The sequence below is a fragment of the Micromonospora sp. NPDC047793 genome (genome assembly GCF_040642635.1).
Classification (GTDB): Bacteria; Actinomycetota; Actinomycetes; order Mycobacteriales; family Micromonosporaceae; genus Micromonospora.
In genome coordinates this window covers 1-57,671 of sequence record NZ_JBEYSG010000008.1, presented here as the reverse complement: position 1 = coordinate 57,671, position 57,671 = coordinate 1, and the positions used below count along the sequence as shown (strand labels likewise).

General features: G+C 70.8%; 46 protein-coding genes and 2 tRNA genes (1 of these 48 running past the window's edge). 21 read left to right on the top strand and 27 right to left on the bottom strand.

The features are described from left to right. The 5 genes from ABZ738_RS17650 to ABZ738_RS17630 form a co-directional block, all read left to right on the top strand. Positions 1–489 carry the 3' portion of a response regulator transcription factor gene (locus ABZ738_RS17650; RefSeq protein WP_131052538.1) on the top strand. It extends 174 nt beyond the left edge of the window, so the window shows 489 of its 663 coding nt (coding positions 175–663); its start codon lies off the left edge, out of view; its stop codon occupies positions 487–489. 40 nt (positions 490–529) lie between these two features. Beyond that, positions 530–2,290 carry a proline--tRNA ligase gene (locus tag ABZ738_RS17645; protein WP_131052537.1) on the top strand — a complete coding sequence of 587 codons (1,761 nt, stop codon included), beginning with the start codon at positions 530–532 and terminating at the stop codon, positions 2,288–2,290. Positions 2,291–2,346: 56 nt separating this feature from the next. Next, positions 2,347–2,772, top strand: a complete 426-nt coding sequence (locus ABZ738_RS17640) for a CBS domain-containing protein (RefSeq protein ID WP_131052536.1) — start codon at positions 2,347–2,349, stop codon at positions 2,770–2,772. A gap of 148 nt (positions 2,773–2,920) precedes the next feature. After that, a complete protein-coding gene (locus ABZ738_RS17635; protein WP_131052535.1) occupies positions 2,921–3,349 on the top strand; it encodes a SufE family protein in 429 nt (142 codons plus the stop codon). Between the two features lie 38 nt (positions 3,350–3,387). Then, positions 3,388–4,080 (top strand): DsbA family oxidoreductase, encoded by a 693-nt coding sequence (locus tag ABZ738_RS17630; RefSeq protein ID WP_357214751.1) that lies wholly within the window; start codon positions 3,388–3,390, stop codon positions 4,078–4,080. A gap of 53 nt (positions 4,081–4,133) precedes the next feature. On the opposite strand, the gene ABZ738_RS17625 is transcribed toward ABZ738_RS17630, so the two are convergent. The 6 genes from ABZ738_RS17625 to ABZ738_RS17600 all read right to left on the bottom strand — a co-directional run bounded on the left by ABZ738_RS17625 (position 4,134) and on the right by ABZ738_RS17600 (position 8,424). Further along, positions 4,134–4,682 carry a YbaK/EbsC family protein gene (locus ABZ738_RS17625; protein ID WP_357214749.1) on the bottom strand — a complete coding sequence of 183 codons (549 nt, stop codon included), beginning with the start codon at positions 4,680–4,682 and terminating at the stop codon, positions 4,134–4,136. Between the two features lie 101 nt (positions 4,683–4,783). Beyond that, positions 4,784–4,978 carry a hypothetical protein gene (locus ABZ738_RS17620; protein ID WP_131052533.1) on the bottom strand — a complete coding sequence of 65 codons (195 nt, stop codon included), beginning with the start codon at positions 4,976–4,978 and terminating at the stop codon, positions 4,784–4,786. 37 nt (positions 4,979–5,015) lie between these two features. Further along, positions 5,016–5,795 (bottom strand): SDR family oxidoreductase, encoded by a 780-nt coding sequence (locus tag ABZ738_RS17615; RefSeq protein WP_131052532.1) that lies wholly within the window; start codon positions 5,793–5,795, stop codon positions 5,016–5,018. Positions 5,796–5,864: 69 nt separating this feature from the next. Further along, a complete protein-coding gene (locus ABZ738_RS17610; protein WP_176092186.1) occupies positions 5,865–6,494 on the bottom strand; it encodes a GAP family protein in 630 nt (209 codons plus the stop codon). A 69-nt stretch (positions 6,495–6,563) separates the two neighbouring features. Then, positions 6,564–7,961, bottom strand: coding sequence for an MFS transporter (locus tag ABZ738_RS17605; protein WP_176092185.1), 1,398 nt, complete (start codon positions 7,959–7,961; stop codon positions 6,564–6,566). Between the two features lie 202 nt (positions 7,962–8,163). After that, entirely contained in the window at positions 8,164–8,424 is a 261-nt protein-coding gene (locus tag ABZ738_RS17600) for a hypothetical protein (RefSeq protein ID WP_131052530.1), read from the bottom strand. Between the two features lie 151 nt (positions 8,425–8,575). On the opposite strand from ABZ738_RS17600, the gene ABZ738_RS17595 reads away from it, so the two are divergent. Next, positions 8,576–13,138, top strand: coding sequence for an HAD-IC family P-type ATPase (locus ABZ738_RS17595; RefSeq protein ID WP_357214382.1), 4,563 nt, complete (start codon positions 8,576–8,578; stop codon positions 13,136–13,138). 3 nt (positions 13,139–13,141) lie between these two features. Here ABZ738_RS17595 and ABZ738_RS17590 read toward each other — a convergent pair whose 3' ends face one another. Then, entirely contained in the window at positions 13,142–14,104 is a 963-nt protein-coding gene (locus tag ABZ738_RS17590) for an L-threonylcarbamoyladenylate synthase (protein ID WP_357214747.1), read from the bottom strand. Positions 14,105–14,403: 299 nt separating this feature from the next. Between ABZ738_RS17590 and ABZ738_RS17585 the strand changes: the two genes are divergently transcribed. Together ABZ738_RS17585 and ABZ738_RS17580 are read left to right on the top strand one after the other, a co-directional pair. Beyond that, positions 14,404–15,147: a TetR/AcrR family transcriptional regulator gene (locus ABZ738_RS17585; RefSeq protein WP_176092183.1), complete on the top strand. Its 744-nt coding sequence runs from the start codon at positions 14,404–14,406 to the stop codon at positions 15,145–15,147. Beyond that, entirely contained in the window at positions 15,144–16,055 is a 912-nt protein-coding gene (locus tag ABZ738_RS17580; RefSeq protein WP_176092182.1) for an SDR family NAD(P)-dependent oxidoreductase, read from the top strand. Before ABZ738_RS17585 ends, ABZ738_RS17580 begins: the two co-directional genes overlap by 4 nt. 173 nt (positions 16,056–16,228) lie before the next feature. On the opposite strand, the gene ABZ738_RS17575 is transcribed toward ABZ738_RS17580, so the two are convergent. The 6 genes from ABZ738_RS17575 to gyrB form a co-directional block, all read right to left on the bottom strand. Beyond that, a tRNA-Ala gene (locus tag ABZ738_RS17575) sits at positions 16,229–16,304 on the bottom strand. Between the two features lie 40 nt (positions 16,305–16,344). Continuing rightward, complete coding sequence (locus ABZ738_RS17570; RefSeq protein ID WP_217705935.1) at positions 16,345–16,473, bottom strand: DLW-39 family protein; 129 nt, start codon at positions 16,471–16,473, stop codon at positions 16,345–16,347. A gap of 43 nt (positions 16,474–16,516) precedes the next feature. Continuing rightward, positions 16,517–16,590 (bottom strand) — tRNA-Ile (locus tag ABZ738_RS17565). A 209-nt stretch (positions 16,591–16,799) separates the two neighbouring features. After that, positions 16,800–17,726 carry a DUF3566 domain-containing protein gene (locus ABZ738_RS17560; RefSeq protein WP_131053422.1) on the bottom strand — a complete coding sequence of 309 codons (927 nt, stop codon included), beginning with the start codon at positions 17,724–17,726 and terminating at the stop codon, positions 16,800–16,802. Between the two features lie 4 nt (positions 17,727–17,730). Next, the gene (gene gyrA, locus ABZ738_RS17555; protein WP_357214744.1) at positions 17,731–21,450 is read right to left on the bottom strand and encodes an intein-containing DNA gyrase subunit A; all 3,720 of its coding nucleotides are present in this window, start codon (positions 21,448–21,450) and stop codon (positions 17,731–17,733) included. Between the two features lie 188 nt (positions 21,451–21,638). Beyond that, a complete protein-coding gene (gene gyrB, locus ABZ738_RS17550; protein ID WP_131053424.1) occupies positions 21,639–23,585 on the bottom strand; it encodes a DNA topoisomerase (ATP-hydrolyzing) subunit B in 1,947 nt (648 codons plus the stop codon). A 537-nt stretch (positions 23,586–24,122) separates the two neighbouring features. Between gyrB and ABZ738_RS17545 the strand changes: the two genes are divergently transcribed. Further along, positions 24,123–24,704 (top strand): hypothetical protein, encoded by a 582-nt coding sequence (locus tag ABZ738_RS17545; RefSeq protein ID WP_131053425.1) that lies wholly within the window; start codon positions 24,123–24,125, stop codon positions 24,702–24,704. Positions 24,705–24,758: 54 nt separating this feature from the next. Here ABZ738_RS17545 and ABZ738_RS17540 read toward each other — a convergent pair whose 3' ends face one another. The 5 genes from ABZ738_RS17540 to dnaA all read right to left on the bottom strand — a co-directional run bounded on the left by ABZ738_RS17540 (position 24,759) and on the right by dnaA (position 31,321). After that, complete coding sequence (locus ABZ738_RS17540; RefSeq protein WP_357214375.1) at positions 24,759–25,496, bottom strand: DciA family protein; 738 nt, start codon at positions 25,494–25,496, stop codon at positions 24,759–24,761. Then, positions 25,486–26,619, bottom strand: coding sequence for a DNA replication/repair protein RecF (recF, locus tag ABZ738_RS17535; RefSeq protein WP_131054419.1), 1,134 nt, complete (start codon positions 26,617–26,619; stop codon positions 25,486–25,488). The genes ABZ738_RS17540 and recF overlap by 11 nt, the downstream gene beginning before the upstream one ends. A 15-nt stretch (positions 26,620–26,634) precedes the next feature. Then, on the bottom strand, positions 26,635–27,507 hold the full coding sequence (gnd, locus tag ABZ738_RS17530) for a phosphogluconate dehydrogenase (NAD(+)-dependent, decarboxylating) (RefSeq protein WP_131054418.1): 873 nt from the start codon (positions 27,505–27,507) through the stop codon (positions 26,635–26,637). Between the two features lie 40 nt (positions 27,508–27,547). After that, entirely contained in the window at positions 27,548–28,681 is a 1,134-nt protein-coding gene (gene dnaN / locus ABZ738_RS17525; protein ID WP_131054417.1) for a DNA polymerase III subunit beta, read from the bottom strand. Positions 28,682–29,458: 777 nt separating this feature from the next. After that, entirely contained in the window at positions 29,459–31,321 is a 1,863-nt protein-coding gene (gene dnaA / locus ABZ738_RS17520) for a chromosomal replication initiator protein DnaA (RefSeq protein WP_357214371.1), read from the bottom strand. Between the two features lie 627 nt (positions 31,322–31,948). Here dnaA and rpmH point away from each other — a divergent pair. The 9 genes from rpmH to ABZ738_RS17475 all read left to right on the top strand — a co-directional run bounded on the left by rpmH (position 31,949) and on the right by ABZ738_RS17475 (position 41,622). Next, positions 31,949–32,086 (top strand): 50S ribosomal protein L34, encoded by a 138-nt coding sequence (gene rpmH / locus ABZ738_RS17515; RefSeq protein WP_067300964.1) that lies wholly within the window; start codon positions 31,949–31,951, stop codon positions 32,084–32,086. 32 nt (positions 32,087–32,118) lie between these two features. After that, on the top strand, positions 32,119–32,532 hold the full coding sequence (gene rnpA / locus ABZ738_RS17510; RefSeq protein ID WP_357214368.1) for a ribonuclease P protein component: 414 nt from the start codon (positions 32,119–32,121) through the stop codon (positions 32,530–32,532). 44 nt (positions 32,533–32,576) lie between these two features. Then, positions 32,577–32,822, top strand: coding sequence for a membrane protein insertion efficiency factor YidD (gene yidD, locus ABZ738_RS17505; protein WP_217706055.1), 246 nt, complete (start codon positions 32,577–32,579; stop codon positions 32,820–32,822). Beyond that, the gene (gene yidC, locus ABZ738_RS17500) at positions 32,819–33,814 is read left to right on the top strand and encodes a membrane protein insertase YidC (protein ID WP_131054413.1); all 996 of its coding nucleotides are present in this window, start codon (positions 32,819–32,821) and stop codon (positions 33,812–33,814) included. Before yidD ends, yidC begins: the two co-directional genes overlap by 4 nt. 212 nt (positions 33,815–34,026) lie before the next feature. Beyond that, positions 34,027–34,614, top strand: a complete 588-nt coding sequence (locus tag ABZ738_RS17495) for a R3H domain-containing nucleic acid-binding protein (protein ID WP_131054412.1) — start codon at positions 34,027–34,029, stop codon at positions 34,612–34,614. Between the two features lie 90 nt (positions 34,615–34,704). Next, positions 34,705–35,445, top strand: a complete 741-nt coding sequence (rsmG, locus tag ABZ738_RS17490) for a 16S rRNA (guanine(527)-N(7))-methyltransferase RsmG (protein WP_357214741.1) — start codon at positions 34,705–34,707, stop codon at positions 35,443–35,445. A gap of 387 nt (positions 35,446–35,832) precedes the next feature. Further along, positions 35,833–37,131 (top strand): AAA family ATPase, encoded by a 1,299-nt coding sequence (locus ABZ738_RS17485; RefSeq protein WP_131052122.1) that lies wholly within the window; start codon positions 35,833–35,835, stop codon positions 37,129–37,131. Between the two features lie 27 nt (positions 37,132–37,158). After that, entirely contained in the window at positions 37,159–38,181 is a 1,023-nt protein-coding gene (locus ABZ738_RS17480; protein WP_131052121.1) for a ParB/RepB/Spo0J family partition protein, read from the top strand. Between the two features lie 2,412 nt (positions 38,182–40,593). Then, the gene (locus ABZ738_RS17475) at positions 40,594–41,622 is read left to right on the top strand and encodes a hypothetical protein (protein WP_357214363.1); all 1,029 of its coding nucleotides are present in this window, start codon (positions 40,594–40,596) and stop codon (positions 41,620–41,622) included. Between the two features lie 199 nt (positions 41,623–41,821). Here the strand turns inward: ABZ738_RS17475 and ABZ738_RS17470 are convergent, their stop codons facing one another. Together ABZ738_RS17470 and ABZ738_RS17465 are read right to left on the bottom strand one after the other, a co-directional pair. After that, positions 41,822–42,811, bottom strand: a complete 990-nt coding sequence (locus ABZ738_RS17470) for a D-alanine--D-alanine ligase (RefSeq protein WP_357214360.1) — start codon at positions 42,809–42,811, stop codon at positions 41,822–41,824. Positions 42,812–42,819: 8 nt separating this feature from the next. Further along, the gene (locus tag ABZ738_RS17465) at positions 42,820–44,133 is read right to left on the bottom strand and encodes a PLP-dependent aminotransferase family protein (RefSeq protein ID WP_357214357.1); all 1,314 of its coding nucleotides are present in this window, start codon (positions 44,131–44,133) and stop codon (positions 42,820–42,822) included. A 291-nt stretch (positions 44,134–44,424) separates the two neighbouring features. On the opposite strand from ABZ738_RS17465, the gene ABZ738_RS17460 reads away from it, so the two are divergent. After that, positions 44,425–45,090 carry a GNAT family N-acetyltransferase gene (locus ABZ738_RS17460; protein WP_131052118.1) on the top strand — a complete coding sequence of 222 codons (666 nt, stop codon included), beginning with the start codon at positions 44,425–44,427 and terminating at the stop codon, positions 45,088–45,090. Positions 45,091–45,107: 17 nt separating this feature from the next. Here the strand turns inward: ABZ738_RS17460 and ABZ738_RS17455 are convergent, their stop codons facing one another. The 7 genes from ABZ738_RS17455 to murJ form a co-directional block, all read right to left on the bottom strand. After that, positions 45,108–46,274, bottom strand: a complete 1,167-nt coding sequence (locus ABZ738_RS17455) for an N-acetylmuramoyl-L-alanine amidase (RefSeq protein WP_131052117.1) — start codon at positions 46,272–46,274, stop codon at positions 45,108–45,110. 211 nt (positions 46,275–46,485) lie between these two features. Continuing rightward, on the bottom strand, positions 46,486–46,809 hold the full coding sequence (gene trxA, locus ABZ738_RS17450; RefSeq protein ID WP_117228228.1) for a thioredoxin: 324 nt from the start codon (positions 46,807–46,809) through the stop codon (positions 46,486–46,488). A 30-nt stretch (positions 46,810–46,839) separates the two neighbouring features. Then, positions 46,840–47,790 carry a thioredoxin-disulfide reductase gene (gene trxB, locus ABZ738_RS17445; RefSeq protein WP_131052124.1) on the bottom strand — a complete coding sequence of 317 codons (951 nt, stop codon included), beginning with the start codon at positions 47,788–47,790 and terminating at the stop codon, positions 46,840–46,842. Positions 47,791–47,964: 174 nt separating this feature from the next. Next, positions 47,965–49,029 carry a hypothetical protein gene (locus ABZ738_RS17440; protein ID WP_131052116.1) on the bottom strand — a complete coding sequence of 355 codons (1,065 nt, stop codon included), beginning with the start codon at positions 49,027–49,029 and terminating at the stop codon, positions 47,965–47,967. After that, positions 49,026–49,754 carry an RNA polymerase sigma factor SigM gene (gene sigM / locus ABZ738_RS17435; protein ID WP_131052115.1) on the bottom strand — a complete coding sequence of 243 codons (729 nt, stop codon included), beginning with the start codon at positions 49,752–49,754 and terminating at the stop codon, positions 49,026–49,028. Before sigM ends, ABZ738_RS17440 begins: the two co-directional genes overlap by 4 nt. A gap of 40 nt (positions 49,755–49,794) precedes the next feature. Continuing rightward, positions 49,795–51,399 carry a protein kinase family protein gene (locus ABZ738_RS17430; RefSeq protein WP_131052114.1) on the bottom strand — a complete coding sequence of 535 codons (1,605 nt, stop codon included), beginning with the start codon at positions 51,397–51,399 and terminating at the stop codon, positions 49,795–49,797. A gap of 443 nt (positions 51,400–51,842) precedes the next feature. After that, a complete protein-coding gene (gene murJ / locus ABZ738_RS17425; protein WP_131052113.1) occupies positions 51,843–53,594 on the bottom strand; it encodes a murein biosynthesis integral membrane protein MurJ in 1,752 nt (583 codons plus the stop codon). 125 nt (positions 53,595–53,719) lie between these two features. Here murJ and ABZ738_RS17420 point away from each other — a divergent pair, with 125 nt between their 5' ends. Continuing rightward, the gene (locus tag ABZ738_RS17420; RefSeq protein ID WP_131052112.1) at positions 53,720–55,180 is read left to right on the top strand and encodes a CCA tRNA nucleotidyltransferase; all 1,461 of its coding nucleotides are present in this window, start codon (positions 53,720–53,722) and stop codon (positions 55,178–55,180) included. Between the two features lie 261 nt (positions 55,181–55,441). Then, positions 55,442–57,526: a S8 family serine peptidase gene (locus ABZ738_RS17415; protein ID WP_176095597.1), complete on the top strand. Its 2,085-nt coding sequence runs from the start codon at positions 55,442–55,444 to the stop codon at positions 57,524–57,526. Positions 57,527–57,671: the final 145 nt, after the last annotated feature.

The window sequence follows — 57,671 nt, the reverse complement described above, 5'->3', positions numbered from 1 at the left end:
ATCCTGGACGGGTTGGCCGCCACCGCCGCGATCCGCGCCGACGAGACGCTGACCGGGACGCGCGTGCTGATCCTCACCACCTTCGACGACGACGAGGACATCGTCGAGGCGGTCCGGCTCGGTGCCGCCGGGTACCTGCTCAAGGACACCGGCTCGGACGACCTGCGGCGAGCCGTGCACACCGCCGCAGCCGGTGGGAACCTGCTGTCGCCCACCGTCACCCGCCGGGTGATGGAACAGCTCGCCGCCGTTCCCCGGCTGCCGCCGCCGGACCCTCGACTGGCCGTGCTCACCGAGCGGGAACGGGCCGTGCTGGCCCGCGTCGGGCTGGGCGAGTCCAACGACGAGATCGGCCGGGCGCTGTTCATCAGCCCGGCCACCGCCCGCACGTACGTCAGTCGCCTGCTGGCCAAGCTGGACGCCCGGGACCGCACCGCGTTGGCCGTCATCGCCCATCGCGCCGGGCTCGACGACCCTGGCCACGCCTAATCGGATCGCCGTCGGGCACCCCGGGTCGTACGCTGCGGCCATGCTGCTGCGCATGTCGACCACGCTGATCCGGACGCTGCGCGAGGACCCGGCCGACGCGGAGGTGCCGAGTCACCGGTTGCTGCTGCGCGCCGGTTACCTGCGCCGAGCCGCCCCCGGCGGGTACACCTGGCTGCCGCTGGGCAAGCTGGTACTGGACCGGGTCGCCGAGATCGTCCGGGCCGAGATGGCCGCGATCGGTGACCAGGAGGTGCACTTCCCGGCGCTGCTGCCGGCCGAGCCGTACCGCACCAGCGGACGGTGGACCGAGTACGGCGACGACATCTTCACGCTGGCCGACCGCCGTGGTGCCGAGCACCTGCTCGCCCCCACCCACGAGGAGTTGGCCGCGCTGCTGGTGAAGGACCTGTTCACCTCCTACCGCGACTTCCCGGTCACGTTGTTCCAGATCCAGACCAAGTTCCGCGACGAGGCCCGGCCCCGTGCCGGACTGCTGCGCGGACGCGAATTCCTGATGAAGGACGCGTACTCCTTCGACCTGGACGAGGCGGGGCTGCGCGCGGCGTACGACCGGCACCGGGACGCGTACCGGCGGGTCTTCGACCGGCTGGGCCTGGAGTACACGGTGGTGCACGCGACGTCGGGAGCGATGGGCGGTTCCGCCTCGGAGGAGTTCCTGGCCATCGCGCCCGTCGGCGAGGACACGTTCGTGGGCTGCACGGACTGCCACTACGCGGCGAACACCGAGGCGGTGACCACGCCCGCCCCGGCGGCCGGTGACCCGCTGGCCCGGCCGCCCGTCGAGGTGCACGACACCCCGGAGACGCCCACCATCGCCAGCCTGGTCGCGCTGGCCAACGACCGTCGACTCGCCGGACGCGACGACTGGACCGCCGCCGACACCCTCAAGAACGTCGTGCTGACCGTACGCCGACCCGGCGTTCACGAGACCGAACTGCTCGTCATCGGCGTGCCCGGTGACCGCGAGGTCGACCTCAAACGGCTCGCCGCGGTGCTGGCACCGGCCACCGTGGACGTCTTCGACGCCTGGGACGAGCGGCCCGACCTGGTCCGCGGCTACATCGGGCCGCAGGTCTTCGACAAACTCGGCATCCGCTATCTGGTCGACCCCCGGGTGGCGCCGGGCACCGCCTGGCTGACCGGGGCGAACGAGCCGGGGCGGCACGCCACGAACGTGGTCTGTGGCCGCGACTTCACCCCGAACGGCACCGTCGAAGCCGCCGACGTACGCCCCGGCGACCCCTGCCCCGCCTGCGTCGGCGGAAGCCTGACCATGCGCCGGGGCATCGAGATCGGACACATCTTCCAACTCGGCCGCCGCTACACCGACGCCTTCACGGTCGACGTCCTCGGACCGCAGGGCAAGCCGGTACGCCCCACCATGGGCTGCTACGGCATCGGGGTGTCCCGGGCGGTGGCCGCGATCGCCGAGCAGCACCACGACGACCGGGGACTGGTCTGGCCGGCGGCGATCGCCCCCTGCGACGTACACCTGGTGGCGGCCGGCAAGGGTCCGCAGGTCGAGGCGGCGCTCGACCTCGGCACCCGACTCGCCGCCGCCGGTCTGCGGGTGCTGGTGGACGACCGGGCGGGAGTCTCCGCCGGGGTGAAGTTCACCGACGCCGAGCTGATCGGCATCCCGCGCACCGTCGTGGTCGGCCGCCGCCTGGCCGACGGGTACGTCGAACTCCGTGACCGGTCCACCGGGGAACGTGCCGAGATCCTGGTAGGCGACCTGACGGAGCGTCTCGTTGAGGAGGTAGGCCGGAACGTGGTGTAGCAGTCACGTAACCGGGTAACGCATCCCGATCGGCAGAAGGTGTTCTGGAGGCTCTCATGACCGAGTATCGGGTCGTCGACGTGATGACCAAACAGGTGATCTACCTGTCGGCGGAGACCACACTGGACGAGGCCGCCCGGGTGATGCGGGACGCCGACATCGGCGACGTGGTGGTGACCGACGGTGCCGAACTGGCCGGCATCCTGACCGACCGGGACATCGTGGTCCGCGCGGTGGCGGAGAACGCCAGCGCGACGACCACCACCATCGGCGCGATCCTCACCCGCGAGGTGGTGATGATCGAGCAGTTCTGCACCGCCACGAAGGCAGCCGCACTGATGCGCGAGCGCGGTATCCGCCGCATCCTCGTCTGCGACCACGAACGCAAACTGGTCGGCATCGTCTCCCTCGGCGACCTGGCGATGCAGCTCGACCCCACCTCCGCCCTCAGCGAGATCAGCGAACAGGCCCCCCAGGTGTGACAGGTGTCAGAAAGCGACAGGTGTAAGGAAGGGCACCTTATTAACGCCTGCGGTAGAGAAGGGGTCCCCTGCTAACACCCGGGTGCACCCGCGGCCACGACCGTGGGCGCGACCGCAGTGCCCCGCCTGGCGCCGGTAGCCTGGCGGGATGCCCGAGATGCCGAGCAAGCTGGCGGAGATCGTCGACGAGTTCGCCTCCGCACCCCGTGACGTGGTGCTGGAGATGCTGCTGGAGTACTCCGACGCGGTGCCGCCGCTGCCCGCCGACCAGACCGGGCACGAGGGCATGGAGCAGGTGCCGGAGTGCCAGACGTCGTTCTTCCTCCGCGCCGAGGTGACGCCCGAGGGCACCGTGCGCACCCTGTTCGACTGCCCGCCGGAGGCGCCCACCACCCGCGCGTTCGCCGGCATCCTCGCCGAGGGGCTGGCCGGTGCGAGCCCGGAGCAGGTGCTCGCCGTCCCGGACGACCTGTACCAGCGGATGGGTCTGGCGCAGGCGATCAGCCCGCTGCGGGTACGCGGCGGCAACGCCATCCTCGCCCGACTCAAGCGGCAGGTCCGCGAGCAGGTCGGCTGATCTGCCCTGCTCCCACGGCAGGTCCGGGAGCGGGCCGCATCACTCCATCGGCAGGTACGGGAACAGATCGGCGTACCGGCGGGTTGTCTCCGGTCATGGAGATCGACATCTACGCCGACGTGGTCTGTCCCTGGTGCTGGATCGGCCTGCGTCGCCTGGAGGAGGCCCTCGCCTCGTACGACGGTGAGGTCACCGTCCGGCATCGCCCCTTCCAACTCGACCCGTCCCCGGTGACCGCGCCGGTGCCGCTGCTCGACGCGCTGGCCGCCAAGTTCGGCGGCCCGGAGCAGGCCCAGCAGATGGCCGCCCAGGTCGCCGAGATCGGTACGAGCGTCGGGTTGGAGCTGAACTTCTCGCGGGCGATCGCGGCCAACACGTTCGAGGCGCACCGACTGATCGACTGGGCGTCCGAGCGGGGTCGCGGCACCGAGACGGTGAACGCCCTGCACAAGGCCCACTTCACCGACGGCGTGGACATCGGCGACCGGGCGGCGCTCGCCGAGATCGCCACCGGTGTCGGGCTGGACGGCGCGGAAGCCCGCCGTTTCCTCGACTCCGACGAGGGCGTCCCCGCCCTCGACGAGGAGCTGACCGAGGCGCGGCAGCTCGGCATCACCAGCGTGCCGACCTTCGTGTTCGCCGGGAAGTACGCCGTCTCCGGCGCCCAGGACCCGGCCACCCTGCTCGCCGCCCTCAGCGAGGTCGCGGAACGTGAGGCCGCCGGCTCCTGATCCATTGGCGGCGGCGATGTTTCACGTGCAACAACATCGACGTCGATCGAGGATCAGGCCAGCCTGGCCAGGTCCTCCACCACTCGCGCACCGGGCAACACGGCCAGCGCCGAGCCCGGTAGGGCGATCTTGCTGTGCCGCACACCCGATCCGATGATCACGTACGGTGCGGCCACCACCCGGGCGTCGACCAGGATCGGCCACTCCGGCGGCAACCCGATCGGGGTGATGCCGCCGTACTCCATGCCGGTCGACTCGACCGCGTCGGCCATCGGGGCGAAGCTCGCCTTGCGGACGTCCAGCGCACGTCGGGCCACGCCGTTCACGTCGACCCGGGTGGTGGCCAGCACCACGCAGGCCGCGTACCTGACGACGCCCTCCCGCTTGCCGGCGACCACCACGCAGTTGGCCGATTCGTCGAGCCCCACCTGGTACGCGGCGCAGAATGCGGCGGTGTCGGCGAGCTCGGCGTCGATCGGCGCGACCAGCACCGCGTCGACGTCCACCGGCGCGTCGGCGGGCCACTGCGCCAGCGCGTCGGCGACCGGTGCGGCCAGCAGGTCGGGGCGATTACGGGCGGGCTCGGTGCGCAACGTTCCCATCACGGAAGCGATCGTCGCACCCGCGACGCGTGCGCTGGTCACCGAGGGCCCCGGCCAGCCGTGGAGCGACCGGCAACAGGACACGCCGGTCCCGTCGCCGGTCAGCCGTTGGTCAGGAAACCGTGCTCCTGGAGCAACGCCCGGTCCCGGGCGACGGCCATCTCCTCCGCCCGCTCCGCCTGCACGCGGCGCGCCTCGATGTCCTCCAGTGCGTGCCGGACCGCGAGCCGGATCACCCCGTAGAGGAAGACGAAGCCGCAGACGTACAGGAGACAGGTGACGACGAACGTGAGCATGAGCCGACGGTAGGACGAACGTGAACGAGAGCGACTGTCATCTTGTCGCCGTTCCCCCGTACGTGTCGGCCAGGTACTCCGCCCAGGTGCGACGACCGGTCGGGCGGGCCTCGGTGACCAGTCCACCGTCGCGCAGCTCGCGACCGAGGCGGCCGGGAAAACGCACCGGCAGCATCGGGCGGCGGGAGTTCCGCGCCTGCCGCCAGGTGCGTACCGCGTCGTCGAACCGCAGCACCTCGGGGCCGCCGTACTCCACGATGCCGTCGCGCGGACCGGCGCGCAGCAGCTCGATCAGCTTTTCCGCCACCTCACCCGGATCGACCGGCTGGGCCACCACGGCCCGGTCGGCGATCACCGGGCCGAGCTTGCTGGACATCTGCAGCAGCTCGTCGAGAAACTGCGGGAACTGGGTGGCCCGCAGCACCGTCCACGGCACCCCACCGGCGGCCACCACCTGCTCGGCGGCGAGCTTGTGCCGGTAGTACGCGTAGGGCACCCGGTCCACGCCCACGATCGATATGTAGACCAGGTGGGCCACGCCCGCACCGGCCGCCGCGGCGACCAACCGGCCGGTGCCCCGCACGTCGATCTCGTGGGTACGCCGGGTCGGCGAGGACGCCAGGTGCAGGATCGCGTCCACCCCGGCCACCGCCGCCGCGACGCCCTCGCCGGTCGCCAGGTCCGCCACCACCCATTCGACGCCCGATCCGGTACGCGCCCGCCGGCTGGTGGCCCGCACCTGGAACCCCTCGGCGACCAGCCGGGGCAGCACCGCCCCGCCGAGCCGGCCGCCCGCTCCGGTGACCAGTACCCGCATCTCAGCCTCCTTCGTCGACTACCGGGACGACGGGTCGAGACCGGCGCGACGTGACAGCTGTGGGCCACCTCACCGGATCAGATCCAGCACGGTGAGTACGACGAAGAAGGCGATCACCGCCTCGCTGACCAGCCAGGCGTGGCTGTCGGCCCAGTCCCGGATCCGGGGCAGCACCGCTGCCGCCCGACGGCCGAGCAGCAGCAACGCCAGCAGCGGCAACGCCAGCAGGGTGAGGGTGAGCAGCATGAACGGCAGCAGGTGCCACCACGGCAGGCCCTGCCGGGCGGCGCTGGCACCGACCGTGAGCATGGTCAGGTCGTCGGCCGGCATGGCGAGGAAGAGCAGCAGGCCGACGCGGAGCGCGTACCGGGGAGTGGCGTGTTGGAGCCGACCCATCCAGGCGGGCGGCCCGGAGTGCCGGCGCAGGAACACCACCACCGCCAGGACGGCCAACAGCGCCAGGACGATCCAGTCGACGACCCGTTCGAACCGGCCGTCCCCGGTGTCGAGGCTGATCCGGAACAGGCGGGTGACCAGCCAGGCCAGGGTCGTACCGCCGCACACCACGATGGCCGCGCCGGCCAGGTAGCCCAGCGACGCGGCCCGGGGCCGGTCGGAGGAGGCGAAGAAGACCGCCGCCACCAACTGGGTCCCGGCGACCATGACCACGGCCAGCGGTAGGAGAGTCAGGAAGTTCATCGCGTGCCCATCCTCCCGGCTGCCTCCGCCCCGCACCTCGGATTCGGCGGATGCGCACACCCGCCGGGCTCAGGCCGCCGCGACCCGTACGCCGGGCACCACCCGACCGGCGAGCAGCGCGCCGACCAGCGCCAACCCGGCTGCCGCCGCGAGGGTCACCGCGTAACTGCCCGGGCCGGGTGCCGCGCCCGCCGCCAGCACCGCGCCCGTCAGCGCCAGCACGGCGGCTGCGGCGAGCGAGTCGCACAACTGCAACGACGAACTGTTGCGTCCCTGCTCGCCCGGGGCCGACAACTCCAGGGTCAGCACCGACAGCGACGGATACAGCAGGCCCATGCCGATCCCGGCCGCCGCCCAGCCGCACACGCCCACCCCGACCGGCACGGCGGGCAGCACCGTGAGGCCCACCACCGCGACACCGAGGGTGATGCAGGTCAGCCCGGCTCTCGGCAGGGTGGCCCGGCTGCGGGGCGCGCGGACCCGGCCCTGTAGCCACGACCCGAACGACCACGCGACCGCCCCGGTGGTCAGCACCAGGCCGGCTGCGGTGGGCGAGAATCCGCGTTCGCGGGACAGCATCAGCGGGATCACCACCTCCGCGCCGACGAACGCGCCGGAGGCCAACCCGCGCAGGCCGACCACGGTGGGTAGGCCCCGTCCGGCCCGGAGGAATCCGCCGGGCAGCAGTCGCGGAGCGCAGACCAGCAGACCGACCATGGCCGACCCGACCAACGCCACGGCGGTGACGCCGCGCTGCTGACCCCCGATGTGCAGCAGTGCGGCGCTCACCCCCGCCCCGCACGCCCAGCCGATCCGCCTCAGCGGACCGAACGCGTCGCGCGGCGACCGCACCGGCCCGTCGACGCCGGTAACCGGCCCGTCCGGTGACGGGCCCGCTTTGGTCGACGGCCCCGCTTTGGTCGACGGGCCCGCGCCGATCGACCGCAGGCCGGGATGGACCAGCAGCACCGCCGGCACCGCCACCACCGGCACCGCCAGGAAGACCCACCGCCAGCCGACGTACTCCACCACCAGGCCCGCCAGCAACGGCCCCACCAGCGACGGCACCACCCACGCGGCGGCGAACGCGGCGAAGATCCGCCGGTGCAGGTGCTCCGGGTACGCCTTCGCGACGATCACGTACAACGCGACCGACAGCAGACCGGAGCCGAATCCCTGCACGATCCGGCCCACCACCAGCGTGCCCATCGTGATCGCGCTCCCGGCGAGCAGCAGCCCGACGACGAAGCCGCCGAGACCGGACCACATCGGCAGGCGTGGTCCCCGGGCATCGCACCAGATGCCGGAGATCACCATCGCCACCACGCCCGCCGCGAACGGGCCGCCGAAGGCGATCCCGTACAGGGCCAGGCCGTCCAGGGCACGGGCCACGGTCGGCATGGCGGTGCCCACCGCCAGCGCCTCGAAGGCCAGCAACGAGACCAGCGCCACGCTGCCCACAGTCATCGCCCGCAGCCGAGCGGCGAAGATCGTTTCGTCCCTCGCCGAAGCTGGAGCCGGGGTCACATCCGGCGTCGAGGCGATGGCGGTCACCGGACGTCCTCATGGCAGGCCGGGACACCGACGGAACGCCGGAGCGACACGATGGGCATGTCGGTGAGCATGCGACCTAGACCCAGGTTCAGGTCAAGGGTGACGCCGCTAACCGTCAGGCCGACTCCAGTGCCTCCCCGATGCCCTTCGCCAGCCCTGACAGGTGCTGATCAGCGAGCAGGTGCCCGGCGGTGATCACCAGCGCCAGCGGCCACTCGATCACCTGGAGCGCGGTGAGCACCCCGATTCCCGCGTAGTAGGCGAGCTTGTCCGGCGGTGGTACGGCCACCATGCCGAGCCACGGGATCTCCACCCGGTGGGTGAACGCCCGCAGCGTCTCCTCCGTCCCGCTGAGTTCTCGTGTCAACGCACTCATCTCGGCCTCCCCGTGGACGACGACGCGCACCCCGGATTCCACCGTCGAGGCCGTCCATGCCCGCCGAGCCGAGAAACTTCCCCGCCCCGACGGGCATAAGGGACGCCCCGCCGGGAAGCCAGGCCGCCGGGCCCGACCGGTAGGAGGCTAGATGCGGCGACCCGTGTCCGTACCGCCGCTGGTGGGCGACGCCTCACGTAGCGTCGGTGCCGCCGCCACCCGGCTGGCCCGGGCCGTCGGGCTGTCCAGCCGTCGGGTGTGGTCCCGGCCGGGACGCCACCACATCGAGGTGCACGGCGTCTGCCAGGACGGCGGCGACACGCTGGCCCGGCAGGTCGAGGCGGCCCTGGAGCGGATGCCCGGCGTGCTCTGGGCCCGGGTCAACGCCCCCTCCGGACGGGTGGTCGTCGCCGTCGACACACCGGGGCCGAAGGTACGCCACCTGATCGCCGCCGTCTCCCGCGTCGAACGCACCTGCCCGCACGAGCCCGACCCGGAGATCCCGCCCCCGCACCCGCCCGAGGAAGGACCGCGTACCGCCCGTACCCTCGGGGCGCTCGCCTCCGACGCGCTCGGCCTGACCATCTCCGCGGCCACCCGGATCCTGCCCGTGACACCGGTGCCCGCCGAGGTGTCCGGCCTGCTCAGTGCCATCGACCTGCACCCGAAGCTGCACGCCCTCGCCGGTTTCGGCCTGCGCCGCGACCCCCGGGCCGAGGTCATCTTCCCGCTCGCCGAAGCGGTGGTGCAGGGCCTCACCGGCGGCTGGACGGGCATCGTGCTGGACGGCGCCCAACGCATCGTGCAGTGGGGCGAAGGGCTCGCCCAACTGCACGCCTGGGAGAAGGCCGAACCCCGCCTCACCGGAGAGCCGGACCGGGCGGTGGCCCGCTCGCCCGTCGGCGAACGTCCCTGCCCGAAACCGGACGGCGCCCCGGAGCGGTACGTCACCCGGATGCTCGGCACCGGCGCGGCGGCCTTCGCCGCCGCCACACCCGTCGTCGGTCCGAAACGCGCCGCCGCGCTGGGGCTCTCCGCGCTACCCAAGGCACCCGGCAGCGGTCGCGAGGGGTACGCCGCCCAACTCGGCCGCATCCTCGCCAGGCGGGGCGTCATCGCGATGGACCGCAGCGTGCTGCGCGAACTCGACCGGATCGACACGCTGGTCCTCGACGCCCGGGTGCTCGGCTCCGACCGGGGCGTCCTGGCCGACCTGGCCCCGCTACCCGGCGCCGACACCTCCCAGGTCGCAGCACGGGCGTTCGCCCTGTTCACGCCGACAGCGCCGACCGACGTCCGCCGACTCGACGGATGGCGACTCGGCCCGCTCGACCGCCTCGACGTCCACGATCCCGGCGACACCGACGACAGCCGCCGACTCCGCGAACGCGGCGGCACCCTGCTCGGGCTGGCCCAGGGCGACACCCTCGCGTCCGTACTGCGGGTGGAACCGGAACCCGCGCCCGGCGTCGACACCCTGCCCACCGTCACCCGACAGGCCGGCCTGCGGCTCGTGGTGGCCGGTGACGACACCGAACGGTACGCCTCCGCCGACGCGCTCCTGCCCGGCGGCGACCGGCTGGCCGAATCGATCCGCACCCTGCAACGCGAGGGAGCGGTGGTGATGCTCGTCTCCGGCGACCGCGCGGCGCTCGCCGCGGCGGACTGCGGCCTGGGCGTCGCCGACCCGGAAGCCACCCCGCCCTGGGGAGCACACCTGCTGGTCGGCACCGACCTGCGATCGGTCGCACTGATCATCGAGGCAGCCGGGGTGGCCCGCCGGATGACCAGCCAGAACATGCGCATCGGGCTGGCCGGCAGCGGGCTCGGCGCACTCGCGGCCTTCACCGCCGACCCCGCGCTGCTGCCCGGCCGCAGCCTCGCCTCGGTCAACGGGGCGGCGGCACTGGCCTTCGCGCACGGCATGTGGCGCGCCGGCCGACTCTCCGCCCGCACCGCGTCGACGGCCCCGGCGCTCACCGCCTGGCACCTGATGCCGGTGCCGACCGTCCTCGACCAGCTCGGAAGCGAACGCGGCGGACTGACCGACACCGAGGCCGAGCGTCGACGCGCCGCCGGGCCGGGCGAGACCTCCGGTCCCGGCGGGCTGCTGCGGGCCTTCGTCGACGAGCTGGCCAACCCGCTCACGCCGGTGCTCGCCGCCGGGGCGGTCCTCTCCGCCAGTTTCGGCTCGCTCGTCGACGCCGCCCTGGTCGGTGGCGTGGTCGGTGCGTCCGCGCTGGTCGGCGCCGTGCACCAGCGCAACACCGAGAAGTCGTTGGCCGCGCTGCTGTCCCGCGCGGCCGTCACCGCCCGGGTCCGCCGCGACGGCACGGACCGGGTGATCCCGGCCGAGGACCTCGTGGCGGGCGACGTGATCGTGCTCGAATCCGGCGACGCCGTACCCGCCGACTGCCGGGTGCTGGACAGCGTCGGGCTGGAGACCGACGAGTCCTCGCTGACCGGTGAGTCGCTGCCGGTCGCCAAGACCGACCAGCCGGTGGTGGCCGCCGCCCTCGCCGACCGCCGGTCGATGCTCTACGAGGGCACCACCATCGCCGCCGGACGTGGCGTCGCCGTCGTGGTCGCCACCGGCACCGACACCGAGGCCGGGCGCAATCTCGCCCTCGCCCGACAGGCCCCACCCGCCAGCGGCGTCGAGGCCCGGCTCGGACGACTGACCCGGGCCGCGATCCCGCTGGCCGCCGGGTCGGCCGTGGCCGTCGTCGGTGCCGGGTTGCTGCGCGGCGTACCCCTGGCACAGACCGCCGCCACCGCCGCGAACCTGGCCGTCGCCTCCGTGCCGGAAGGACTGCCCTTCCTGGTCAGCGCGGCCCAACTGGCCGCCGCCCGGCGGCTCGCCGAGCACGGCGCGTTGGTCCGCAACCCGCGCACCATCGAGGCGCTCGGCCGGGTCGACGTCCTCTGCTTCGACAAGACCGGCACCCTCACCGAGGGCCACCTGCTGCTCGCGGGCGTCGGAGACGCCGACGAGTACGCCCCGGCGGACCAGATCGACGACCGGCTCCGGCAGATCCTCGCCACCGCGCTGCGCGCCACCCCCGCCGCCGACGATCCCGAGCAACTGTCCATGCAGACCGACCGCGCGGTCCTGCGCGGTGCCACCTCCGCCGGCGTCCCCGAGCAGTACGCGGCACCGGGCTGGCGAGCCGTCGGCGGCCTTCCCTTCGAGCCGTCCCGGGGCTACCACGCCACGGTCGGCGAGACCGAGGGGCGGATGCTGCTCAGCGTGAAGGGCGCGCCGGAGAGCGTGCTGCCCCGCTGTGCCGCCCGCCGCACCGACGGCCGCGACGAACCGCTCGACGACGCGGGCCGGGCCCACCTGCACCGCCTGCTCGGTGAGCGCGCCGGAGCCGGACACCGCATCCTGGCCGTCGCCGAATGCGTGGTCGACGACCCCGACCTCACCGACGACGACGTACGCGGCCTGGTCTTCACCGGATTCCTGGCGATCGCCGACGGGGTCCGCGACAGCGCCGCCCCCGCCGTGCGCCGGATCCGGCAGGCCGGTGTGCACACCATCATGATCACCGGTGACCATCCGGCGACCGCCGAGGCCATCGCCGCCACCATCAGCGCGGGCGACGCCCAGCGGGTGGTCACCGCCACCGAACTCGACACCCTCGACGACGACGCCCTCGCCGCCCGGCTCGCCGCCACCGACGTGGTGGCCCGCTGCACCCCCGCCCACAAGGTGCGGATCATCCAGGCGTTGCAGAAGTGCGGCCGGACCGTCGCGATGACCGGCGACGGCGCCAACGACGCACCCGCCATCCGGCTGGCCGACGTCGGCATCGCCCTCGGCCAACGGGGCACCCCGGCGGCCCGCGCCGCCGCCGACCTGGTGGTCACCGACGACCGGCTGGAGACCATCATCGCCACCCTGGTCGAGGGCCGGGCGATGTGGTCATCGGTCCGCCACGCGCTGAGCATCCTGGTCGGCGGCAACCTCGGCGAGATCGCGTTCAGCGTGCTGACCGCCGCCGCCACCGGTCAGGCCGCACTCAACGGACGCCAACTGCTGCTGGTCAACCTGCTCACCGACATGGCACCCGCCCTGGCCATCGCCGTCCGCCCACCCGGCGACGGCGACCACACCGACGGTCTGCTCCGCGAGGGCCCCGACAGCTCCCTCGGCGAGACCATGACCCGCGAGATCGGGCTGCGTGCCGCCGCCACCACCCTCGGCGCGACCGCCGGCTGGACGCTGGCCCGCTACACCGGCAGCCGCCGGCGCGCCGGCACCGTCGCCCTGGTCTCCCTGGTCGGCACCCAACTCGGTCAGACCGTCCTGGCCGGTGGCACCAGCCCGTCCGTACTCGCCTCCACCGCCGCCTCGGTCGGCGTCCTGGCCGTCGTGGTGCAGACCCCCGGCGTCAGCCAGTTCTTCGGGTGCACCCCGCTCGGACCGGTCGGCTGGACCATCGCGACCGGCTCCGCACTCGGCGCCACCTTCGCCAACGGCGCCCTCACCAAGCTGGTCGCCCGCCTACCCCAGGCCGACGGCGCTCACGCTCAGGCCGGCAGCTCTCACGCTGAGGCCGACGGCGCGCGGACCGACGGCGCGAAGGCTGACGGCGCACGGGCCGAGGGTGCACAGACTGATAGCGCTAGGTCCGACGGTTCGTCACCGAGCCCGGCGTCGGCGGACGGTCGGGCCGCCCGGGTCGGTTCCGGCCCGCAGGAGTCGTGACCGTCAGCCGGCGGGATGCCAGGTGGCGGCGGCGCGACGCAGTCGGTCGTTGACCGCCCGCCCCACCCCGCGCTCCGGCACCGGCTCGGCGACGATCTCGGTAACCCCGGCGGCGTCCAACCGGTGCAGTGCCTCGAAGAGCCGCGCCGCCGCCTCGGTCAGGTCACCGGCGGTCGAGAGCACCTCCACCGCCGCCCAGCCGCCCGCCGGCCGATCCCGGAACGCCAGGTAGCCACGCCGAACCCCGTCCTCGGCAGGCGGTGCCCCCACGTCCCGCAGACGCAGCGGCGTACGCGGCGCGTAGTGCGCGGCCAACGTGCCCGGCGCGACCGGCTGCCCCGAACTGCCCTGACGCACCGTCACCGGGCCGGTGAACCTCTCCACCTCCTCGACCGGCAACGCGCCCAGACGCAGCACCACCGGACGGTCCCCGCGAGCGTCCACGATCGTCGACTCGATCCCGCACCGGGTCGGCCCACCGTCGAGCACCACGTCCACCGCGCCACCCAGTCCGCGTACCACGTGCTCCGCCCGGGTCGGACTGAGCTGCCCGAACCGGTTGGCACTCGGCGCCGCCACCGGCACCCCCGCCGTGGCGATCAGCTGGCGCGCGTACTCGTTGTCCGGCACCCGCACCGCCATCGTCGCCAACCCGGAGGTGACGATCGGCGGGATCGCCTCCGGGCGGTCCACGATCAGCGTCAACGGCCCCGGCCAGAACCGCTCCGCCAACGCCGCCACGCCCGCCGGGACCACCCCCACCAGCGCCTCCAGGTCAGCGGCGTCGGCAAGGTGGGTGATCAACGGATCGAAGCTGGGCCGCGCCTTCGCCTCGAAGATCCGGGCCGCCGCCCGCGCGTCCAACGCGTTCGCCCCCAGGCCGTAGACGGTCTCGGTGGGAAAGGCCACCAATCCGCCGGTACGCAGCACCGAGGCGGCCTCGGTCAGGTCACCCTCGGCGGGCAGGACGCGCGGAGATCCAGTGCTCACACCGTCGACGCTAGCCTGCGCCCGACGCCTGCCCCGACATGCCCCGACTCCCCCCGAGAAATCGGCAACGTACGCAGTGAGCGGCACCGCCCCCGGTCCCGTACCGCCGACCAAGGCGGAGTGCGCGGAGCGTCTATCGCTGGGCCGCGTGTTGCGGGATCGGGTGGTCGCGCCGTTGCTGTTCCACGCGGGTGCGGTTCGAGCCTGTCACCGACGCCGAGCGTCGGGGTATCGCTGCTACCCAAACTGCGACGATATCGTGTAGCGTTGATAACATGAGCGACAGTCCTTCGACCCGAGCGGTCGAGAGTGATGTCCGCACGAGGCTGATGCGTGCCGCAGAGCTTCTGCTGGCCTCGTCGAAAGATGGCCAGATCTCCACGCGCGAGATCTGCGCGCGGGCGGGCGTCACCGCCCCGACTCTTTACCATCATTTCGCGGACAAGGACGCGCTGCTGGATGCGGCGGTGTTGGAGGGTTTCAACGCCTATCTCGCAAGAAAGCATGCCGTCGGGTGGAGCGGTGATGTGCTCGATGACTTCCGTGCGGGATGGGACATGCATGTGTCCTTTGGCTGCGAGCATCCTGCCCACTACCGGTTGATGTTCGGCAATCCCCAGGCTGAGCAGACCGTTCCCGCGGCGTTGGTGGCGCAGGAAGAGCTCGCCCGCCAGGTCACCGAATGGGGTGTGGGCGGTTATCTCAAGGTCCCCGTCGAGGTCGCGACGCAGACGATGTCGGCTGCCGCGATCGGGGTGGTGTTGCAGCTGATCGCCCTACAGGCCGACAGCACGCACCCGATCTCGACGAACGTTCGCGACACCGTCGCCCACGCACTGTTCCATCCTCAGAACGCGCGCGACGAGGTCGCCGCAGGCACGTCACGGCCCGCCCGCCTTCTCCTCGACGCGTTGCCGCCGGATTTCCTGGGGCCCTTGCGTGCGACGGAAGTCGCGCTGCTGCGCGAATGGCTCACCTCCCTCACAGACAACCCGCCACAGCGAAGGACACACACATGACCGAGAGAGCCGACGGCGGAAGATCACAGAGGTACGAGGGCAAGCAAGCGATAGTCACCGGAGGTACCCGTGGCATTGGAGAGGCCGCCGTCCGCCGACTCGCCGCCGCCGGGATGAGCGTGGTCATGGTCGGTCGTAGCGACGCAACGCTGCGACAGGCCGCCGACAGGATCCGGGCGACGGTTCCGGACGCCGACCTTCGCCTGGAGAGCGCGGACCTGTCGCTGATCCGGGAGGTCCGCACACTGGCCGACCGACTCGCTGACAGCACGTCACCCAGTGTGGTGATCAACAACGCCGCAATAACCGCCGACATCGGCACTCGCACCGACGAGGGCATCCAACTCACCCTGGCCACCAACCACCTGGCGCCCTACGTGCTGATGCGAACCCTCGTCGAGTCCGTCAAGGAGCGCCCCGCCCGGTTCGTCGTGGTCGGCGCAAGCCCCACCGTGCTGAGGTCCTACCCGGTGGACCTGGATGATCTGCACACACAGAACGCCCGGGCGCTCGGTCGCTTCTCCAGCTTTCGCCCCTTCGCCGCCTATGCACGCACCAAGAACATGAACACGATGTTCGTCTACAGCCTGGCGAGACGGGTGGCGGACAGTGGCATCACCGTCAACGGAGCCCACCCCGGGATCATCGCCCAGACCGGCCTCTCCCGTGACGCGCGCGGACTGGGCAAGATGCTGGACACGATGGTGAACCTCAACCCCTTGCGGAAGACACCCGACCAGGGAGCCGACAACCCGGTATGGGTCGCGACCGATCCCGGCCTGGACGGCGTGAACGGACGCTTCTTCGTGGACCGCAAACAGGTCACCACGCCCGACCACACGCTCTCCGTCGAACGCTGCGAGGCCCTCTGGGAGCGCAGCGCGGAACTGGTCGGCATGCAGCCATAGACATGGTGCTGACAGCCGACAACCGCCGCGTACAGAACCCCCGGTTGAAGTGTCGACCGCGGTCGGCGTCAACCGGGGTTCTTCGTCGCCCACCGGAAGGGCCTGACGACTCGTTACAGGGGCTTGGCTGTACGAATGGCTGTACTCGGACCGAGATCAACCAAGGAAAGTGCTGGTGGAGCCCAGGGGACTCGAACCCCTAACCCCTGCCTTGCAAAGGCAGTGCTCTGCCAGTTGAGCTAGGGCCCCGTACGCGGGCTGAGGCGCCCGCCGATCGGAACGGTGACGATCAGCGCAGGTCCGGGGAGGTGGTGGCCTCGTGCCAGAGCGCGCGCTCGTCGTTCGCTTCCTTGATCTTCTTGGCCACCACGGCGGCCACACCGACGACGCCGGCCAGGATCAACAGCTTCTTGAACATGGGGCCTGCCCCTTACGCTCGACGCACCGTCGGACCATTGCGGTGGGGCTAGCTGGAATCGAACCAGCGACCTCAGAGTTATCAGCTCTGCGCTCTAACCGACTGAGCTATAGCCCCGCGTAGCGACGAGCAAGGTTAACCCATCCGCTCACGCCGCCCCAAATCGGGGTGGACCCTCGGGACTGCCCGACACCGTCGTCCTCGAAACTACCCGAGAGCCGGTGGTGAGCCCACCGAGATACCCCGGACGCCCCGGGTCGGGGCCGGAAACGGCGACCGGGCCGGCCGCGAGGAGCGGCCGGCCCGGAGGCGATGTTCCCGAGGTGTCAGTCGCGCTCGGCGAGCGTCAACTCGATGCCACCGACCAGGTCGGCGCAGACGTTGTAGACGAACGCCCCGAGTGTGGCCAGCGCGGTGAACAGGACGACGTTGACCAGACCGATCAGCGCCGAACTGAAGATCACGCCACGTGCGGTGATCTGGAAACCGCTGGTGCCCTGCCCACCACCCGCGTTGACCAGGTCACCCAGGCTGTCGTTCACGCTGGTGAAGACGCCCATCGCGTCCAGCGCGAGGTAGAGCACCGAGGTCGCGACAACGATGACGATGAACAGCACCACTGACACGGCGAACGCGAACTTCATCACGGACCAGGGGTCGATCCGCTTGAGGTTCAGCCGGGCCCGACGCGGTCCGCGCGACGCGGCCGAACTGACCGAGGTACGCGCGGCGCGTACCGCCTCGCCCACCCGCGCGGCACCGACGGCCGACGAGCCGACTCCCGGGGGCAGGCCACCTCCGTTAGCCGGGCGACCCGCACCGAGCGGACGGTTGGCGTCCGGCTTCGGGCCTAGGCCGGTGATCCGTGGCTGGGTACCTGTCGTGCCGGTACTCATCGCCGGCAGCACGCCGGTGGTGCCCGGCGAGGGCTGACCCGGGCGAGGTCCGCTCTTCGTCGGGGTCGACGGCTTGCCGGCGGCGCTGGCGGCAGCTGTCGGTGTGCCCGGGGAGACGGCGGCCTCGGCACCCGGCTTGTCGCCGGACGCCTCGGCGTCCTTCTCGTCTGTGGGCTTGTCGGGCGGCGGAGCCATACCGGGTGCCCGGGTGAACTTCGGGGCAGGCGCGTCGGCGGGAACGGTCGCCCGGCCCACGGCCGCGCGGCCGGTCGCTGGCGTGCCGGTCTTCGCGGCATCCTCGTCGACCGGGTTGGCCGAGGTCCCCGCGTTCCCCGACTTCGCCTGTGTCTCCGTCATTCAACTAGTCCTGTTCGTCAGGCTCGTCGGCATTGCGAGCAATCGCCACGATAGTCACGCCATCCGGGAGGTCCATCAGCTTGACCCCCATTGTGTTCCGGTCGCGTGTACGGCGTACAGGCTTCACCGGAGTCCGGATAACGCCACCGTTGCTGGTGATGGCAAACAGCTCGTCGTCCGGGTCGATCACGACGGCACCGACCAGACCACCGCGCCGTTCGGTGATCTTCGCAGTCAGTACGCCCTTACCTCCCCGGCCCTGCACCGGGTATTCCTCGATCGGGGTACGTTTCGCGTATCCCCCGTTCGTGGCGACGAGCACGTCCAGCCCCTCGCGGACCACCTCCATGGCCAGCAGCTCGTCCTCGTCGCTGAAGCGCATGCCGATCACACCCGACGTGGCCCGGCCCATCGGCCGCAGCGCGTCGTCCGTCGCGTTGAACCGGATGGCCTGGGCGTTCTTGGAGACCAGCAGCAGATCCTCGCCGGGGTCGACCAGCGCAGCACCGACCAGCTCGTCCTCATCGCGCAGGTTGATCGCGATGATGCCGCCGGACCGGTTGGAGTCGAACTCCTCAAGCCGCGTCTTCTTCACCAGGCCGTTCTTCGTCGCCAGGACCAGGTAGGGCGCCACCTGGTAATTCGGAATCTCGATGATCTGTGCGATCTGCTCGTCTGGTTGGAACGCCAGCAAGTTGGCCACGTGCTGGCCCTTGGCCACCCTACTGGCCTCCGGAAGCTCGTACGCCTTGGCCCGGTACACGCGCCCCTTGTTGGTGAAGAACAGCATCCAGTCGTGCGTCGAGCATACGAAGAAGTGGCTGACGATGTCGTCCTGCCGCAACGTGGCACCGCTGACACCCTTGCCGCCGCGCCGCTGCGAGCGGTAGAGATCCACCTTCGTCCGCTTGGCGTACCCGGTGCGGGTGATGGTGACCACCACGTCCTCGCGGGCGATGAGGTCCTCCATCGAGACCTCGCCGTCGAAGGGGATGATCTGGGTACGCCGGTCGTCGCCCCACTTCGCGACGATCTCGCCCAGCTCCTCCGAGACGATCCGCCGCTGCCGCTCCGGCTTGGCCAGGATGTCCTTGAGGTCGGCGATCTCCAGTTCCAGCTTGGCCAGGTCATCGAGGATCCGCTGCCGCTCCAGCGCGGCGAGGCGGCGCAGCTGCATGTCCAGGATCGCGGTCGCCTGGATCTCGTCGATCTCCAGCAGCCGGATCAGGCCCTGCCGGGCGTCCTCGACCGTGGGCGAACGCCGGATCAGGGCGATCACCTCGTCCAGGGCGTCCAGCGCCTTGGAGAGACCCCGCAGGATGTGCGCCCGCTCCTCGGCCTTGCGCAGCCGGAATGCCGTCCGTCGCCGGATCACCTCGATCTGGTGCTCGACGTAGTAGCGGATGAACTGCGCCAGGTTCAGCGTGCGCGGCACCCCGTCGACCAGCGCCAGCATGTTCGCGCCGAAGGTCTCCTGGAGCTGGGTGTGCTTGTAGAGGTTGTTCAGCACCACCTTCGCGACCGCGTCGCGCTTGAGCACCAGCACGATCCGCATACCGGTACGCCCGGAGGACTCGTCCCGGATGTCGGCGATCCCGCCGAGCTTGCCCTCCTTGATCAGCTCGGCGATCCGCTCGGCCAGGTTGTCCGGGTTCACCTGGTACGGCAGCTCGCTGACCACCAGCGCCGGCCGACCGCGCTTGTCCTCCTCGACCTCGACCACCGCGCGCATCCGGATCGAGCCCCGACCGGTGCGGTACGCGTCCTGGATGGCGGACTGGCCGACGATCAGACCGTGGGTGGGGAAGTCCGGACCCTTGACGATCTCCAGCAGCGCTTCCAGCGTGGTGGCCTCGTCCGCCTCCGGGTTCTCCAGGCACCACTGCACCGCCGCACCGATCTCCCGCAGGTTGTGCGGCGGGATCTTCGTGGCCATGCCGACCGCGATGCCCTCGGAGCCGTTGATCAGCAGGTTCGGGATCCGCGACGGCAGGATGGTGGGCTCCTTGGCCCGGCCGTCGTAGTTGTCCTGGAGGTCGACGGTGTCCTCGTCGATGTCCCGCAGCATCTCCATGGCGAGCGGGTCGAGCTTGCACTCGGTGTTGTGGCTGACGAACCCGTCGGAGACGAACGAGTGGTCGTCGGTGTCCACCCGGATGCTGTAGACCGGCTGCACACCCGCGTCGGTGACCCCGGCCACCTCGGCGTAGTAGAAGCGACCGTCCACCAACGGCTCGACCACGTCGAGCACCTCGGACTCGGTGATCCGGGCGGCGATCTCGTCGCGATCGCGCTCCCAGCGCTCGATCCGGTCCACGTTGTGCCGGCGCAGCCAGTCCCGCTCGGTCCAGCGGCTGGCGCCGTGCTCTCGGATGAAGTCACCGACCAGCGGCACGTGGTCGCTGGAGAGCGCCGTGCTGCTCGCCGGGACCGAGGCCAACTCCGACTCCAGCTTGGCCTGCTTGCGGCCGAGGAAGCCGACCTGGGCGGCGAAGATCCGCGCGTCCCGGCGGTTCGTCACCACGACCTTGATCTCGCCATTGTCGTACCGGCACTGGCGGCTGACGACGCCGAACTCCAGCAGCAACTGCTGCACCTCGCGGGCGAGCCGCTCGCTGCGCGTGGAGTACGAGATCTGGATGGTGTTGCGCGGCAGCAGCGACGAGGAACCGTCGCCCTCGAACAGCGCCTGGAGGAAGGCCCGCTTGATTGCCGCTGGCCCCTGCCAGACGAACTCCGGCACGAGCTTCGCCGCACTGCGCGCACCAACCAGCTCGCCGAGGACGCTGGCCCGGAGCGCGGAAAGGTCCTGGATGTCGAGTTCGTGCAGGACGCTCCCGGACGCGATCACCCGCTCGCTGACGTACCGACGACCGCCGACAGCGAGGTCGTACGCCGCCAGGACGCGGACGAAGAACTCGCGGTCGACGTTATTGAAGCCCGCGCGGGTCTCGGAGACCCAGCCCTCGCTGACGAAGGCACCCGCGAGGACGGCGGCCTCGACGTGCTCCAGCATCGGGTAGCCGATCTCGTCCGGCACGCTGCGCTGAAGGACCACCCGGTCGCCTTGCGAGATCTCGGCGAGCAGCTTCCAGAGCAGGGTCGGCACGCCGGCCACGTCCACCAGGCAGAGCACCGGGTGGTTGTGGGTGCCGGTCAGCTCGTACCCCTCGCGGGTGCGCAGCCGCAGCGTCGGGTGCTCGCCGGAGTGGAAGAACGCCGAGGCGCGGACCAGGTCGCCGTTGCGGTCGCGGACCTTGAGGTCGATGTCGCTCTCGCTGCTCGACGCCGCGCCCGGCACCACGTCACCGATCCGCACGCTGCCACTGGCGGCACGAATACGGACATCTGCGGTCAGACAATAACGCATAGCCGCAGCAGGGTCGTTTCCGGGCGAACCGAAGTTGCCGTTGCCGTCCACCAGCGGGTAGCGCAGCGACCAGGGCTGGGCCATCCGGACCAGGGCGTCGTAGATGGCCGAGTCCCCGTGCGGGTGGAACTGGCCCATCACGTCGCCGACGACGCGCGAACACTTGACGTAACCACGGTCCGGTCGGTAGCCCGAGTCGAACATGGCGTAGAGGATCTTGCGGTGGACCGGCTTGAGCCCGTCCCGGACGTCCGGCAGCGCCCGCCCGACGATGACGCTCATCGCGTAGTCGAGGTAGGAGCGCTGCATCTCCACCTCGAGCCCGACCGGCTCGATGCGGTCGTGGGCGACCACGGCAGCCGGCGCCTCGGGGACCTCGGGCTCGTTCGGTGTGGACTCGGGGGAATCGGTCACTGTTAACCCTTATCAGACTGAGAGTCGTTTTTGTGCCTGTGGATAACTGCTGTGGATAGCGGCCAAGTTGTGGATAACTCTGTGGACCGGCCTGCCGGACCGGAGTCCCGACCCGGCAGGCGCGCCCGTCAGATGTCCAGGAAGCGGACGTCCTTGGCGTTGCGCTGGATGAACGAGCGGCGTGCCTCGACGTCCTCACCCATCAGGACGCTGAACAGCTCGTCGGCGGTGGCGGCGTCGTCCAGGGTGACCTGACGCAGCGTCCGGGTCGCCGGGTTCATCGTGGTCTCCCACAGCTCCGGGTAGTTCATCTCGCCGAGGCCCTTGAACCGCTGGATGTCGTCCGGCTTGGCGTTCGGCTTCTTCTGCTGACGCAGCGCGATCAGCCCGTCGCGCTCCCGGTCGGAGTACGCGTACTGCGCGTCGTCGCCCTTCTTGTTCCACTTGATCTTGTAGAGCGGCGGGGCGGCGAGGTAGACGTGACCGAGCTCGACCAGTGGCCGCATGAAGCGGAACAGGAGAGTGAGCAGCAGCGTCTGGATGTGCTGACCGTCGACGTCGGCGTCGGCCATCAGCACCACCTTGTGGTAGCGCAGCTTCTCCATGTCGAAGTCGTCGTGGATGCCGGTGCCCAGCGCGGTGATCAGCGCCTGCACCTCGTTGTTCTTGAGCACCCGGTCGATCCGGGCCTTCTCCACGTTGAGGATCTTGCCGCGGATCGGCAGGATCGCCTGGGTACGCGGGTCGCGGCCCTGCTTGGCCGAGCCGCCCGCCGAGTCACCCTCGACGATGAACACCTCGGACTCGCGCGGGTCGGTCGACTGGCAGTCGGCCAGCTTGCCCGGCATCGAGCCGGACTCCAGCAACGACTTGCGACGGGCCAGCTTGCGCGCCTGCTGGGCGGCGATCCGGGCGCGGGCGGCCTGGGACGCCTTGGTGATGATGATCTTCGCTTCGGCCGGGTTGCGGTCCAGCCAGTCGACCAACCGGTCGTTGCAGACCCGCTGGACGAAGCTCTTCACCGGCGTGTTGCCGAGCTTGGTCTTGGTCTGACCCTCGAACTGCGGGTTGGTCAGCTTGACCGAGATGATCGCCGCGAGGCCCTCGCGGATGTCCTCGCCGGAGAGCTTCTCGTCGCCCTTGAGCAGCTTCTTGTCCGCGCCGTAGCGGTTGACCACGCTGGTCAGCGCGGCCCGGAAGCCCTCCTCGTGGGTGCCGCCCTCGTGGGTGTTGATGTTGTTGGCGAAGGTGTAGACCGATTCGCCGTACGACTCGTTCCACTGCATGGCGATCTCGAGCGACATGCCCTCTTCCTCGGCACCGAACTCGATCACCGTCTTGTGCATCGGGCTCTTCGAGGCGTTGAGGTGCCGGACGAAGTCGGCGATGCCGCCCTCGTACTGGAAGGTCACCTCGCGGAGCTTGCCCTCCTCGCCCTCGGCGACCCGCTCGTCGAGCAGATGGATCTTGAGGCCACGGGTCAGGAAGGCCATCTCCTGGAGGCGGCGGTAGATGGTCTGGAAGTCGAAGTCGACCGTCTCGAAGACGTCGGGGTCGGGCCAGAAGGAGACCGCCGAGCCGGTGGTGTCGGTCGGCTCGCCCTTCTCCAGGGTGGTGGGCTTGGAGTGGTGGTACTCCTGACGCCAGACGAAGCCGTCCTTGTGGATCTCCACCGCCATCTTGGTGGAGAGGGCGTTGACGACCGAGACGCCGACGCCGTGCAGGCCGCCGGAGACCGCGTACGCCTTGCCGTCGAACTTGCCGCCGGCGTGCAGCACGGTCAGCGCCACCTCGACGCCCGGCTTCTTCAGTTTGGGGTGCAGGTCGACCGGGAAGCCACGCCCGTTGTCGGTGACCCGTACGCCTCCGTCGGCGAGCAGCACCACGTCGATCGTGTCGCAGTGACCGGCCAGCGCCTCGTCCACCGCGTTGTCGACGACCTCCCACACCAGGTGGTGCAGGCCCCGCTCGCCGGTGGACCCGATGTACATACCGGGCCGCTTACGGACCGCCTCCAGACCTTCGAGGACGGTGATCGACTCGGCGCCGTACTGCTGATTGTCCTGCGCTGCCACCCTCGGCCACTTTCTCGCGCCGTCCGCGCCGTCAGGCACGTCCGGCGCAGGTTCGGCGGACAGGACGCGACGTCGGCACGCAGACCGGCACCGGGAACAATTCCGGGTTACGGGTCGAACGCGCCGGTCGCCGCGGGTGCCCGCGGATCGCGATCGGCTCGACCCGAGTCGGACAATGATCGCGGGCCCGTGTCGGACCCGTGACCCGTCGCTCCGCACCGGGTCTTCGTCTCACACCAATCTTACTGTGCGCGGCCGACAGAACCACCACTCGGCACCCCTTCGCGGCGGCTGAGATTAACGCAGCGGGCCGAACCGCGCTGTCTGCTACTCCCCCTACACGCAAGGGCATGATCGCCGGATCCGTCGCGTGACGGCGACACGACCCGGGTGGCGGCCCCGACGGTGCTACTGGCCGGTATCGCCCACCATTGGCGTTGCCGCCCTTCAGGTGGCGGGCCGGCCTTGATCTTTCACGGCCGGAACCGGACGATCGACCCGATTGACCCACCGTGCCCGTTGAGAGGTGACACCAAGATGGGGCTGGACAACGTCGCGGTCCAGTGGCCGCGGACCGGCCAGTTCTACGATCCGGTCGCGCCGGCCGACTTCGTCGACTTCGGCGAGATCGTCGACGTACCGGGGATCTCGGCGCCGACCGCCGCGCTCGCCGAACTGATCGCGAAGACAGGTACGGTCCGGGCCACCGCGTACACAGAGGTGGTCGATCTGATCCTCGGACTCGACGGTGTGCTCTACGCCACAGACGCGGCGGCGGAGGACGAGGACCCGGTCATCGACCCGGACGGGTGCGCCTGGATCGCGGGCGGCATCGAACGCTTCGTCATCACGCACCGGCCGCACGGCGAGGCGGTCACGTTCGAGTCGGTCGGCACCGTGCTGCGGTCGCTGCTCGCCGACGGTCGCCTGGCCGAGCAGCAGTTGCGGTGGCTGGACAGCCGACTGGACGCCCTGCTGGACGAGAGCGGCGCACCCCCGCAGTGGACCTTCACCTGCGCCGAGTTGAGCGTGGTGGCCGCCTTCTACCGGCGTTGCGCCGAGCGGGGCTTCGCCGTCTACGCCGAGTCGGCGGCGCCGCGCCGGGCCGCACAGTCCTGACGCGCAGGCGTACGCCGCACCTTCCGGGGTGCGGCGTACGCCACACGCATTCCGTCAGCCGTACGTGTCCCGGGGGCCACGGCCGCGTACCCGCCGTGGCCCGCGAGACCAGGATGGCGCGGCCGGGCCGTGGATGTGCAGCTTGCGCACCACGTTGTGGCCGACCTCCCGGCCGATCTGTTGCAGCAGCGACCCGGCGAGCAGGCGGAGCTGGGTGGCCCAGGCGGTGGACCTGGCCTCCACGGTCAGCTCGCCGTTCTCCAGCTTGACCGGGCGGCTGTGCTGGGCCACCTCCGGCCCGACTACCCGCTCCCAGGCACCGAAGACGGTCGCCTCGGCGGCCGGCTGCTGCCATCCGCGCGCCTTCACCAGCCGCGCCAGCACCGTGCCGAGCAGTTGCGGATCACGCGGGTCGGGCCCCGGGCCGGAGTAGCCGCGCAACCGCCGCTCGCCCGTACCCGCTCCGGCGACGCCGCGTCGGCGCGGCTTGGCGGCCTCCCGACGGGCCTTCGCCGCGTCCAGCACCGCCCGAGCGAGCTGCGGCCCGGACGCGCCGTCGTCACCGGCCGGCGGGCTTCCCGCGCCCGCCGGGCCACCGTCGGTGGCGGATCGGCCGGAGTCGTTCGAGGGCGACGCACCGGCCTCGTCGCCGCCCGTAGGGGCGGCCTTGCCCGCCGCGCCGCGCGTCGTCCGGCTCCGGGTCGCACGTCGGGGCGTTGCGGCGCCGTCGTCGGTCCCTCGGGCGCGGGAAGGTGCCGCGTCCGGACGCGGGCGCTCCGGTTCATCCGACACGACGCACCGTCCCTTCGGCCACCTCGAAGCGGACGCCGCGCAGTGCCGGCGGTACGTCGTCGGCGACCGCGCAGGTCACCAGCAACTGGCTGGCACCGTCGACCAGGCCGGCCAGCCGTTCCCGCCGTCCGGAGTCCAACTCGGCGAAGACGTCGTCGAGCACCAGGACCGGTTCGATCCCGTCGCCGCGCAGCAGGTCGTAGCCGGCGAGCCGGAGCGCGAGCGCGAACGACCACGACTCGCCGTGGCTGGCGTACCCCTTCACCGGCAGCGGGCCGAGGGTGAGGGCGAGTTCGTCGCGGTGCGGACCGACCAGGGTGGTGCCCCGCTCGATCTCGGCGGACCGGGACTCCGTGAGCGCGGCGGCCAGGATCTCGGCCAGTGCCTCCCGGTCGGTGGTCGGCTCGGCGAGTTCCACCGACGGTCGGTACGCGATGCCCGCCGCGCCGCGTCCGGCGGCCACCGCGTCGTACGCCTTGGCCACGTGCGGCGCCAGCGCGGCGACCAGTTCCAGCCGGCCGGCGAGCAGCTCGGCGCCGTGCCGGGTCAGGTGGGTGTCCCAGACGGCCAGGGTGGAGAGGTCACCTCCCCGCGAGCCACCGGTCTTGCGGGCCAGGTACGCGGTCCGCAGCAGTGCGTTGCGTTGCTTGACGACCCGCTCGTAGTCGGCGCGCACCCCCGCGTACCGGGGCTGGCGCGACACCAGCAGGTCGTCGAGGTAGCGGCGGCGTTCCGCCGGGTCGCCCCGGACGAGTTCGAGATCCTCGGGGGCGAACAGCACCAGCCGCAGCGCGCCGAGCACGTCCCGGGCGCGGCGGGCCGGTGAACGGCCGAGCCGGGCCCGGTTGGCCTTGCCCGGCACGATCTCCAGCTCGACCAGCAGTTCCCGGCCCTCGTGCACCACCGCGCAGCGGATCACCGCGGCGGTGGCACCGGCACGCACCAGCGGCGCGTCGGTGGCGACCCGGTGCGAGTCGAGCGTCGCCACGTAACCGAGCGCCTCGACCAGGTTGGTCTTGCCGACGCCGTTGGCGCCGATCAGCACGTTCGGCCCCGGTTCGAGGTCGACGCCGACCCGCTCGTACGAGCGGAAGTCGACCAGTTCGATCCGGCGGACGTACACGGGGCCGGGCGCCGGTCAGCGCTTACGGACGGCGTGCCCGCCGAACTGCTGGCGCAGTGCGGAGACGGCCTTCAGCGCCGGTGACTCGTCCTGCCGGGAGGCGAACCGGGCGTAGAGCGACGCGGTGATGACGTGGAGGGGTACGGCGAGCCGGACCGCCTCGTCGACCGTCCAGCGTCCCTCGCCGGTGTCCTCGGTGTAGTCGCTGAGCTGGTTCAGCTCCGGGTCCTCGTCCAGCGCCCGGTCGAGCAGGTCCAGCAGCCAGGAGCGCACCACGGTGCCCTCGCGCCAGGACTTGATGACGCCTGGTACGTCGGTGACCAGCTCCGAGGCGGCCATCAGCTCGAAGCCCTCGGCGTAGGCGTGCATCAGGCCGTACTCGATGCCGTTGTGCACCATCTTGGCGTAGTGGCCGGCGCCGACCGGGCCGGCGTGCACGAAACCGAACTCGCCCTCGGGCTTGAGCGATTCGAAGATCGGCTTCAGCCGCTCGACGTGCTCCTCGGCACCGCCGACCATCAGGCCGTAGCCGTTCTCCCGGCCCCAGACCCCGCCGGAGACCCCGACGTCGACGTAGCCGATGCCGCGCTCGTTGAGGCGCTCGGCGCGCAGGGCGTCGTCGCTGAACCGCGAGTTGCCGCCGTCGATGATCAGGTCGCCCTCGCCGAGGACCTCGGCCAGTTCGTCGATCGTGGCGTCGGTGACGGCGGCGGGCACCATCACCCAGACCGCCCGGGGCGCATCCAACTTCTCCGCCAGCTCGGCCAGGCTGGTGACGTCACTCAGCTCCAAGTTGTGGTCGAGACCGACCACCTCGTGACCGGCAGCGCGCAACCGCTCGCGCATGTTGCCGCCCATCCGGCCGAGTCCTACCAGGCCGAGCTGCATCGGTTCTTACCTTTCGTGGGTTTCGGGTGTGCTCTGCCGATCAGCGGGACACGCGGATCGGCATGATGAGGTACCGGTACCCAGGGATGAGCTCGCCATCCTCACCGGCGGGGGAAATCACCGCAGGCTTGAAGGCGTCGACGAACTGCAACACGGCGAACTGGGACCCGAGGTTTGCCAGTCCGTCGATCAGGTACTGCGGGTTGAAGCCGATGGTGAGCGGCTCGCCGGTGAAGGTGGCCTCCATGGCCTCGCTGGCCCGGGCCTCCTCGGTGCCGCCGGCCTCGACGACCAGCCCGTCGGTGCTGAAGCTGAGCAGCACCGGGGTGGTCCGCTCGGCGACCAGCGCGACCCGCTTGACGACCTCGATGAGCGTGCTGACGGCCACCCGGGCGTCGGCGTTGTGGGTGGCCGGGAAGAGGGACCGCACCGGCGGGTAGTTCGCGCCGTCCAGCAGGCGACTGGTGGTCCGCCGGGTGCCACCGGAGAAACCGATCATGCCTTCGCCGGCAGCGCCCTGGGAGAGGGCGAGGACGACGTGGCCGCCGAGCGGCCCGAGGGTCTTGGCGGTGTCGTTGAGGGTCCGCGCCGGCACCAGCGCGTTGATGCTGATGTCCGCGTCGTCCGGGTTCCACTCCATCTCACGCAACGCCAGCCGGTAGCGGTCGGTGGCGAGCATGGCCAGCGTGCCGCCGGAGAGCTCGACGCGTACGCCGGTCATCATCGGCAGCGTCTCGTCCCGGCTGGCGGCGACCGCCACCTGGGCGACCGCGGCGGCGAAGGCGGCGGCGTCGACGGTGCCGGCGCTCTCCGGCATCTCCGGCAGGGTCGGGTAGTCCTCCACCGGCATGGTGGGCAGGGTGAACCGGGCGCTGCCGCAGACCAGTTCGAGGTGGGCCCCGACCGCGGCGATGTCCACCGGCTTGGCCGGCAGTGCCTTGGTGATCTCGGCGAGCAGGCGACCGGAGACCAACGCGGCGCCGTCGGCGTCGCCCTGCACCTCCACCGTCACCTGGCTGGAGACCTCGTAGTCGAAGCCGGAGACCTGCAGGCTGCCCTCGGTCACCCGGAGCAGCACCCCGGCCAGCACCGGTACGGACGGCCGGTTGGGCAGGCTCTTCGCGGTCCAGGCCACGGCCTCGGCGAGCGCGTCGCGCTCCACTCGGAACTTCATCAATGCCTCCGCGTCGACGTCGACGTCGTCAACTCTCTCATGCCGGCCGCTACCCGCCGACCCACCTGGCGTGCGGGTACCCATCGAACCTTAGGGCGCGAGGGTATCGGCTGTGCGCCCGACCCCGGCGATCGAGTCGATGCTGACGGGTGCCCCCGGCAGCATCGGCCCGATCCACAGGAAGTCCAACGGTGATGATTGGTTTTCGTTCTTTTAGAAGAGATAACCCATCGTCTTCATCGCACCTGTGCAAACTGTGGAGAACTCGCGTCGACGCAGGTCAGAGTGGTTATCCACCGGTGGGTTAGCTGTGGAGAACCTGGGGTACAACCGGCCTGTCGGTCCACAGGCCCCCGTCGTGCACCGCGTTGTCCACCGTCGTCCACCGGTTGTCCACCGGTAATCCACCGACTTTCTCCCCAGTCCTGTGGACAACGGAGACGGCCTCGGACCCCGTCATCCCCAGAACCTTCAACAGGGCGTCCACAGGCGGGCCGTCGTCGGTGGACAGAGCGACGAGTTGTCCCCAGTCGCCCACAGGCGTCCACAGGGTTGTCCCCAGGGTTTCTCCACAGCCTGTGGGTAACTGGGTGCCGACCGTCCGTGGTTATCCACCGGCGGTGGACAACGAGCTGTGGACAACGAGCGCGAGCCGGAGCGGACACGCCTCCGAGGGTGTGGTCTACACCTCGTCGAGGGGCCACGGTCGATACCGAAAAGAGACCCGGCCGAGGCTCCGGCCGGGTCGTGGAAACCGCTGTGGGACGCGCGTACGCCTCAGGTGTTCTGCTTGATCCGGTTGGTCAGCTCGGCGATCTGGTTGTAGAGCGAACGCCGCTCGGCCATCTGCTGACGGATCTTGCGGTCGGCGTGCATGACGGTGGTGTGGTCCCGGCCGCCGAACGCCTGCCCGATACGGGGCAGCGACAGGTCGGTCAGCTCCCGACACAGGTACATGGCCACCTGGCGGGCGTTGACCAGTACCCGGGAACGGGAGTGCCCGCGCAGGTCCTCCAGGCTGACGCCGAAGTAGTCGGCGGTGGCGACCATGATCTGGTCGGCGGTGATCTCCGGGCCGGCACCGTCCGGGATGAAGTCCCGCAGGACCTCCTCGGCCAGCGACAGCTCCACGCTCGACCGGGTCAGGCTGGCGAAGGCGGTGACCCGGATCAGGGCACCCTCCAGTTCCCGGATCGAGTTCGAGACCCGGGAGGCGATGAACTCCAACACGTCCGGCGGGGCGTACAGCCGCTCCTGGGCCGCCTTCTTCTGCAGGATCGCGATCCGCGTCTCCAGGTCCGGCGGCTGGATGTCGGCGAGCAGGCCCCACTCGAACCGGGTCCGCAGCCGGTCCTCCAGCGTCGCCAACTGCTTCGGCGAGCGGTCGGAGGTGATCACGATCTGCTTGTTGGCGTTGTGCAGCGTGTTGAACGTGTGGAAGAACTCCTCCTGGGTGCGCTCGCGGTTCTCCAGGAACTGGATGTCGTCGATCAGGAGGATGTCGACGTCGCGGTAGCGGCGCTGGAACGCACTGGTCTTGTCGTCCCGCAGCGAGTTGATGAAGTCGTTGGTGAACTCCTCGGTCGAGACGTACCGGACCGAGCGGGCGTTGCCCAGCGTGGTGGCGTAGTGCCCGATGGCGTGCAGCAGGTGGGTCTTGCCCAACCCCGAACTGCCGTAGATGAACAGCGGGTTGTACGCCTTCGCGGGCGACTCGGCCACCGCCACGCTCGCCGCGTGCGCGAACCGGTTCGAGGAACCGATGACGAACGTCTCGAACATGTACTTCGGGTTGAGCCGGTTGCCGCCGCTGTCCGCGCCGGTCGGCAGCCGGCGGTCGTCACGTCCGACCGGGCGGTGGTCGGGACTGCCTCGACCGGGCCCGCTGTCGGTGCCGCCGTCGTTCGGCATGGCCCGGATCACGTGCTGGTCGCGGGGGGAGACGCCGTGGTCCTCGCCGTACCGGCCGGCGAAGCCGCGTGGGCCGTTCGGCGGCGGGTCCAGACGACCGGTCTGCTCGGTGAAGCCGAGTCGGTCGGCGGGCCGTCGGGGCACCTCGGTCGGCCGGTCGTGCTGCCGGTCGTGCTGCCGGTCGTGCTGTCGGGTCGGCTCACCGAAGGCGTGGCCGAAGAGTGTCTCCTGGCCGTCGACCATCGCGGGACCGGTACGTCCGCCGCCGTCCGCCGGTGGCACCTCCGCCACGGGCCGGTCGAACCGGCCGGGCTGTGGCTGTTCCGGGATCAGGGGGAGTTGTTGCCGACCGGGGTCACCGGCGGGGCCTCCGTCCGGTCCGCGAGCGTCGTAGTCGACTGGGCCGTCCGGGACGCCGATGCCGGACTCCGGGACACTGCGGTAGACGGTGCCGGTGGGATGTCCGTCCTCGGGCACGCGGACGGTCACGGCGACCTGGATCGGTCGACCCAGCCGTCGGGTGAGCGCCTCGGTGATGGCCGGGCGCAGCCGGGACTCGATCACGTCTCGGGTGAACGCGTCCGGCACCGAGAGCAGCACGGTGTCCTCGACGATGGCCCGCAACCGGGTCAGCCGCAGGTACGCCCGCTGCTGCGCGGAGATGATCTCGTCGGCGAGCTCGTCCGTGGTCGCCGTCCACACCGCGGCAAGGTCGGTCGTACCGGCCACCGTCGTGCCACCCCCTCGCCTCTGCTCCCCGGACGCCGCCGTCTCCCGGCTGTCCGGATGCCGGGTACCGAGCGGTGTGACCTCTCACCCACCCGGACGCCGAACCGGTCGTCCTCCACAAGTTATCCACAGCCTGTGTACCGACCGATTGTGGCCGCCCGCCGGGCGCGGGTCGGACCTGCCCCCTGCCGTGGCCGGGGGCTGAAGCGGGTTCACCGTGCCGAACGATTGACTACCGTGTCCGGTCTTGCCTGGCGGCGACATCCCGGAACTGGAGACGCTGACCGCAATCGGGCACGGTAACAGCGATGTCGCCGCATCATCAACCGTCGACGGGCCTGGCGCGTTGTCGGCATCAGTGAAATCCCCCGCTTTCGGGCGGTTGTCGCCGCAGGTGAAGGCCCGACTACGCCGGTTTGACGGTGATTGCCCCCCGCCCTAGGGTGGAGGGGCTGCTCTTACGCCCTCTGCTAGGGTGATGGGTGCTTGCTGCCCATGGTCGCGCCCCGTAACGCCGGGGTGACAAGCCACTCGGGCAGCGCCGATCGGGGCCACCGCAGCGGCGGCCTGGACCACCACGACCCGGACGATCCATGTGTCCGGGCGTCCGACAACGGAGAGCCTGACGTGAGCAAGCGCACCTACCAGCCGAACAACCGCCGGCGCGCGAAGACCCACGGCTTCCGGCTGCGCATGCGCACCCGGGCCGGCCGCGCCATTCTTTCGACCCGTCGCGCCAAGGGCCGCACCCGCCTGTCGGCCTGAGGCCGACAGGGTCCGCTCCGGGGACGGCAGTCGTGCTGGCGGCCGCGCAACGACTGCGGCGCAGCATCGACTTCGCCGCAGCGGTTCGCGGTGGCCGACGAGCCGGTCGGGGCACGCTCGTCGTGCACCTGACCCTGCCGGTCACACCCGGAGCCGCAGACGTAGCGCCGGAGCCGGCGCGGGGCGGTGCGGAGTCTTCCTCCGCACCGGTGTCCCGCGCCGGCTTCGTGGTTTCCAAGGCGGTCGGGCCCGCGGTGGTCCGTAACCGGGTCCGTCGCCGGCTGCGGCATCTGACCCGGGAACGGCTCGCCGCCCTGCCGGCCGGGAGCACCCTCGTCGTACGCGCTCTGCCGGCCGCCGCCGACGTGACGTACCAACGGCTCGGTGTGGACCTGGACGCGGCGCTCGCCGCCGCCCGGGCCGGCCGGGAACGGCGGCCACGGTGAGCTCAGAGCCCAGGTCGCCGCGCCCGGCTACCACCGGTGCCCGGGTGCTGACCCTGCCCGTCATCGCGTACCGTCGGTGGATAAGTCCGGCGTTGCCGGCCCGCTGTCGGTTCTACCCGTCGTGCAGTGCGTACGCCCTGGAGGCGATTGCCCGGCACGGCGCGCTGCGGGGAGCCGGTCTGACGGTCCGGCGACTGTCGCGCTGCCACCCATTCCATCCTGGTGGATACGACCCGGTACCGGAGCCGGGTAGCCGCCGACCTGCCGACGTGACTGGAGCCGAGAATTGAGTCTCGACTGGATCTACTACGCGATCTCGTGGATCCTGCTGGCCTGGCATTCGGCCTGGGAGGCCATCGGGATTCCCGACGCCACGGTCCTCGGCACGAACTGGGCCTGGATTCTGGCCATCGTCTTCCTGGTGGTCACCGTCCGGGTGATCCTGTTCCCGGTCTTCGTCAAGCAGATCAAGTCGCAGCGGGCCATGCAGGCGCTCCAGCCGCAGGTGAAGGCGCTGCAGGAGAAGCACAAGGGTGACCGGGAGACGCTCCAGAAGGAGATGATGGAGCTCTATCGGAAGGAAAAGGCCAACCCGTTGATGGGCTGCCTTCCGATGTTCCTCCAGATCCCCGTCTTCCTCGGCCTGTTCCACGTCCTGCGTCGCCTCAACCCGGACCCGGCGAAGAACAACAAGGACATCTACGGCTGGACGGTCGACCAGTTCAACAGCGCCTCGGACGCGACCCTCTTCACCGCGCCGATCGCCAGCAAGTTCGGCTCCACCGCAGCGGAGTTGGCGCAGCTCGGTGCCAACGGCACCGTCGTGAAGATCATGGCCGGTGTCCTGGTGCTGGTGATGATGGGCACCACCTACCTCACCAGCCGCCAGATGATCCTCAAGACCGGCTGGGCCGAGGACCCGCAGCAGCGCATGATCCAGCGTCTGATGCTCTACGGCATCCCGCTGTCGCTGCTCATCTCCGGCGCCATCTTCCCGATCGGTGTGATCATCTATTGGGTCACCAACAACCTCTTCACCCTCGGCCAGCAGCAGTGGGTGCTGCGGAAGTTCCCGCCGCCGGTGACCGCCACCAGCAAGCCGGCCACCACGACCGCCGCCGCGCGGAACGGCGCGCAGCCGGCCAAGAACCGTGGTCTGTTCGGCCGCAGCAAGCCGGCCGAGGCGCCGCCCGCGCCGGCCGCTCCGAAGGTCGCCGGCCCGAAGCCGGGTGTGAAGCCGGCCAACCCGAAGAAGAGTCGCCCCGCCAAACGGCAGGGCTGAAACGTCCGGGCCGCCGTCGGGAGACCGACGGCGGCCCGTTGCGCGACGTGCTGCCGCCGAGAGGCTGGCGCCGGAGCGTGGAAGCGCCGCCTACGACGTGGCGAACGGGCGACACTGCCCTACAGACGTGCCCGTGGGCACCGGCGACGTCCCGCCGGCCGCGGGAAACCAGCGGACCCGAGGTCCGGCCGAGTGAGTACGGAGATGACACCGTGACCGACACCAGCATCCCCCGCGCCGACCAGCCCCTGGACGACGAGGAGCCGACGGCGGCGGCTCCGGTCGACGGCGAGCCGGAGGAGACCGACGCCGAGAAGGCGCCGAGCAAGGCCGCCGGTGAGAGCGACCTCTTCCGGCAGAGCGAGATCGCAGCCGACTACGTCGAAGGGCTGCTCGACATCCTCGACTACGACGGCGACATCGACGAGCTGGTGTCGGGCGGCCGTCCGGTGGTGGAGGTCGTCGGCGGCCGGCTGCAGAACCTGGTCGGCCAGCGCGGCGCCACCCTGGAGGCACTCCAGGAACTGGCCCGGCTCGCCGTCTTCCGGCAGACCGGCTCGCCCAGCCGGCTGCTGCTCGACGTCGGCGGCTACCGGGCCAACCGGCGCAAGGAACTCGCCGCAGTGGCGCGCAACGCGGTCGAGAAGGTCAAGGAGCACGGCGAAGCGGTACGCCTGGAGCCCATGTCGGCCTTCGAGCGAAAGTGCGTCCACGACGTGGTGAACGCGATCGACGGTGTGGAGAGCGAGTCCGAGGGCGTCGAGCCCAGCCGTCGCATCGTCGTCCGGCCCGCGGGCTGACGAGTGACCGCAGACGACGCCAGGGGCGTTACCCCGTCCGGCCCGGGTGGTACGCCGCCCGGGCCGGCGGCTGTCCCGCCCCGGCTGGACCTGTCCCCGGGGTCCGCCGCCGACCGTCCCGACCCCACTACGGCGGTGCTGCCGCCCGACCTGGCCGAGGCGGCCCGGCGTCTCTTCGGTGACCGGCTCGACCTCGCCGCCGCCTACGCCGAACTGTTGGCCACCGACGGCGTGGTACGCGGTCTGATCGGCCCTCGGGAGACGCCCAGGCTCTGGGACCGCCACCTGTTGAACTGCGCCGTGGTCGGCGAACTGATCCCGCAGGGCGCGACGGTCGTCGACGTCGGATCGGGGGCCGGCCTGCCCGGTCTGGTGCTCGCCATCGCCCGGCCGGACCTCACGGTGACGCTCGTCGAACCACTGGCTCGGCGGGTCGTCTTCCTCGACGAGGCCGTGGAGTCGCTCGGTCTGACCACCTCGGTGCGCGTGTTCCTTGGGCGAGCCGAGGAGGCAGTCGCCGAACCGGAGTTGCCGCCCAGTGACGTGGTCACCGCCCGGGCGGTAGCGCCACTGGACCGACTCGCCGGCTGGTGCCTTCCGCTGGCTGCGCCCGGCGGACGCCTGATCGCACTCAAGGGCGCCTCAGCCGCCGACGAGATCGCCGAGCACGCCGAGGCGGTGCACCGCCTCGGCGGCGGGGAGCCGGTGCTGCGCCGCTGCGGCGAGGGCGTCATCACGCCACCGACCACTGTGGTCGACATCGTCCGTGAACGGGCGGTCGCTCCGCCCGCCAAAACGACCCCCAAGAAGTCCCGCTCCCGCCGCCGCTAACCGCCTGCGGGTAAGGAAGGGCCCCTTTCTAACGCCTGGTGCATAGGAAGGGTCCCTTCCTAACCCTCCAGCCGCCGGAGGGCGGTGCCGGGCGCTCGGCGGGCGACAGCCAGTGGCGAAGAAGCGGGTCGGACAGTGCTGTCCGGTGCCTCCGTCAATCCGCCACCTGTCCCGGGTTGTGTCATCGTGATCGGCGGGTTGCGAACCCGACGTGGACCCGCCACGCCTCTGCGCCGTAGGCTGACCGCGCGTCGATAGTGTGGAGCGGGCGGCGATGGTCTCCTCCGTGGGCCGGCCGCTCCCGCCGGGCGGTACCTCTGCGAGGACAACGCGAAGGGCCCGGGTGACGGGTGCAGACCGACCATCCGAAGCGGGCAGGGATGACAGGTGCATGACGACGGCAGGTACGACGATCCGCGCGTGACCGGGTCAGCGGGCGACCCTGTTTCACGTGAAACCGACTACCCGAACTGGCGCTCCCACGGAGGCGCGCAGGACCCGCCGGAGTCCATGCGGGACAGGCCGACGTCTGGCGTACCGTGGTCCCCGAGCCCGGAATTCTCGTCCGGTCGGGACGCGTCGGACGGGGCCGGTCGACCCGTCAACGCCACCCCTGACGCCCGCGTGATCCCGATCCGCCGCAACACCTCGGCCGCCGCGCGGTTCGAGGCGGCGACATATCAAGCGGCTCCTGGAGTGGTGCCCGACCCCCGCCCGGCCCCCGACACGCCCACCCCGTCGGCCGGGCCCTACGAGCCGGCCGATACCGAGGCCGCGTACGTTTCACGTGAAACTCCGACGCGCGAAGAGGATGATCCACCGTTGGCAATGGAGGCGATGCGCGCCGTGCAGATCCTGAACCCCAGTGGCGAGGTGACCATGCCTCGGCCGGAGCGGACCCGGGTCATGTGCGTCGCGAACCAGAAGGGCGGCGTCGGGAAGACCACGACGACGGTGAACCTTGCGGTGGCCTTGGCCCTGCACGGCAACCGGGTGCTCGTGGTCGATCTCGATCCGCAGGGCAATGCCTCCACGGGGCTGAACGTGCCGCACCACACCGGCGTACCGGACGTCTACGACTGTCTGATCAACTCCGTCCCGCTGGCGGACGTGGCTCAGGCGGTCGAGGGCATCCCCAACCTCTGGTGCGTACCGGCCACCATCGACCTTGCGGGCGCGGAGATCGAGTTGGTCTCGGTGGTGGCCCGTGAGTCGCGGCTCTCCCGCGCGATCGAGGCCTACCCCGGTCACTTCGACTACGTCTTCATCGACTGCCCGCCCTCGCTCGGCCTGTTGACCGTGAACGCGTTGGTCGCGGCCCAGGAGGTGCTCATCCCGATCCAGTGCGAGTACTACGCGCTCGAAGGGCTGAACCAGCTCATCAACAACATCAACTTGGTACGCCAGCACCTCAACCCGCGCCTTGAGGTCTCCACGATCCTGCTCACCATGTACGACCGGCGTACCCGACTGGCGGACGCGGTCGAGCAGGACGTGCGGAACCACTTCGGCGACAAGGTGCTCCAGGCGGTGATCCCGCGCAACGTACGCGTTTCCGAGGCGCCCAGCTACGGCCAGTCGGTGGTGACCTACGATCCCGGATCACGGGGGGCGACGAGTTACTTCGAGGCCGCCCAGGAGATCGCCGAGCGTGGGGTCAAGGAGCCGGTGAGCCGGAATGCGTAGTGCGGTAGAGGCGCTGGGAGGCGTGGCATGAAGAACCGTCCTCGGGGCGGTCTGGGTCGGGGCCTGGGGGCACTCATCCCGACCGGGCCGGTACAGGAGCCGGAGGCTGCCGGTGTCGGCGCCATCGCGAACGGGGTGGTCGGAGCGCCGGAGGTATCCGCGCCGCCCGTACCAGAGAAAGCGCCGCTTCCCGTAGTAGCGCCGGATCCGGTCCCGGTCCTCAGCCCGGTGCCCGGCGCCCGGTTCGCCGAGATCTCGGTCGACTCGATCGTGCCCAACCCGAAGCAACCCCGGCAGGTCTTCGACGAGGAGGCGCTGGAGGAGCTGAAGACCTCGATCCAGGAGGTGGGTTTCCTCCAGCCCATCGTGGTGCGGCAGCTCGACGACGAGAAGTTCGAGCTCGTCATGGGCGAGCGGCGGTGGCGGGCCGCCCAGGCAGTCGGCCGCGAGAACATCCCGGCAATCGTCCGCGACACCCGCGACGACGCGATGCTGCGGGACGCCCTGCTGGAGAACATCCACCGAGCCAACCTCAACCCGTTGGAAGAGGCCGCCGCCTACCAGCAGCTCCTGGAGGAGTTCGGGGCCACCCACGAAGAGCTGGCGCGCCGCATCGGCCGCAGCCGCCCGCAGATCTCGAACACCATCCGCCTGCTCAATCTCCCCGCCCAGGTGCAACGGCGAGTGGCCGCCGGAGTGCTCTCCGCCGGTCATGCCCGGGCACTGCTCAGCCTTGAGGACGCGGAGACGCAGGAAAAGCTCGCGTTGCGCATCGTGGCAGAGGGGCTGTCGGTCCGCGCCACCGAGGAGATCGTCGCGCTGACCCTCAGCGAAGGCCCGAGCAAGACGGAAGCGGCCAAGCGCCGGCCGAAGCCCGTCGCTCCTGCCCTGAACGACCTCGCAGACCGGCTCTCCGATCGGTTCGACACCCGAGTGAAGGTCGACATCGGGCGGAGCAAGGGCAAGATCACGATCGAGTTCGCCACGGTCGACGACCTGGAGCGGATCGTCGGCATCATCGGGGTCGAGGGCGAGGAAGCACAGAACTGAGCCACTCTCGTCCGACCGACGGCCGCGCCCCGAGGGGGTGCGGCCGGTCTTCTATGGCCGCCTGGGTGATCGAGGCCAACCGGTGCCGCAAGGACCCCAAGCCCCACGACACCGCCCCTCACGGCCCGTCTGAGGCCAGCGAGGCCGTTGCGGGTACGCTCGCCGCGTCTCAGCCCAGCCAAGAGCCGTTGAGCGCCGGACGAGAAGGCCGAGGGAGCCCGACCATCGGGTTCAGGCCGACGGAGTGGCGCCAAGGCGCGGAACCGTCACCGGACAGGTGGAGGTTCGGAGCGGAGGCTTGGTCGTGGAGAGGCTTGTGGCCGGCGGCGCGCGGGTCGAAGACGCGGAGTTGTCGGTGCGAGTCGGAGCCGCGGATCAGAACGGGCTGAGCCGAGGCTGCACGCGGTTACGGCTGAGGCGGGCGGGCTGTGGTGAAGGCTGCGGGTTGAAGGGCTGCGGTTGAAGAGCCCGGGTGAACGCAGCAGCGGTGAAGACGGGCAGCGGCGGGCAGACGTGCGGGGCGGAAGACGCGGGGAGCGCGGGACGCGGGGCTGAAGGTGCCGGGATGAAAGAATTCAGCCGGAAGTACGGGCGGCGGATGGTTCGGGCCGGGGGCGGGCGTCGGACGGCTCGGAGCCGGAGACCGTGAATCATCGGCGAGATGATTTGCCTTCCGGGGGACGAGGCGTCCGCCGGATGTTCTCGGGCGATGACAAGCCTCGGGTACGGGCGGACGAATGAATGAACCTCCACGGACCAGGCTCGGCGCAATCGCCTCGACAACAGACGTGCCGGTGGTCGTTTCACGTGGAACAAGGTCGTAGTGGGGAGTAGGCGGGCGGACGCGGCGCTCGACGGACAAGCGGGCATACAGAGTCCGCTACATGCTCGACGGCCGTGCACCGCCAAGTCGGCGCAAGCCTTTCGTGCCCTCGGGAAAGAGGGAGGCAAGAGGCCAACTCGTTCCCTGGAGGCGGCGCGAACGTCTCGGCGTGCAGTCACGGTCCTGCTCTCCGGTCACCGCGCTGTTCGGTCGTGAGGAGCTGACCGCTAGCTTTCTGTCATCGCTGTCGGCCCGTCCGGGCGAGTTCCGCCCTCCTGGTTCGTGCACGGTCGCGGGAGGGCAGGGGCTTCCGGCGTCGGCTGAAGATCGCACGTGACTCCGCGCGTGCCAAGCCCGTTTCACGTGAAACGGGCTGCTGGCGCCTGCTTGGCGGTTCGCGGGGCTATGGCGACGGTCTCGCGTTGGCTGCGGACCGGGTGCCGGCGCCTTGGTGCTGCGGCCAAGTGCTCATGACTCGATACACCGCAGATGACAGGAGGTTGTGATCCGCGTCCGTGATGACTAGCGGCGGGCCGGAGCACGTGGGCCCGGGCATCGCTGAAGACTTCGGCCGCCCGGTTCGCAGCGGCGGGTGGCCGAGACCAGGGTGACCTCGGAGCCGACGCGGATAGCGCCGTCCAAGGGGAAGGGGCGCCCCTGCCCACCGAAGGAAGCCGCCCGGCCTTCGCGCACCCATCAAAGCGATCCCGTCAGGCTGCGTCCGAGAAACTGAGTGAGGGGCCGATCCCCAAGCGTCCTGCCCATCGGATCGGCTGCCGACTGCTGGCCAGACTCGCGCCTGCTTGGCGAATGACGTCGCCCGGTCTGCCCGCCCCATCCGCGTCCTGTCGGACCGCCAACCCGGCCCCGGCTCGCCCGTCGGCGTGCCCATCCGCCCGTCTGTCGACCGCCTGCTGGCTCGCCGGCCTGTCCGTCCTTCCGATGGCCCCGCCGGCTGGCTCGGCCCGCCGGACAGGGGTCCACCCGGGCGACTGGGCGTTGCTGTCGGACAGACCACTGGGCACGCCCGCCCGGCTCGTCGATTGACATGTGCCCACCGGCTCGGTCCTCGCCCACCCGCCAGACCGCTTGGCTCACAAGTCGGTTCGTTCAGCGCCATCGCTCGGCTCGCCATCGCTCGGCTCGCCACCGCTCGGCTCGTCACCGCGCCCACTCACGGGAGAACGGAGACAGGGGCAGCCGTGCCGCGAAGGGCCGACGAAGGACTCTGTTGCGTGGGGCATGCGGCTTCAGAAGCTCCGGCGACATCGACCCACTGAGGCCAGGGACCGCCCTGCGACCTCCGATGGCATCGCCGTTTCACGTGAAACGGGCGACAGCAGGAACGACCGGAAGCGGCTTGAAAGTTATCCACACCGGTTTTCCACAGGCCGGCGCCGTTTCACGTGAAACCGAGGGCCAAAACCCTTGCCGAACTGGGGATGACGACAGTTGCAGGCCGACGTGCAAGCCTGTGGATAACTCTGGGGAAAGTGGGAGTGTGTGCTGCTGTCGCGATCTGAGCCGCTGCGGAATCGAACATGCTTCGGGTAGGGACACTGGTGCCGTACTCGGTTAGGGTCAGCCTCGTGCACGACACCCCTCCCTCAGTCCCGGACTTCACCCAGTGGCCGTCTTTCCCCTTCGAAGGTGACCTGCAAGTCAAGCGACTCGACGAGCCGGTCGCGGTGGAGCCGCCCCGCAAGGGCGAGGCGCACCGTGAATGCACCGCATGTCAGGCGCCCGACGAGGCGTACATCTGGGTGGGTGAGAGGTGGCGCGTACGGGCGATGGACCGTCCCACCGGCCTGCCGATGGTGCTCATCCTGGAGTCCCGGTCGCACCTCGATCTCGGCGACCTGCCCAACCTGCTCGCGGCCGAGTTGGGGGTGATGACGGTACGGCTGGAGCGCGCCATCCGCTCGCTCGACGGGGTGGCCCGGGTACACGTCAACAGGTGGGGCGACGGATCGGCGCACCTGCACCTCTGGTTCCTTGCCCGACCGTACGGGCGGCTGCAACTACGCGGGACGTTTCTTTCCCTCTGGGATTCGATCCTGCCGCCGATCTCCGAGGACCAGTGGCGGGAGAACCTGGCTCTGGTAGCCGCCTGGCTCGCGGAGTTCGGCGGCCGACCGTTGGCCGAGCCGCCCCGCATCCAGTGGCAGGCGCCGTCCAGCCTCGCCGCCCAGGCGGCACCCGCTGCGGAGAGTCGCCAGCCGAGCGAGGGTGGGTCGCTCCTGGACGTCATCGGCGAGACGGCCGAGCCGCCGGACGTGCTCCAGGTCGACGACGACTCTCCCACCGATCGGACGAGCGGTCCGTCCGGCACCACGCTTCCCGAGCAGGCCGTCGAGGAACAGGCCGAGGAAGCACCGGCCGGGAAGCCCGCGGACGCCGAGAACAACGACGCCGAGTACGAGGACGTCGAGGGCAGGAACGTCGAGGGCAAGGACGCCGGGTCGACCGCTGCGGCCGACGATCCGGCCGCAGCCCGCCCGGCGCCCGATCAGAAGCCCCACGACAGGGGTGCCGGGACGCCGCCGGTGGAGTCGGCCACCAGCGCAGGAACGGCAGCGCCGGCCCCTGGCCGGGAAGGTACCCGCCCGGCCCAGTGATCCCGCCCGCGCGAAGGGCTCGTCCAGGTGGGCCAGGACGTCAGCAGGCCGGAACACCAGGCAGGCAGTGACCACAACCAGGCAGGCAAAGGGAGATCGCGGCACCCCGGCAGCGGCGCTCAGCGTGGCGCTGAGGGGACGTACGGCTGATCAGCAGTCCCGAGGGTGCCGGCGGATCGGCGGAGCCGTCAGGAGGCTCTCAGCGGGTGGCGGCTCGGGCGACCAGGTCGGCGATCACCTGGCCGAAGTCCAGCCCGGCCGCCTGGACCGCGAGCGGCAGCAGCGACGTCTCGGTCATCCCCGGGGAGACGTTGACCTCCAGCACGTGCGGCTGACCGGCCGGGTCGACGATCAGGTCGACCCGGCTGAGGTCCCGTAGGCCGAGTGCGGTGTGGGCGGCCAGCGCCACTTCCGCCACCGCGTCGGCCACCGCCGCGTCCAGCCGGGCCGGCGTGTGCCAGGTCGTCCGGCCTGCGGTGTAGCGGGCGGCGTAGTCGTAGACGCCGTTGCGGGGCACGATCTCGACCGGCGGCAGAGCCTGCGGGCCGTCGCCCAGGTCGATGACGGAGACCGCGACGTCCATGCCGGCCACGTACCGCTCGACGAGCGCGGTCGAGTCGTACGCGAAACAACCGACCATGGCGGCCGGCAGGGACGCGGCGTCCCGGACCACGGCGGCGCCCAGACCGGAGCCGCCCTGCGCGGGCTTCACCATCAGCGGCAGTCCGAGCCGGGCGACGATGCGGTCGAGTACGGCCACCGCGCCCAATTCGCTGAACCGGTCGTGCGGCAGGGCCACCCAGTCCGGGGTGGCGATACCGGCTTCGCGTAGCACCGTCTTGGCCGACGGCTTGTCCCAGGCGAGCCGTGAGGCACGGGCGTCGCACCCGACGTACGGCACGCCGCAGAGGTCGAGAACGCCACGGAGTGAGCCGTCCTCGCCGGTGGCGCCGTGCAGGGCGATCACCACGGCGTCCGGCGGATCGGAGTCCAGCGCCGGCAGCAGGGCCACGTCCGCGTCACGCAGCTCGGCCTCCATGCCGACGGACCGCAGCGCGTCGAGCACCCGGCGGCCGGAACGCAGCGACACGTCCCGTTCGTACGACAGGCCACCGGCGAGCACGAGGACGTGGAGGTCGGTGGTGGCGGGACCGGACACGACGGTTTCTCTGGCAGCGGTGGCACCCATGCCGGGCATCATGCCAAGTCGGGACCCGGGGTGTCGGAGCCGGCCCGACCTCGCCGCGCGTCCGGCGCGCCGACGGCCCCGAACACCCGTCGCATGGCGATGTCCTGCTCCATCACGCTGGCCAGTCGACGGACCCCCTCGCGGATCCGCTCCGGGGGCGGGAACGAGAAGTTGAGCCGCATGTGACCGTTGCCGGTGCCGTCGGCGTAGAAGCCGGTGCCGGGCACGTACGCCACCCGGGCGGCGATGGCCCGGGGCATCATCGCCTTCGAGTCCAGGCCCTCGGGCAGCGTGGCCCAGACGAAGAGACCGCCGGCGGGAACGGTCCAGCTCGTCCCGGTCGGCATCAGGTCCGCCAGGGCGGTCAGCATCGCGTCCCGCCGTTCGCGGTAGACCTCCCGGTAGACCTTCAACTGCTCCCGCCACGGCATGGTGCTCAGGTAGGTGCTGACGGCGGCCTGTGCGTACGCGCTGGGGCAGAGGATCTGCGCCTCGCTGGCGATGACCAGCTTGTCGCGGACCGCGTGCGGGGCGAGGATCCACCCGACCCGCAACCCGGGGGCGAACGTCTTGGAGAACGTGCTGAGGTAGAAGACCCCGTCCCGGCGGCGGGCGCGCAGCGGTGCCGGCGCCTCGCTCTCGAAACCCAGCTGGCCGTACGGGTCGTCCTCGATCACGAGCAGGCCCGCGCGCTCGCAGATGTCGAGGACCCGCTCCCGGCGTTCCTCGCTCAGCGTCACACCGGCCGGGTTCTGGTAGGTGGGGATGGTGTAGAGGAACTTGACCCGCCGCCCGGCCCGGGCCTGCTCGGCGATGGCGATCTCCAACGCCTCGGGGATCAGGCCGTCGTCGTCCATGGGGACGTGGACGACCTGTGCCTGGGCGGCCTGGAACACTCCGAGCGCGCCGACGTAGGTCGGTCCCTCGGCGAGCACCACGTCACCCGGGTCGAGGAAGAGCCGGGCCACCAGGTCGAGCGCCTGCTGGCCGCCGACCGTCACCACCACGTCCTCGGGCGAGGCGCCGCAGGCGGCGTCGATGCCGGAGAGGGCCATCACCTCGCAGATCCGTTCGCGCAACTCCAGCGTGCCCTGGCCGATGCCGTACTGGAGGCTGGTGGTGCCGTGCTCGGCGGCGAGTCGGCCGAGCATCTCGCCGACGGCGTCCAGCGGGAGCGCGGCGATGTAGGGTGCGCCGCCGGCGAGCGAGACCACCTCCGGACGGCTGGCGACCGCGAACAGTGCGCGGATCTCCGAGGCGGTCATGCCCCGCACCCGGCGGGCGTACCGGTCGGTGTAGTCGTCGAGTGTCGTGCCGGTCATGACATCACCTCGATGCTGCTCGGACAGCTCCCGTCCCGGGATACCCAGGACACCGGCGACCATGGCGACACGGCGCGCCGAGTGTCGATGGTAGCTGCCATACACCGCCACGAGCGCCCTCGATTACGCGCGTCCACATGCCGGACCGGTGTCGACCGTGCCTGAGGAGGGCATTTGCGCGTCCCCTCCCGCGTCGCCGATCGGCGGCGTACGATCGCTCGTCGGGGGCAGGGGATGCGGCGGTGCCGTCCGGGCCGGTCCCGAGTCTGAGCCTAGTGTGGGGAAGCGCCAATGTCGCGACGTCTGGTCAGTCTGACCCTGGACACGCTGGAGGACCTGCCCCGTCCGTGCCGGCAGTGCGTCTACTGGGAGCTTGATCCGGTTTCCGCCGATCGCGCCTGCGCCGCCGGCGACCCGGGGTTGGAGAAGGAAGCCTGGGTCTCGCAGACCCTGCTGGAGTGGGGTTCCTGCGGCAAGCTGATCTACGTCGACGGCATGCCCGCCGGTTTCGTCATGTACGCCCCGCCCGCCTACGTGCCGCGCTCGATGGCCTTCCCGACCTCTCCCGTGTCGGCCGACGCGGCGCTGCTGACCACCGCCAACGTGGTGCCGGCGTTCGCCGGTGGCGGGTTGGGCCGGATGCTGGTGCAGGGGGTCGCCCGCGACCTGACCAAGCGGGGCATCAAGGCGATCGAGGCGTTCGGTGACGCCAAGTTCGGTGACGCCGCCGATCCGGCGGGGGCCTGTGTCGCTCCCGCCGACTTCTTCCTCTCGGTGGGGTTCAAGACCGTGCGGCCGCACCCCCGTTACCCGCGCCTGCGGCTGGAGTTGCGGACGGCGTTGAGTTGGAAGTCCGACGTCGAGTACGCGCTGGAGAAGCTGCTCGGCTCGATGAGCCCGGAGTCGCTGCTGCGGCCGGTCCGGCCCGCCCCGGCGACCCGATCCACGGCGGGCTGACGGCCGCACCCGGCCGCTCAGTCGACCACGGTGCCCGCGGCGACCGCCGCCCGCAGCTCGCTGACGTCGATCGAGCCGGTCGGCACGTCCCGCTCGATCGGCAGGTACATCCGTTGCACCGCCGCCACGATCGCCTCGACCAGCCGGTCCCGGAACCGGGGATCGATCAGCCGGGCCCGGTCGGCCGGCGAGGTGAGGTAGCAGACCTCGACGCGTACCGCCGGCATCCGGGTGATTCGCAGCAGGTCCCACGCCTTCGCGTGGGTACGGCAGTCCCGCAGCCCGGTACGCGCGACGATCTCCCGCTGGACCAGCCCGGCCAGCCGCTCGCCGGTCGCCGACGTCACCCCGTTGTCGGTGCCGTAGTGGTAGGTGGCGACGCCTTCGGCCTCCGGGTTGGCGTGCCCGTCGACGTGCAGCGAGACGAACACGTCCGCACCGAGCGAGTTGGCCAGTTGCGCCCGGTCGATGTCGGGCAGGCAGGTCTCCGACGCGGGTCCCCGGGTGAGCTGCACGCGTACGCCCGACGCGGCGAGTCGACCTTCGAGCCGGCTGGCCAGGTCGTGCACCAGGTCCGCCTCGGTCCAGCGCAGCGGGCCGTCGGGCACCACCACGCCCGGGTCGGTGCCGCCGTGCCCAGGGTCGATGACCACGGTGCGACCGACCAGGGTGGGCCCGGACTGTCGGATCGCGTCGGATTCGCGTAGCCACTGCGGGCGACCACCGACCACCTTGCGGCCGAGCCGGCGCAGCGCGTCCATCGTCTGTGGGCCGCACGTGCCGTCCGGTGCCAACCCCATCTCGCGCTGGAACTGGGCCACCGCCCGCGAGGTACGGATCCCGTAGATGGCGTCGGCACGGCCGGTGTCGTACCCCATCTCCAGCAGGCGTTCCTGCAACGACCGGACGTCTTCGCCGGTGAGCGGCACCGGAACGGCGTGGTAGAGGGTGCGGGCGCCGAGGCGCCAGCGGGCCGCGTCGAGTGCCCGCCAGGTCTCGGCTCCGACCCGGCCGTCGACGCTGAGCCCCCGGGACTGCTGGAAGGCCCGTACGGCCCGCTCGGTGGCGGCGTCGAACTCGTCGCTGAACGGACCGGTGGCCTTGGAGAGAAGGTCGAGGCTGGTCAGCACTGCTCGGATCTCGATCACGGCGGGTCCCCGGTCACCGGGACGGATCGGACGCACGTTCGGCCCCCTCTGCACGATCGGTGGCTTACCGGGCCCTGTGTCGGCACGCGTGGCAGTGCGACGGGGACCCAGGTTGCTCACCGGCGTCCGGCGGCCCCCGAGTTCGAGGTTAGGCGCTGGGCGTTCGGTGCGGGTGCGGGCGGGGAAAAACGCGTCGACCCCGTCCGGGCAGGTCCCGGGACGGGGTCGACGATCGCGCTGTATGGGGTCAGAGCGCCGATTCGATCAGCTTGACCAGCTCACCCTTGGGCTTGGCGCCCGCGATCGACTGCACCGGCTCGCCGTTCTTGAAGACGGTGAGCGTCGGCACCGACATCACCCGGTAGGCGCGGGCGGTCTCCGGGTTCTCGTCGATGTTGAGCTTGACGATGCTGACCTGGTCGCCCATCTCGCCCGCGATCTCCTCCAGCAAGGGCGACACCTTGCGGCACGGTGCGCACCACTCGGCCCAGAAATCCACCAGGACCGGCTTGTCGGACTTGAGTACGTCTGCGGCGAAACTAGCGTCGGTAACCGACTTGGTTGCTCCCACTGTGTGACCCTTCCTCCGGGATGTGTCTGTTCAGCCCTTGGGCAGCGTGGCGATGAAGCGTTCCGCGTCGAGCGCGGCGGCGCAGCCGGTGCCGGCTGCGGTGATGGCCTGCCGGTACGTGTGGTCGACCAGGTCACCGGCGGCGAAGACGCCCGGGAGACTGGTCCGGGTGCTGGGGGCCTGGACCTTGACGTAGCCCTCGTCGTCCATCTCGACCTGATCCCGGAACAGTTCGCTGCGCGGGTCGTGCCCGATCGCCACGAACACGCCGGTGACGTCGAGAACCTTGGCCTCCCCGGTGTGCACGTTGCGTACCCGTACCCCGGTGACCTTGCCGTCCGCGCCGAGGATCTCCTCGGTCACGGTGTTCCACTCGACCTTGATCTTGTCGTTGCCCAGCGCGCGCTCCGCCATGATCTTGCTGGCCCGGAACGAGTCGCGGCGGTGGATGATGGTGACCGACTCGGCGAAGCGGGTCAGGAAGCTGGCCTCCTCCATCGCCGAGTCGCCGCCACCGACGACCACGATGTGCTGGTTGCGGAAGAAGAAGCCGTCACAGGTGGCGCAGGACGAGACGCCGTGGCCCAGGTACTCCTGCTCACCCGGTACGCCGAGCGGGCGCCAGGCGGAACCGGTGGCGAGGATGACGGCCGAGGCGCGGTAGGCGCTCTCACCGATCCAGACGGTGCTCACCGCGCCCGGTTGGCCGGTGTCGGCCAGCTCGACCCGGGTGACGTCGTCGGTCAGGAACTCGGCCCCGAACCGCTCGGCCTGCTTGCGCATGTTGTCCATCAGCTCGGGACCGAGAATGCCGTCCGCGAAGCCGGGGAAGTTCTCCACCTCGGTGGTGGTCATCAACGCGCCGCCGGACTGTACGCCCTCGATGACCAGCGGCTTGAGGTTCGCCCGTGCCGCGTAGACCGCTGCGGTGTAACCGGCCGGCCCGGAGCCGATGATGATCAGGTTGCGGACCTCGTCCACTGCCATCTCCCAATCGTGTTGAGCGTCGCCACCGGCGTCATCCGCCGATACCGAACCGAGTGCCGACGCGGCGGCATCTGACCTGCAGAACGTCATCGTACGAAGCGGAGATTCCCGAGCCGGTCATCCGGTGGGTCACGTCACTTGGTCGGCCAAACGTCCAGTGGCCGCGATTCACCCTACCCGCGATCGGTAGCGGGTGTCCGAGCCGGATCCTGGGATTCCGCACTCCGGCCCGCTGACCCAGGCCCACTGCACGCCGGCGGCGTCGGTGAAGCGCACCACCAGAGCCGGGAGCCCACCGAAGCGGGCGTAGTCGACGACGTCGAAGACCAACGGCTGGACTCCGTGCTCGACCCCGATGTCGGCCAGGCAGGCGCTCAACGCCGCCTGGTCGCCGAGCCGGCTGAGTTCACCGGGTACGGCGAGCCGGTTGTCGCTCTCCGTGCCGTACGTGGGCTCCGTGCCGTCCCCGGGGCCATTCATCACCGTCGGCCCGGTGAGGCTCTCCGGCGTGTAGTCGGCCCCGCTGCGGACCGGTGGACTGCCGATCCGGAACGGGGTGGGGGCCGATGCGGCGCCACGGTCCGGTGACGCGGCCTCCGGTGCCTGCCCGGCCGGGTCCTCCGAGTACGCCTGCGGCGCGGCCGGGCTGGTGCCGCGATCGCTCAGGGCCGTGCCGGCCGTCGAGTCCCCGGCCTGATCGGGCCGGGACAGTTGCAGGGCACCGAGGCCGACCACCGCTGCGGCGGCCAACGCGACCGGTCCGGCCAGCCGGGCCCAGCGGCGCCTACGCCGACCCGGATGGCTCGGTGCGCCGCGTTCCTGGCCCGGCCGTGGGCTGCCGCCGGGCCGTCGGGTGCCGCCGACCGGCTGGGCCGGCACCGGCGAGGGCTTCGTCGAGGCGTGGTCGTCGACATCCGTGGTCACCGCGTCGTCGGTGTCCTCCTCGGGGACGCCGAGCGAGAGCGCGGCGGTCGGGAGGTCGGCGTCGCGCAGCGCGGCGAGGATCCGGTCGCTGACCGCAGGCGGCATCTCGACCGCCGGCACGCCCCAGTCGACCAACTCGTCCCGGACCTCGTCGACGGCGGGGGCGAGTCGGGCGTGCGCCCGCGCCCAGTCCGGGTCCTGATCGACGAGGCGGGCGACCTCGGCCTGCTGCGGGGTGCCGTCCAGCGCACCGCCGAGGTAATCGGCGAGCAGGTCGAGGTCGACCCCGCTGAACTCCCCGGCACTCACGATTCCTCCTGGTTGGCATCCGGACGATGGTGTCCCGACCTCGATCGGACGCCGTGCGGGGCTCCGGGGTTCCCCCGGGTGATTCGCGGCACCTCACCGGCACCGGCGGGAGCCGGTTCGCTGCCGGTCCGCAGGTGCCCGAGCAGGAGTGCCAACCGGGCGCGACCTCGGGCGCACCGGCTCTTCACGGTGCCCTCGGCGACGCCGAGGATCCGCGCGACCTCCGCGACCGGGTAGCCCTGCACATCCACCAGGACGAGGGCAGCCCGCTGCTCGGTCGGGAGGGTGGCCAGGGCTTCCCGGACGACCATCGCGGTGTCGTGGTCGCGTACCGGTGCGGTCGGTTCGGGGCCACCGGCGCCGCCGCCGGTGTCGGGGTCGTGCGTCCCGTCGGGTAGCGGCACCGTGGGGTGGGCCTGCCGACGACGGATGCGGTCGAGGCAGGCGTTCACCACGATCCGGTGCAACCAGGTGGTGACGGCGGCGTCGCCCCGGAACCGCGCCGCGGCCCGGTGGGCCGACAGCATCGCGTCCTGGAGCGCGTCGGCGGCCTCCTCACGGTCGCCGAGGGTACGCAGGGCGACCGCCCAGAGCCGGTCCCGGTGCCGCAGGAACAGCGTGGCGAACGCGTCCCGGTCACCGTCGGCGTGGGCGCGGAGCAGGTCGATGTCGCTGACCACCCCGTCCAGCGGTACGCCGGCAGCGTCCCGGCCGGATACCTCCATCACCGGGTCCGCTGGACGTGCCGCTCCGGTGGAGACCAGCTCATGACCCCTGGACCGTGATCTCCTGGACGCCGACCTTGAAGCCACCGTTGTTCGGCGGCAGTTCGGTGATCCAGAACATGAGGTAGCGGTACTTCTGGTCGGCGTCGAAGCCGTTGAAGGTCATCGTGGTGCCGTCGTGCTCCTCGAAGGGCTGCCCGATCGGGCCGTTCTTGAACGCGTCCACGATCTGGCGGTCACCCGCGCTGGTCGAGGGGGCTTGGACGGTGCCGGTGAGCAGTGATGCGGAGGCGCCGGTGCTGGAGAGGTGGACCTGCACCGACTTGACGGTCCGCTCGGTGCCGAGGTCGACCCAGACCCCCATGCCTTCCTTGAGGTTGCCGAAGTTGCTCCGGTTGTAGGTCTCCGTCGACCAGCCCTGGTCCCGGTCGCCGTCGAAGACCTTCTCGGCGTCACGGACCTCACTGCGATCGTTGCTGTCCGGGTCGATGATCCGGGCGGCGCTGATCTTGAGATCCTGCACGGCGGCCGGCGGCGGTGGTTCCTCGCTCGTCGCGGCGCTGGACGTGGGCGCGGCGACCGGGTCGGTCTGTGGGCTGTCGTCGTCACCGCCGAGGGCGCTGATGCCGACGAGCAGGCCGACCAGAGCCACCACCAGCACACCGGCGATGCCCAGCGCCACCTTCCGGCCGCCGGCGGCGGCCAGCGGCGAGGGCTCGTCACCGGACTCACCGGCGAAGCGCAGTGGGCCGCTGTTGTCGAGGTAGTCGTCGTCGGCGGGTACGTCGAGTCGGGCCAGTTCGGCGGCGAGCACGTCCGAGGAGGGCGGGGCGATCCCGCCGTCGAGCAGGTCCGTGGTGAGGTCGTCGAGGTAGGCCGGAACCCCGGCCCGGACCTGACGGGGAGCCGCCACCACGCCGTTGGCGTCGCGTACCGCGTCCGGGATGGCCGCTCGACCGTGCCCGGCGGTGGCACCGCGCAGCGGCGCCTCGTTGTGCGGCCAGTAGCCGGTCAGCGCGTAGTAGAGGACTCCGCCGACCGCCCGGACGTCACTCTCCTGGCTGTCGTCACCGTCGGTCCGCGCGTCGGCCAGCACCACGCGGCCGTCGTCGCTGATCATCACCGTGCCGGGGTGCACGTTGCCGTGCACCATGCCGGTGGCGTGCACGGCGGCCAGCGCGCTGGCGACCGCACTGCCGACGGCGGTGGCCCGGGCGCCGTCCAGCGGCCCGTCCGCGACCAGTTCCCGTAGGGACCGCCCGTCGACCCACTCGCGCACGACGTAGGCCCGGTCGGCCTCGTCGATGGCGTCGTAGACGCCGGTCAGGTTGGGGTGGATGACCCGGCTCGCGGCGACCGCGGCCTGGAGCATCTCGGTGGCGGAGTCGCCACCCGGGTAGCGCATCACGACCGCGACGGGTCGGCGGAGCACGACGTCGACACCGCGCCAGACCAATCGGCCCGCGCTGTCGTTGTTGATGTGCTCGACCAGTTCGTACCGCTCGGCGAGGATCTCACCGGCTGTCGGAGCACCGAAGGTCATGACCGGCGGAGTGGTCTCGTCCGCGTCCTGACCCTCGCCGACCTGGGTCACCCGTCCTCCCTCGGTGATCGTGCCGATCGATGGACCCGCGCTGCTGGGCATCTGACTTCCCGCTCCACCTTCGTGTGGCACCGGACGGACCGGTCCCGCGATGTGACGCGCGCCGGTCCTGCCGTACCCGTCGAGAGCGACCTTACCTGGGTTGGCCCGCTCCCCGACATGTCATCTTCCCGCCGTTGCCGGCCGGGGAGTTCGCAGTCAGGCGGACTCGTCCCGTTGCGACCGATGTCAGTCACGTTGCCGGCACATGTACTAGCCAATCTAGAGGTCGTCCGCATCCGGCTGTCGCAGGGGCGGTACCGGATGTGACGGCGGGTGGGACGTAACAGGGTTCCCGTCGAACGGCTGACCATACTCGGCCTTCCGGTTGGTTATCCACAGGCCGATCCGGTAGGTGAGCGGCGAATCGCGGAGTTATCCACAGGTGCATCCCCAGCCTGGTGATCCCCGGTCACGCTCAGTGCAGCGGCGTCAGGCGTCGGCGATCACCGCCCGAGACGCCTGCGGACCATCCCCAGCACTTCGGTGATCTCGGAGATGCGCAGCACCGTGGCCAGCCCGAGATAGGTACCGCCGATAACTGCGCCACCCACCACGAGTTGCACGACGGCCTCCAGCCGAGTCGGCGTGTCGCCTCCCGGTAGCAGCGCGACCACCAGCAGGCCGGCCACCGCTGCTCCCACCGCCGCGACCGCCACCCGGCCGAGGGTTCGCAGGATCGCGCCCAGCCCGATCCGCCCCACCCGGGGCCGCAGCAGCCACGCGGAGATGATGGCGGCGGCCAGGTAGGAGACGGTGTTGCCGATCATCATCCCGGCGCCCGCGAAGCTCGCCGAGAAGATCAGGAACAGCGCGATCTGTACGCCGATCCGCAGCGCCACCACCGGAATGTTGATCAGCGCCGGGGTGCGGGTGTCGGGGAGTGCGTAGAAGGCGAAGGTGAAGAGCTGGCTGATCGCGAACGGCACCAGGGCCAGCGCGGCGGCGAGCAGCACCAGGGACGTCGCGGTGGCGTTGTCCTCGTCGAACGCGCCCCATCGGAACAGGGTGAACGCGATCGGGGTGGCGAGCACGGCGTAGCAGACCGCGATCGGCGCGAGCACCGCCGAGACGGTGCGGGTGCCCCGGGACAGGTCCGCGGCGAGGTCGGCGTACCGGCCGTCGGCGGCAGCGGCGCTCATCCGGGGCATCAGCGCCGTGATGATCGATACGGCGATGATGCCGTGCGCGGTCATCAACAGCAGGAACACGTTGTTGTAGATCAGCGGACCGGCGGAGTTCTCCTTGCCGGCGCGGTTCAACAGGTTGAACAGCACGATCAGGCCGATCTGGCTGACCGCGACGTAGCAGATCATCCACGCCCCGAGCCGGCCCAGTTCGGCGAGCCCGAGCTTGCGGAAGTCGAAGCGGAGCTTCCATCGGAAACCGACCTTGCGCAGCGCCGGCATCAGGCCGGCGACCTGGACGGCGACGCCGAGCAGGGTGCCGCCACCGATCAGCAGGACCCGGCCGGTGGTCATGTCGTCCGGGCCGACGATCTCGGCGCCGAAGATCCCGATGTAGAGGCCGGCGGTGCCGATGACCACCAGGTTGTTCAGGATCGGTGCCCACATCGGTGCGGCGAAGTGGCCCCGGGTGTTGAGCACGGCGCTGATCAGTGCGCTCAGGCCGGAGAAGAAGATCATCGGCAGCATGAGCCGGGCCAGCCCGGTGACCAGGCCGGAGTAGCCGGGCGCGGACTCGCTGGCACCGTAGAGCCAGGTCAGCGGTACGGCGAGGGCGACCGCGAGCAGGGCGGCGGCACCGAGGGCCAGCAGCGCCAGGGTCAACAGCCGTTGGGTGTACGCTTGGCCGCCGTCGCTGTCCGCCTTGCGCCGGCGTACCAGCACCGGGATCAGCACGCTGGTCAGGATGCCGCCGAGCAGGAACTCGTAGACCATTCCCGGCAGGATCTGCGCGGTGGTGTAGGCGTCGCCCACCAGCGCCCCGCCGAGCGCCGCGCCGATGACCAGGTTGCGGAGGAATCCCGTACCCCGGCTGACCAGGCTGCCGATCGCCATGACCGCGCTGTTGGTGGCGGCGCTGGCCTCGCCGACCTGCTCCTGGGGGGGCGCGACCGACTCGACGGCCGGCTGGTTCAGCGGGTCGGCGGAGATGAACGTGGCACCGTCGTCCGGCCGACCGCCGGGCGCGCCGCCCTGCGCGGCGTTCGCGCTGCGGTAGAGCCCGCCGCTCATGCTGTGCCTCCCAGGGGTACGCCGGAGCCGTACCGGCCCCCACGCCACAGACCTTAGTCAACCCCGGCCGGTTACCCGCGCCCGGCGGATGAGATGCCGATCTGGACCGATAGGCTGCTGGTCCGATGTCCGAAGCCGCCGCATCCCACACCACCGACCGCCGCGAACTCACCGCCGCGCAGCGCAACGCCGTCGCCGAACTCCTCCGGGTCTCGCCGGTCGCCGACGAGTTGGGTCGCCGGTTCGCCGCCGCCGGCCACGAACTGCACCTTGTGGGCGGTTCGGTCCGCGACGCCCTGCTCGGTCGGCTCGGTGACGACCTCGACTTCTGCACCGACGCCCACCCGGACCAGACGCTCGCCGTCGTGCGCGGCTGGGCCGAGGCGGTCTGGGAGACCGGCCGGGAGTTCGGCACCATCGGTTGCCAGCGAGACGGCCTGCGGCTGGAGATCACCACCTTCCGCGCCGAGTCGTACGACCAGGTCAGCCGCAACCCGGTGGTCCAGTACGGCAGCAGCCTGGTCGAGGACCTGCGGCGGCGCGACTTCACCGTCAACGCGATGGCGGTGAGCCTGCCCGAGCACCGGTTCACCGACCCGTACGGCGGGCTCGCCGACCTGGCCGCGAAGGTGGTGCGTACCCCGGGGACGCCCGCCGAGTCGTTCGGCGACGATCCGCTGCGGATGCTGCGGGCCGCCCGGTTCGCCGCCCAGCTCCGCTTCGCGGTCCACCCCGACGTGCAGGCGGCCATGAACCGGATGGCGGCGGACCTGGACCGGATCACCGCCGAGCGGATCCGTGACGAGTTCACCAAGCTGCTCACCGCGGCTGACCCGATCACCGGGCTGCGACTGCTGGTGGACTCCGGGCTGGCCGAGCGCTTCCTGCCGGAACTGACCGGTCTCAAGCTGGAGATCGACGAGCACGCCCAGCACAAGGACGTCTACGAGCACACCCTGACGGTGGTACGTAACGCGATGTCGTACGAGCAGGACGGGCCGGACTTCGTCCTGCGGATGGCCGCGTTGATGCACGACGTCGGCAAGCCGGCCACCAAGTCGGTCGGTACGGACGGACGGGTCAGCTTCCACCACCACGAGGTGGTCGGTGCCCGGCTGACCAAGGCGCGGATGAAGGCGCTGCGCTACCCGAAGGACGTCACCGCCAAGGTCACCACGCTGGTGGCGCTGCACCTGCGGTTCTACGGCTACGGCCGGGGCGAGTGGACCGACTCGGCGGTACGGCGGTACGTGACCGACGCCGGCGACCTGCTGTCCCGGCTGCACAAGCTGACCCGGTCCGACTGCACCACCCGCAACCGGCGCAAGGCCGCCCAGCTCGCCGCCGACTACGACGCGCTGGAAGAACGGATCACCCGGATCGAGGCCGAGGAGGACCTGGCCCGGGTCCGGCCCGATCTGGACGGTAACGCGATCATGGAGTTGCTCGGCGTACCACCGGGGCCGATCGTGGGCCGCGCCTGGAAGCACCTCAAGGACCTGCGCCTGGAACACGGGCCGCTGGACCGCGACACCGCCGAGGCCGAGCTGCTGCGCTGGGCCCGCCAGGAGGGCATCGTCGGCTGACCGCCGACCGCCGTCGTCCTGCCGCCGTGCGGCTGTGGAACACCACCGCCCGACCCGACGTCCACCGTGGCTCGTTCCGTCGGGGTAGGACGCTACGACGAAACGCCGACGTTTCGACCGAAAGGTTGAGACAGGTCGTTGCGTCCGTCGTACATGATGTTGCTACGTCTCTTCGCTAGCAGGTTTCCTGCCGAAGCGAGACGTTCACTGTCCGTCCGACCTGCCCACCCGGCACGGTCGACACAACGGGGAGATCACTTAGTGAAATACCGTGGCGTACTGCGCCGCTCGGCGGCGGCCGGGCTCGCCCTCGCGACCGCCTCCTCCATCATCACCGTCGCCACCGGCCAAGCCGCGTTGGCGACCACCCCTGACGAGCCCGCGCGGGCCGAGGTGCGTGGCACCGAACGCTCCGACGTCGTTCCCGGCCGTTACATCGTCGTACTGAAGGACCAGCGGGCCACCTACACCTCGGTCCGGACCATCGCCGCCAAGCTCATCCGGGACAACGGCGGCAACGTCCGGCAGGTCTTCGGTACGGCGCTGCCCGGCTTCTCGGCCTCGATGAGCAAGCAGCAGGCCGATAAGGTGGCGGCCAACCCGGCCGTGGCCTACGTGGAGCCGGTGCGCCGGGTGTCGGCCAGTGCCACCCAGAGCAACCCGCCGTCGTGGGGTCTCGACCGGCTCGACCAGGCGTCCGCGAAGCTGAACAAGAGCTTCAAGTACCCGAACACGGGCAGCAACGTCACGGCGTACATCGTGGACACCGGTATCCACACCAAGCACCAGGACTTCGGTGGCCGGGCCAGTATCGGGTTCGACTACTTCGCCGAGCCCATCGACCCCGGGACGGAGCCGGATCCCACCACGCCGGTGCCGGCATCGGAGGAGGACTGCGACGGCCACGGCACGCACGTGGCCGGCACCGTCGGCGGCGCCAAGTACGGCGTGGCGAAGCAGATCAAGCTCGTCGGCGTACGGGTGCTCGACTGCGACGGTTTCGGCACCACGGACAGTGTCATCGCCGGCATCAACTTCGTCACCGAGGACGCGATGAAGAACGCGCCGAGGCGTGCCGTCGCCAACGTGAGCCTCGGAGGCAGCGTGTCGGCGGCGATCGATGCGGCCGTGCGGAAGTCCGTCGACTCGGGCGTCACCTACGCGATCGCGGCCGGCAACGAGTCGCAGAACGCCTGCAACGTCTCCCCGGCGCGGGTGCCGGACGCCATCACGGTGGGTGCCACCGACCGGATCGACATGCGCGCGTGGTTCTCGAACTACGGCAAGTGCCTCGACGTGTTCGCCCCCGGCGTCAGCATCGTCTCGGCCCGGCACGACAACAACACCGGTAGCGTCGGGATGAGCGGCACCTCGATGGCCGCCCCGCACGTGGCCGGCGCGGCTGCCCTGCTGCTGCAGAGCAACCCGACGTGGAAGCCGAAGCAGGTTCGCGACCGGATCGTCACCACCGGCATCGCCGGTGCGGTGTACGACCCGAAGGGTTCGATGGACCGGCTGCTCACCGTCGGCTCGGTCACCCAGGCCCGGAACTCGTACGGCCTGAAGGCCAGCTCCAACGGCAAGTTCGTCACCGCGGCCAGCACCAAGAAGGCACTGGTCAACAACGGGTCGAGCCTGGGCACCGCGCAGCGGTACGACGTCGTCAACGCCGGTAGCGGGCTGGTCGCGCTGCGCTCCAAGAGCACCGGCCGGTACGTCGTCGCGCCGAGCAAGGGCACCAAGCCGCTGATCGCCAGTCACAAGACGATCGTCACGGCGGGCAAGTTCACGATCGTGCACCACACCGACGGGACGGTCAGCCTCAAGGCCAAGGCCAACGGCAAGTACGTCACCGCGGCGAAGTCCGGCAAGTCGTCGCTGAAGGCGAGCAAGACCAGCGTCGGCTCCACGGAGAAGTTCACCTTCGACGCGCCGGCCCCGGTGGTCACCATCAAGGCCAAGGCGAGCAACCGGTACGTGGTCGCGGGCAGCAAGCCGCTGATCGCCACCAGCAAGTCGGTCACCAAGTCGACCAAGTACCAGATGGTCAACCGGGGCGATGGTCTCTTCTACCTGAAGGCCCTGGCCAACAACCGGTACGTGATCGCGGCGAGCAAGGGCACCAAGCCGCTGATCGCCAACAGCAAGTCGACCGGCTCGTACCAGACGTTCTACTTCCTGGACTACAACGCGGACGGCTCGATCTACCTCGGTGGTTGGGACGAGCAGGCCGTCACCGCCGGCAAGGCCGGTAACAAGCAGTTGATTTCGAGCAAGAACATCGACTGGAGCAGGGAAGACCTGGGTCTCGGCAACGGCGAGAAGTTCTTCTTCGCCGTCGCCTGATCTCTCGTACCATCCGGCGCCGCCCCGCTGCCCCCCCCCGCCGCCACCGCGCGCGGCCCCGCCAGGGGGGTGGGGATGGAGGCCCACAGCAGCACCAAGCCGCGGGGGGGGGGGGGGGCGGGGGTGGGGGGCCACCGCGACACCG

What these genes read in the sequence shown, in the direction of transcription:
- ABZ738_RS17585 (WP_176092183.1), top strand. Translation starts at nt 14,404, where the DNA reads ATGAGCGACAGTCCTTCGACCCGAGCGGTCGAGAGTGATGTCCGCACG.
- ABZ738_RS17645 (WP_131052537.1), top strand. Translation starts at nt 530, where the DNA reads ATGCTGCTGCGCATGTCGACCACGCTGATCCGGACGCTGCGCGAGGAC.
- ABZ738_RS17545 (WP_131053425.1), top strand. Translation starts at nt 24,123, where the DNA reads ATGGGGCTGGACAACGTCGCGGTCCAGTGGCCGCGGACCGGCCAGTTC.
- ABZ738_RS17625 (WP_357214749.1), bottom strand. Translation starts at nt 4,682, where the DNA reads ATGGGAACGTTGCGCACCGAGCCCGCCCGTAATCGCCCCGACCTGCTG.
- sigM (WP_131052115.1), bottom strand. Translation starts at nt 49,754, where the DNA reads ATGGAGGTATCCGGCCGGGACGCTGCCGGCGTACCGCTGGACGGGGTG.
- ABZ738_RS17570 (WP_217705935.1), bottom strand. Translation starts at nt 16,473, where the DNA reads ATGTTCAAGAAGCTGTTGATCCTGGCCGGCGTCGTCGGTGTGGCCGCC.
- murJ (WP_131052113.1), bottom strand. Translation starts at nt 53,594, where the DNA reads ATGAGCGGCGGGCTCTACCGCAGCGCGAACGCCGCGCAGGGCGGCGCG.
- ABZ738_RS17600 (WP_131052530.1), bottom strand. Translation starts at nt 8,424, where the DNA reads ATGAGTGCGTTGACACGAGAACTCAGCGGGACGGAGGAGACGCTGCGG.
- ABZ738_RS17640 (WP_131052536.1), top strand. Translation starts at nt 2,347, where the DNA reads ATGACCGAGTATCGGGTCGTCGACGTGATGACCAAACAGGTGATCTAC.
- ABZ738_RS17605 (WP_176092185.1), bottom strand. Translation starts at nt 7,961, where the DNA reads ATGACTGTGGGCAGCGTGGCGCTGGTCTCGTTGCTGGCCTTCGAGGCG.
- ABZ738_RS17610 (WP_176092186.1), bottom strand. Translation starts at nt 6,494, where the DNA reads ATGAACTTCCTGACTCTCCTACCGCTGGCCGTGGTCATGGTCGCCGGG.
- ABZ738_RS17420 (WP_131052112.1), top strand. Translation starts at nt 53,720, where the DNA reads ATGTCCGAAGCCGCCGCATCCCACACCACCGACCGCCGCGAACTCACC.
- ABZ738_RS17560 (WP_131053422.1), bottom strand. Translation starts at nt 17,726, where the DNA reads ATGACGGAGACACAGGCGAAGTCGGGGAACGCGGGGACCTCGGCCAAC.
- ABZ738_RS17620 (WP_131052533.1), bottom strand. Translation starts at nt 4,978, where the DNA reads ATGCTCACGTTCGTCGTCACCTGTCTCCTGTACGTCTGCGGCTTCGTC.
- ABZ738_RS17595 (WP_357214382.1), top strand. Translation starts at nt 8,576, where the DNA reads ATGCGGCGACCCGTGTCCGTACCGCCGCTGGTGGGCGACGCCTCACGT.
- ABZ738_RS17580 (WP_176092182.1), top strand. Translation starts at nt 15,144, where the DNA reads ATGACCGAGAGAGCCGACGGCGGAAGATCACAGAGGTACGAGGGCAAG.
- ABZ738_RS17430 (WP_131052114.1), bottom strand. Translation starts at nt 51,399, where the DNA reads ATGCCCAGCAGCGCGGGTCCATCGATCGGCACGATCACCGAGGGAGGA.
- ABZ738_RS17460 (WP_131052118.1), top strand. Translation starts at nt 44,425, where the DNA reads ATGTCGCGACGTCTGGTCAGTCTGACCCTGGACACGCTGGAGGACCTG.
- ABZ738_RS17635 (WP_131052535.1), top strand. Translation starts at nt 2,921, where the DNA reads ATGCCCGAGATGCCGAGCAAGCTGGCGGAGATCGTCGACGAGTTCGCC.
- gnd (WP_131054418.1), bottom strand. Translation starts at nt 27,507, where the DNA reads ATGCAGCTCGGCCTGGTAGGACTCGGCCGGATGGGCGGCAACATGCGC.
- ABZ738_RS17615 (WP_131052532.1), bottom strand. Translation starts at nt 5,795, where the DNA reads ATGCGGGTACTGGTCACCGGAGCGGGCGGCCGGCTCGGCGGGGCGGTG.
- ABZ738_RS17480 (WP_131052121.1), top strand. Translation starts at nt 37,159, where the DNA reads ATGAAGAACCGTCCTCGGGGCGGTCTGGGTCGGGGCCTGGGGGCACTC.
- ABZ738_RS17470 (WP_357214360.1), bottom strand. Translation starts at nt 42,811, where the DNA reads ATGGGTGCCACCGCTGCCAGAGAAACCGTCGTGTCCGGTCCCGCCACC.
- ABZ738_RS17465 (WP_357214357.1), bottom strand. Translation starts at nt 44,133, where the DNA reads ATGACCGGCACGACACTCGACGACTACACCGACCGGTACGCCCGCCGG.
- dnaN (WP_131054417.1), bottom strand. Translation starts at nt 28,681, where the DNA reads ATGAAGTTCCGAGTGGAGCGCGACGCGCTCGCCGAGGCCGTGGCCTGG.